Source organism: Scytonema sp. NUACC21, assembly GCF_054684315.1.
This window is the reverse complement of the sequence record NZ_BAAFZH010000098.1, coordinates 57,672-115,342: the sequence shown is the minus strand read 5'-3', so window position 1 is coordinate 115,342 and position 57,671 is coordinate 57,672. Positions and strand designations below refer to the sequence as shown.

The following is a 57,671-nucleotide window of genomic DNA, read 5'->3' as shown; positions in this document are numbered from 1 at the left end:
CTTGATGGTATCAATGCTATCGGTTCTCCTGGTGCTATTGCTCTTGCTCCTTCTGGTAAAGATGATGGTTTTCTTACTACTAGTGAAATTATGGAACGCTTTGGTTTACCTGGGAAATCTCCTTTACAAGCTGAGTTAGTCGTATTAAGTGCTTGTGATACAGGCAGAGGTGATATCAAAGGGGAAGGTGTCGTTGGTTTGTCCCGTGCTTTTATGGCTTCTGGTGTCCCCACTTTAGTAGTGTCTTTATGGAAAGTACCGGATGACGATACAGTGAAGTTGATGACGGAGTTTTATAATAATCTCTATGAACGTAAGTTTGATAAAGCCAAGGCGATGCGTGAGGCAATGTTAACTACCCTCCGTGATGTAGAACCCGATTCCAAAGCTTGGGCTGCTTTTACTGTGATTGGCAAGGCTGATTGATTTGATAGTCAAAAATATAAGATTAATTATCCTAATTTAAAATTTTAAATAAATCTATTTTTAAACGTGAAAGCAATATTTTTTCAACTGAAAGATTGCTTTTTTGCATAGGGTAGAAGTTTAAAAAGATATTTGATGGTGTCAAAGTTGAAGCTTTTCTTTGGGTAGTTTAGAGAGCAATAAATATTTTTGCAGAACTAACTACAGCTCAACAAATCTCGACCATCAACATCAGTCAGGAAACTAGTCATGCTAACCCAAGAACGTACCACCAACAAAAAAATAACAACTCGTATCATGATTATTCTGTTGACTCTCTTACTTTCAAAGAATCTTGAACTTGAAATTATTCGACCAGATTTTACACTAAAGATAAGTATAGAAACAGTTTATATTCAGTCAGTGGCAAAGCTACTTGAATGGTTGTAGAAATTCACAGGCAGATTTCAGTAGGTCGGTATGAAAAAAGGTAACTGGGAATGGTCGTCCTTTTCATTTGTCATTAGTAAGGCTTTGAGAAATATCATCAAAATATGCTTGTTTCATATTTTGCGGGAGCGTTAATCGCCCCTGTGGGAGGCTGACATCTTTCACTTTCGAGTGGGAGAGGACGGTGGGCTTTAGCCCTACCTACTTCCTATATAGGTGGCTGCTACTCTAATGCCCTAATGATGCGTGAATTGGTTGCACACTCAGGCGATAGCCGAGATGGTGCAGGATAAGGCTGATGGTTCGCAGTTCCGGGTTGCCTTCAGAGGACAACACCCGGTAAAGATTTTGGCGGTTCAACCCCGTTTTTTCCGCAAGGCTCGTCATTCCCTCCCGTGCTTCTACCACGTTCCGCAGCGCTTCCAGAAAAAATGCCAAATCCCCATCCTGTTCGTACTCTTCAAGAGCAACATTCAGGTAAAATTTTGCCATTTCCGGATTCTGCAGCTGCTCAAGCACAACTTCGTCATGGCTTCTCAGTTTCTTGCTCATCCTGTTCCTCCTGATAGGTCTGCCAATATCCTTTAGCCTTTTCTATGTCCTTATCCTGGCTGTCCTTGTCGCCGCCGGACAGGAGAATCACCAAATCGTTTGCAGATTCTCCAAAATAAACACGGTAGCCACTGCCAAAGAAAAACCTTAGTTCTTGAACGCCTTCACCAACTGACTTGCAATCCCCGTAATTACCTTGCTTGAGCCGCTCTATGCGCCGAATTATTCTTGAACGGATTGCATAATCCTTCAAGCTTTCCAGCCATTCGGTATAAGGCTCTTTCCCATCTTCGGTTGCATAGACTTTCAGGGTTTTCTTACGGACTATATTAGACATACTTTAATTATAAACTGTAGCTTAAAAGCGACAACATATCAAGAGTTTACTCCGAATCAAAAGCGGTTACATTAGTTACATAGCACTTTGCTTGACACTTCATTTTTATTGTGTTGTAACAGTGAAGGAATACAAAGAGGTCAAGGGGAAAAGTTTTCAATTAAGTACCTTGCCCCTTCCCATTGCAAAAGAATGTCTTGTTGTTTTGTTAAGACCGATCGCGAACTTATCAATGAGTACCTTCTGGACTATATGCAAGCAACTCCCAACAAAATTCATTCACTTAACGGCAACATGTCTAGAAACGCTGTCTCATGCGTGGTATCACTGACCCAGCCCTCTGGGGTGGAATTGAGTGTTAACCTGGTTTTGGACGAAAAGCCAACCCGACAAGACCAGAAACTCAAAACATTAAGTCAATACGTGCAGCAGTATCCTTCTGGCTGGAAGAAACGGTTGGAATTGGCTAATGTTCTTTACGCAATGGGGCGCTGGGAGCAGAAAAAATCATCGCTGCAGAACGTGGAGAGGAAAAAATTGCTGTTGAAATTAAAAGTTTTATCGGCACATCAAATATTTCTGAATTTCATACTGCAGTAGGGCAATTTATTAACTATCGAGTTGCATTGGAAGAACGACAACCCAAACGCATTTTATATTTAGCAGTTCCCATCGGTGTGTATCGTAAGTTTTTTATTCTTCCATTTGTACAAACTATAATTCAACGTTTTCAAATTATGTTAATAATTTACGACCCAATTGATGAGGTGATTGTAGAATGGAAAAACTAGAACGCTATCGCACATATATCAAACAATTATTGAGCGATTATGCAAGTCTTAGTCCACCAGATGGAGAAGCTGAAACCGATCTGATTTTCGATAACGATCGCGATCGCTATCAAGTGGTTCATACAGGATGGAAAAACCGACAGCCAATGTACGGTTGTGTTTTGCATTTAGATATTAAAGGTGAGAAAATTTGGATACACCATGATGGCACGGAAATTGGTATTGCTGATGAGTTGGTAAAGTTGGGAGTCCCAAAATCAGATATTGTTTTAGCGTTTCATGAACCTTTGGTAAGGCAATATACCGGGTTTGCCGTAGGTTAACATAATAGCATATTGGCGATTTCTCCAACCAAGGCTATGACAGAAGAGGCGATTCGCCGCCGTTAAGAACGAGGGCGCAGAAACTTAACTGAAGTTGTATTTACCATTGTGCAATACTTGGATTATTTATGATAATTCTGGTTCAGAAAACTCGGATAAAGTCGATCCAAAGTAAGTTAAGGCCCTTGCTCCCAAAGACGCGGGGTAATTTTCTTTTACTGTCAGAAACCAAGCCAGCCAGTGAATTTATCAATGGTTGGATTTAGCAAAAGCCTATGTCTCAAGGTAAACATTCCCGCCTGCAACTGAAGTTTTGTGATGTAGTCAATCAGGTTACAGAAACAGCGAAAATTGCCCAAGCCTTAGAGAATTGCGCTGCACTTTTGGTAGGCGTTATGGTAAGTAAGTATAATAAGTAGAGAATCTTACTACCGAATGCATGGACTGTTTGAAAGGCGATACCAACTCAACATCACCAGAAAACTTACCGTTAGGGTTACATAATAACGCTCCTGACAAAACCGTAGATTTTACCATATTATTTGACAGTCTAAAAATTTTAGAAAAAATTATCATCAAAATTACTCAATCCAGCCAGACAGTTGCTCAACTCAAAAATACAACACAGAAAGATAGTCAAGTTATAGAATCACTAGATATGCATTCAGGTGAGAGATCGGGAATTGAAGATACAGTAGAGCTATTATATGAGCAAATAGAAACTTTAAAGCAACTGCTGTACTACAAAGAGTTAGAACTACAAGAGATAGAGCAAGAGTTGCGTGATACAAATGAGAATTTGTGCGCTGCACTGAATTCACCCAGGCTACCACTTGATGAGGCTAAAGAATTAGTTAAAACAATTTTGCCAACTAAAAAGCCTATCAGAGAGATTTTAGCAACGCTACTTAGCGGTATCTATAATTCGACGGTCAAACCTTCAGAGTTAGGACAAGAAGGACAATCAAATTATATCAAACTTTTGAGCTATTCTCCAGACGATTGTAGACTTACCGATAATAACGTGTATCAAACTAAGATAATGGCGACGGCGGTAAGAAAGCAAGCGGCTGAAATTAGGGCGAAATCTAAAATGCTGATAGAGCAAGCTCGCGAAGTTCGCTCTCAATATAGAGATGCCAAAGCTCAATTCATAGAACTGGGAATTAAATTTGTTGGCTTTCAAGCGTCATTCATAGCCCAAAAGTCTAATTTTAAGCACAAACAAAATCCGAATGCCAATCATCCTGTAGACTAAAGTCTACAGGATGATTGGCTCGATTTTGGAGAATTTTGGGTAGTCTAAGACTAAATTGATTTACTATCTAATATTCTGTTTAATTCTCCAGGTGACATGACTGGAATTTCTGCATCTACAAAACCAGAAGCATCACGAGTTACAATTACGTCAACTCCATACGCCATTCCACAAGCATACTGTACCGCATCCTCAAAATCTTTAAAATTTCCTGAAATTGCTGGCTCCAATACACTTCTGTTAACTGTACAAATGGGTAAATCAGTTAATATTTGAGCGATCGCATCTTTAGCAGCTTGCAAACCTGCGGCTCTGCGAACAATATAATAAATATTGGTGATGGTTGTTGCTGCTATAAACCCTTCAACCTCACCAGTGTCAACTTTCTCAAAAACTCTCAACGCATCTTCTACAAAAGGTTGTCTGTCTTGTAGGAAATCAAGGATTATATTTGTATCAATTAAGGCTTTTATCACTGATATTTTTCGGTGAGATAAGTAACATAATCTGTTGCAATATCTTCATTGCTTGATACTGGTCTACTTTTGGCAATACCTCGCAATCGAGATAAATTCCTTTTCTTTTCCACCGAATAAGTTTCTTGCTTTAATGATTCGAGTAAGGTTTGTACCAATTGCCAACGCTTATCAATTGGTAATTGCAATGCAAGTTTTTGCAATTCTTGCAATTTCATTAGCTTTTTCCTACTTTTCTTTAACATTTAGCTTAATTGTAAGGTAAATCTACCTGTGCAAAGCGGGGAGCAGGGAAAAATATTATGGCAGTAACGTGATTTTTGATAAATATAGTGGTGTTAGTCCTTTGTTCAAAACTGGATTTGACAGTTGAGCAGGTTTTTGGATGACTGAAAGTTGGTTGATTTTCATTGTTGTGACTCGGTTTGCTTCATGATAATGACAATAGCTCTAACTTTCGATAGAAGTAAGGGAGGGCATATTGTTGGTAAAATATAATAATGAGAGAGCGATCGCTCTTAGTAGTTGATGGTTGCGAGACAATCGCTGATAGAACGTTAGCAACCGGCAGTATAAACTCCCTGGTATGCCCAGTGTTTACATTGTTGGAGGTGCAAATGGTTCGGGAAAAGTAGAACGGATAAACAGGTAGGTTAAAAGCGGAGGTCACAGTATCCTAGAAGAAGCGATGGAGACCCAAAGTGTTTCCTAAAATTTTTTATTATTCTCAGATGTGCATACCGAAAAGATTTTGAGCTTTTTATTGGTAAGTCAGTACAATAATTAGAGAATCTTACTACCGAATGCATGGACTATTTAAATGGCGATACCAACTCAACATCTCTAGAAGATTTATCGCTAAGATTACACGATAATGCTCCTGGGAAGACCGTAGACCTTACCATATTATTTGATAATCTAAGAATTTTAGAAAAAATTATCATTAAAATCACTCAATCCAGCCAGACAGTTGCTCAACTCGACAATACAAAACAGAAAGGTAGTCAATTTATAGAATCACTAAACATTAATTCAGGTGAAAGGTCGGAAATTGAAGAGACAGTAGAACTTTTGTGCGAGCAAGTAGAAACTCTCAAGCTGCTGCTTTACTATAAGGAGTTGGAACTGCAAGAGATAGAGCAAGAGTTGCGTGATACAAATGAGAATTTGTGTGCTGCACTAAATTCACCGTGGCTACCACTTGATGAGGCTAAAGAATTAGTTAAAGCAATTTTGTCAACTAAAAAGCCGCTCGGAGAGACTTTAGCAACACTGCTTAGCAATATTTATAATTCAACAGTCAAACCTTCAGAGTTAGGGCAAAAAGAACAATCCAATTCTATTAAACCTTTGATAAGCGCTGCAGGCAATTGTAGACTGACCAATAATGAGGTGAATAAAACTAAAATAATGGCAGCGGCGCTAAGAAAGCAAGCTACTGAAATTAGGGCAAAATCTCAAATGCTTCGAGAGCAAGCTGGTGAAGTTCGCTCTCAATTTCGAGAGGTGAAAGCTCAATGCATGGAACGGGGAATTAAATTCGTTCGCTCTCAAGAGTCATTTGTAGTTCAAGAGTCTAATTTTAAGCACAAGCAAAAGCTAAAAGTCATTGATACTGTGGACTTTAGTCCACAGTATCAATGACTCGATTTTGCAGAGAGTTTTGAGGAGTCTACGTTTTCTGCCATAACTAAGACTAACTAAGCGCTAAGAGATCGGCTCTACAGTAGATATCTTTTTTCGTAATGAATTTCTCGATACAACCTCTGTCTAATGGAATAATCAATCTTACGTAAAATATCTGCTTTTGAGTAGATAAAACGGCGTAATTAATCACATGATATTAAGATTAGTATACACATCAAATAATTAGTCTACGTTCGAGAGCGCAACTAGCAATAAAGAGTTTGTTGGCACATATAGGGTAAGTTGGACAGTTATTCCCTATACTCATAAGCGATCGCTTAAACAAGAGACTAATACGAAATCGCGTTTAAAGATATAGCAGTCCGTGCAGAAGTTACAAACACCTCTTCCTTGTCCCCCTTGTCTCCCTTGTCCCCCTTGTTTAGATTTCAAATAGGATTGCTATATCAATTGATGGCTGGGCTGGGAAGATTTGGGATAAAGAGCGAGATGTATAAAGGCAACTTGGGATAAAACAATGGCAAACTTTACTATTGGTGACTATCTACTGCTTCGTCTTACACAAATTGGCGTTAAGCATATCTTCGGTGTTGCTGGAGATTACAATATGGAATTTCTCGACCATATTGTTGACCTCAAAGGCATTGAGTTGGTGACAACTTGCAACGAACTTAATGCATCCTACGCCACTGATGGTTATGGTCGAATTAATGGCATTGCAGCGATTATCACCACTTTTGGTGTTGGTGAACTCAGCGCTATTAATGGGATTGCTGGGGCTTACGCCGAACACGTTCCTGTAGTGGCGATTACTGGAGCTCCTGTCACTAAAATTCAATCACAACGAGCGCTAGTTCACCATACCTTTGGCACTGGCGATTTTTCCATATTTGCCCGAATGTATGAGAAGGTAACGGTGGCTCAAGCTTATTTGACAGTCGAAAACGCAACAGCAGAAATCGATAGAGTTTTGGGTGAATGCCTTCTCAAAAAGTTACCTGTTTATATCTCCCTAGCGATGGACGTTGCTTCAACTGAAGTGGCTGCACCGTCAGAACCATTTACGCCTCCTGTGTTTCAAAGTGATAAAGCGACTTTGGCGGAGGCTGTTGAAGCCTGTGTAACTATGCTGAATAAGGCTTCAAAACCAGTCATTCTTGCTGATGTGGGGGTCGATCGCTACGGGCTACAGGGGGAATTGAGATCGCTTCTTGCTACGACTGCATACCCTTATGCCACTATGACTATGGGGAAAGGGCTGATTGAAGAAACTCACCCCCAATTCATTGGCATATATAACGGTGCTCTTAGTGATGACTATGTGCGAAGACGTATCGAAGAAGCAGATTGCGTGTTGAGTATCGGTGTCTTGATGACGGATTTTAACACCGGGAAGTTTTCCGCCCAACTCGATTCCAGTCGAACTATTGAAGTCCATGGGCAGTATCTCAAGATTAAGCATGCCTTGTACAATAATGTAGCAATGCAAGATTTTTTACCTGCTTTAAGCAAGCGATTGCTGAAGCGCAATCCCGAAACCCTCGACATAAAACCCAAGAAAGAGAATTTGGATGCTGGTTTCACCTCACTTTTCCAGCCCAACTCAACAGCAGCAATTACCCAACAGCGTTTTTGGTATAGATTTGCTCAATTCCTGAAAGAAGATGATATTGTTGTCGCCGAAACTGGAACTTGTTTGTTTGGAGGCGCAGTAATTCCTTTGCCAAAAAGCTCCTCCTTCATAGGGCAATTACTTTGGGGTTCGATAGGCTACTCAGTAGGAGCGGTGCTTGGTTGTGCAATTGCAGCTCCCCAACGACGATCTATCCTACTAGTTGGCGATGGGTCATTTCAAATGACAGCACAAGAGTTGTCAACAATGTTACGCTATGACCTCAAGCCAATCATTTTTCTGATTAACAACGATGGATACACTATAGAGCGTGACATCCACGGTGAGAAAATGCCATACAACCCAGAAAAAGATAATGTCAAAACCTGTTACCAAGGTAGTGGTGGGATAGTAAGTCCTTAGATCTTGAGTTTGCTCCGGCCAACCTAAAGTAGAGAAAGGCCAGAGACCAGAAGAAAACCAGGTATCCAGCACATCTGGGTCTTGTTCTATATTGACATCTTCACCGAATTGTGCTATTAACTTTTCCCGTGCTTCTGCTTCTGACTTTGCCACTACAAACGGCGTGTTGTCAGTGATTTCTCCTCCAGTTTCACTAGTGGCATACCAAGCAGGAATTTGGTGTCCCCACCAAAGTTGACGGGAAATACACCAATCTTTCAGTTTCACCAACCAGTCACGATAGACCTTTGTCCAACGTTGGGGAACGAACTCAGGAGAATTTTTCTGGTCGAGGAAGTCTAACGCCCTATCTGCCATCGGGCGAATTTTAACAAACCACTGAGTTGAGAGGAGGGGTTCAACGGGAACTTTACCGCGCTCGCTATAAGGAACAGAATGCTTGTAATCCTCAACTTTTACCAATACCCCGTCAGTTTCCAGGCGCGAAACGACATTTTTCCTGGCAACAAAGCGGTCTTGACCTTGGAACGGGCCAGCATTTTCGTTGAGAGAGCCGTCCTTATTCATAATGTTAATAAACGGCAGATTGTGACGCTGACCCATTTCAAAGTCATTAAGGTCGTGAGCGGGAGTTACCTTCACACAACCGGTTCCAAAAGTCGGATCGACCAATTCATCACCAATGATGGGAATTTCCCGATTCATAATTGGCAGAGTTAGAGTTTTGCCAATCAAATGCTTGTAGCGATCGTCATTAGGATTGACTGCCACAGCAGTATCACCCAACATGGTTTCCGGACGAGTCGTTGCAACTTCTACATACCCAGAACCATCTGTCAGGGGATAACGGAAGTGCCACAGGTGACCATCCACCTCTTTTGATTCCACCTCCAAATCCGACACTGCTGATTGTGTTGCCGGACACCAGTTGACTAAATACTTACCGCGATAAATAAGTTCTTCTTGGTAGAGGCTGGTAAAAGCGTGTACAACAGCTTTGGATAAACCTTCATCTAAGGTAAATCTTTCCCGAGTCCAATCTACCGATACACCCAAACGCCGCAACTGATTAACAATCGTTCCCCCAGATTCTGCTTTCCACTGCCAAGCACGTTCCAGAAATTTTTCGCGTCCCAAGTCGTAGCGAGTTTTGCCCTCTGCCTTGAGTTGCTTTTCCAGAATTGTTTGCACGGCGATACTGGCGTGGTCAGTTCCGGGTAAATAAAGGGCATTAAATCCCTTCATCCGCTGATAGCGCACGAGGGTGTCAATCAGTGAATTCTCAAAGGCATGACCCATGTGCAGGCTGCCTGTAACGTTGGGAGGCGGTATAACGATGCAGTAAGATTCACTACCTTGGTTGGGATCGGCTTTGTAAAATTGGTTTTCTTCCCAAAATTTTTGCCACTTGGCTTCAGTGGAGAAGGGTTCGTAAAGACTGGGGAGGTTGGTGTTTGTTGCGGTCATGCTGGGAAAACTAACTTTGGAACGACTTTTATAAATTTTGCCACAGGCTTAAGGAGTGAAAGAGGAAATGAACCACGAAGGCGCAAAGAACGCGAAGGAAGAGGAAAGAAGAATGAGACAAGTAGATGAGGAGGTGGAGCGATTTGCTTATAGGGCGATTGGAGCGGCGATTGAGGTACATCGCATCTTGGAACCTGGGTTTCTTGAGTCGGTGTATCACAAAGCTTTAGAACTGGAATCTCGGATACAGAGCATACCTTACAAATCTAAACCTCCAGTAGCAGTGAATTATAAAGGTTATCCAGTTGGCGAGGGCGAATTAGATTCTCTGGTTGGTAATGTTCTGATTGTTGAATTGAAAGCTGTAGAAAAGTTAGCTCCCAATCACGAGGCTAAAGTCATTTCTTACCTAAAAATGACCAAGCATCCTCTTGCCCTTCTCATTAACTTTAATGTTCCCATTTTTAGGGAAGGTATAAAACGTATCATTCTCTCTTCTTAACTCTTTCTTTGCGCTCTTCGCGTCTTAGCGGTTTATTTATTCAACAATAAACGAAATTTACCGTATCACCTTTGTAGTCATATCAATTACTAAATAACGCCTGTAATTCTCATGAAACTAAAACCTAGTTTACTTCAATTTACTGTCATTGGTATGTCAGTATCCTTACTTGCTTCTTGCACCCGAGTTCCAGAAGCAAATTATTCAAATTGTAACAATTCGCAAACAACACAATCCTACGAATGCGATCGCTCTGGTAGTGGTGGTAGTCGCCGGGGATATTACGGAGGCTATGGGTCTAAATTCAGGAGTAACGGTAACAAAGGTAGTTCAACCCATTCCCCATCCCGTGTAGGTCGTGGCGGTTTTGGCAGTTTTGGTCGCGGTGGTAGTGGGCTTGGTTAGGGAACTCAAATCATGAATCTGGATATTTTTAATAGTCCGCAACGAAAGAGATTGTTTCAGTCCATGAAAATGGGTTGGTACAACGTGTGTCCTATTGAGGAAGGAACGGGCATACCTCTGACCGACCAAGAAACACCCTATGCTTTGTATTACTGCCAAAAAGTTTCACCACGAACTATAGAAGAAATTAAGCACGCATCTGAGTTGGTTGGTAGCGTTTTGATGCAGGCTTGGTCAATTGTCCGCAAGTTGGATGAAGAAACTTTACTTTACTATGGTTTTCCTAAGGATGCTATTAAGGTAGTTAAGTCTGATGCCCTAGCGCCATTTTGTATGCGCCTTGATTGGTGCTGGAATGAAGAAACGGGAGTAAAAAAGGTTATAGAAACGAATCCTCAAACTCCTAGCTTTTGGTTTGAATGTACTGAGGGAAATGGCAAAGTAGCCCAATATTTTGGCTTGAAAGAACCAGTGGTTAAAGCTCAAGATATATTAAGTCTCACTCTCAATCAACATATACAAAGAGCATCATTTATTTTAAACAAAAGGCTCGCTGAATGTCGTGTTGCTTTTACAGCATTAAATAATGCTGAAGATTTAGGAACTATGCGATGGTTGAGCAGACACTTCCATCATAAAAGTACTGTCCTACCACTAGAGTTTCTCCGAATCAAAGATGGTAAATACTTGTTTGACTCCAGAACGGGGAAACCTATTGACATATTGTTTATGTGGTACCCCATTGAATGGGCGATTCACGATACTGATGATAAGGGTCAAAAACTGTGGCCTGCTTTGGAGCAACTTATCTTAGAGAAAAAAATTGTTATTGTTAACTTTGCTTCTGCTTTTGCGCTGCAACCCAAGAGCATATTTGCCCTAATTACAGATTTGGGATTGGATTTGTTTAGTGGTAAAGATGCTGAAACAATTTTTAACTATTTCCCTAAAACGTCGATGGCTCCAGAAAACATAGGCAACTCGTTCTTTGCCAAACCTATTTTGGGAAGGGAAGGTGAAGGAGGATTTGCGGTTCGTGCGGGAGATATCGCTGTTCGCAGCCATAGTAACGATCCTTGGTATACAGAACAAGATTATGTTTACCAAGAGTTATTAGAGCTTCCTTATATAGAAATTGCCCAACAGTCGATGACAGCAGTTTGGGGAGCATGGCTGTACAATAACGGTCATGACCAATTGATTTCTGGGGGTGTAGGAATGCGCGTTTCTGAGGGGCGGATTACAGATAATATTTCCTATTGGTGTCCCATTGGCTGTTAGAAAAATGATAAGTACAACAAAGTCCCCTTCGCCTTGGGCTTTCATTCCTACCTTATATTTTGCCTCTGGCATTCCTTACGTCATCATCAATACGGTGTCTGTCATTTTTTACAAAAACCTAGGTGTAAATAATATTCAGATATCCTTTTGGACGAGTTTGCTTTATTTCCCCTGGGTTATCAAAATGTTTTGGGGACCAATTGTTGATATTTATTCGACAAAACGAACGTGGCTGCTGGCTACGCAATTTGCCATGTTCTGTTGCCTGGGTTTAATAGCATTTTCTTTACAACTTCCAGACTTTTTTGTAATTTCTTTAGGAGCCTTAACTGTAGGAGCATTTATTTCAGCCACTTATGACATTGCAACAGATGGTTTCTATTTACTGGCTTTAAATCCGGGTCAACAAGCGTTTTTTGTCGGAATTCGCTCGCTTTTTTATCGGATTGCTCTTATTTTTGGTTCGGGATTTTTAGTATTTTTTGCAGGAACTGTTGAAGAAAGGTATCTCAATAATATTTCTTTAAGCTGGACTATTACTATAGGCTTAGCTGCTTTGATTTTAGCAATATTATTTATTTTTCATCGGATTCTTCTACCTTTTCCTGAATCAGAACGCGAGCAACAGGCACAAGTAGAAAAGCCAAAATTACCTTTTTTGAAAATAATAATATCTTATTTTAGGCAAGAAAAGATTACAGCTATCTTGGCATTTATATTGCTTTACAGATTGGGTGAAGCAATGTTGCTCAAATTAGCTCAGTTGTTTTTATTAGATAAACCGGATGCTGGAGGTTTAGGGCTATCAACATCAACTGTGGGTTTAGTCTACGGTACCTTTGGGGTGCTTTCCTTAATCGTGGGAGGAATTCTAGGTGGTTTGTCTATTTCTCAATACGGGCTGAGAAAATGTCTGTTACCAATGGCTTTGGCATTAAACCTCCCCGATCTATTTTATGTCTATATGGCTTATGCTAAACCAGCACAACCACTTGTTTATGCCTTAGTTTCCTTGGAACAATTGGGTTATGGTTTTGGATTCACGGCTTTTAGCGTTTATTTGATGTACATTTCTAAAGGCGAGTATAAAACGTCTCATTTTGCTATATCTACAGGTATTATGGCTTTGGGTATGATGCTACCAGGGTTAGTGAGCGGTTATATTCAGGCAAAAGTTGGGTACCCATTATTTTTTGTCTTAGTCTGTTTGTTGACAATTCCTGGCATGATAACTCTATTTTTGATTCCTTTGCAGGAAGAGACTAATCGTTAAACTCCTAAAATGCACATTCTGTAACTTTTATATAGCAAGAATTTCAGTCAGCGAAGAAAAATTTGCATCTTTCATTTTTTACCAGTGGAGATCGCTCCCGTCAAATATAACGGAACTGCATAATTACATAAGCAAGTATGTATCGTCAATAATAAATTTTAGTAATTGTGGGCTAAGATTAAGGAGTCCATATATAGCGTTGAGGCAATAACCATGACTCAAGCTTTCCCTAAAACTAAACTAGTAACCTTTGATGAATTTATTGCTTGGTATCCGGAAAATTCGGAATGGCGTTATGAACTACATGATGGAGTAATTGTTGAAATGCCTTTACCAAAAGGAGGACATGAAAAAGTTATTGGGTTTTTAGTCAAAAAATTAAATGTAGAAGTTGACCGATTAAATCTACCTCATTTCATACCGAAAACTGTCATAGTTAAACCATCAGACAATCAATCAGGTTACTTACCAGACGTGTTGCTCTTAGATGATTCTAATCTTGTCAATGAACCGATTTGGGAGCAAGAATCAATAATTACTCAGGCTGCATCAATAGTATTAGCGATTGAAATAGTTGGTACCAATTGGCGAGATGACTATCTCAAAAAATATGCTGACTATGAAATAATGGGAATTCCTGAATATTGGATGGTAGACTACCTAGCTTTAGGTGGTAGGGAGTTTATTGGTGACCCCAAACAACCAACTATCTCGGTTTTTTCTCTACAGGAAGGCGAATATCGGGTTACTAAGTTTCGCGGCGATGACCGCATCCAGTCGCGAACATTTCCAGATTTAAACTTGACCGCACAACAAATTTTTAAAGCGGCTGGTTAAAAAAATAGATTGCTCGGGTTTAACTTTTCATAATATAAACCGCAAAATTGCAACAAAATGATGTTATGAACTATGTTTTAGGAATCGATGGCGGTGGAAGCAAGACCGTTTGCGTTTTGATGGATGGTACAGGGAAAGTTATAAGTCGCGGTGATTCAGGTGCATCTAACTATCAAAGCATAGGTATCGAAGCCGCACTGGAATCTATTCAATCTGCAATTTATGGTGCAGCAGTTGAAGCCCTGGGGTTTATAGATGACATTCAAGTCAAAGCAATTTGCTTGGGATTAGCAGGTATAGGTCGTTCCGAGGATCTCGAAGTTGTCAAAGGTTTAGTAAAAGAATTACAAAATAGCAGGTTGCTTCCTATTACTTGGAATTTACAAGCAACGAATATTGTGATTTGTAATGATGCATTGGTTGCTTTGGTGGGGGGAGTGGGTTATCCCGTCGGCATTGTGGTAGCCGCTGGAACTGGTTCTATAGTTTTTGGGCGTAACCACCAAGGAGATATCAAGCGAGTAGGTGGCTGGGGGTATATTTTAGGTGATGAAGGAAGTGCTTATAAAATTGCTGTAGCTGGGATGCAAGCAGCATTAAAAGCACATGATGGACGTGAAATGTCTACGAGTCTTATAGAAGTTTTTAAGCAAAATCTTAATCTGGCAAGTATAGAAGATTTGATAGAAGTTGTATATCGCAGAGGATGGAGTGTTAAAGAGATAGCTGCTTTGGCACCTCTTGTTGATAGTACCGCAGCTTGTGGAGATGAAGCAGCCAATAGAATCATTGATGATGCTGTGAAGGAGTTGATTACAGCAACCGGTACAGTGATTGATGCGATTTTTAGTCCCAAAGAACTTTTTGAGGTGGTGACAACGGGAAGTGTGTGGAAGGGAAAATCTAAGATTCGTGAGAAATTTGCGCGTTCGATTCGTACTATGTTTCCAACAGCAAGGGTGATTTTTCCTCGTCATGAACCTGCTTATGGCGCTGGGTTATTAGCGTTGCAGAAGTTGGCGGGGGACGATATTTAATAAACTGCATCAGGTTTAGAGAACGCAGAGGGAACCCTGAAAATGATTGATATTTAACTGGAGAATGTGGGTTGGATTTGAAGCGCGTACCTGCTTTCCCAAGCACGCTACTACAAACCAGTATTCGACTTAATTGCAAAGAGGTGGGATACAGCCGCGGGAGTAGTTAACCTTTGGCATAGAATATACGACCATAATGGCTATCGACATCCTGCCCCTTGCGCCAAAAATCTGTCACCTGAAAGCTATCATCACTCAGCAGATCTTTCCAAGTGCCATTGAATGGGAAGGGAACGTCAACAAAGTGCTTGGTCGGCGAACAGTTGAGCACTATAATAAATCGCTCGTTACTTCTATCTTTACCTGTTCCCCACCGGTGGTAAATGATAATCTGGCGATCGGTATCAACACCAAAACCATCTCGATCAAAACGCCTGAAGCCCTCGTTGTAATTATCGGGATGGAAGAAAGGGGTACGAAGCCCTGGAAAATCCTTACGGATTTTAATCAGTTTTTTATAGAAATTGTAAAGAGTTTTTCCGGCAAAGTCATCTAATCGTTTCCAATTTAGGGGTCTGGGTATTACTCGACCTTCACCTGAATTAGGCATATAATATTCATCACCAAATTCTTGTCCATTGTGAATCATCACCGCACCGGGTACTGTAAACAAAGCTATAGCGTAAGGCTGCGTTCTGAACCAATGTGCGTTGCGATCTACACCAACAAAATCACCGCCTACCTTATTTACCAGTGTGCCGTGGTCGTGGTTTTCAATATATGTAACAGGTCCCTTACCGGAAGCAAAGTCTTTATTCGTATTTAACGCCCGCATGATAGAGGGTTCAATACGTCCATTTTTCCCTGAATTAAATGCTTGATACATCAAAGGGTCAAACCAAGTACCTGTCGCATTGATACGGTTAGTATCATCTACAGCTTGATATCGGTTATCAGTAAGATTTTCAAGGATGAGAGAGAAGTTTTTGCGTCCGGTGTCGTCTAAGAAGCGGTTAAGAGAACCTATCAGAGTAGTGATACCAGGATCGTCACCTGCACGGCGAAAGTAACCTTTCACATAGTCAAAGCGAATACCATCTATTTGATAATTTTCGATCCAATACTTACATACATCAAAAATAAACTGCCGAGTGCATCCATTAATAAAATCAAAGTCTTCAAAAAATGCAGCCTCTTCAAATTGGCCAATGTAAGGGCAATCTTGTTTATCCTGGTATAACTGCAGATAAGGAAACTCTTTTCTCCCATGATTAAAAACACCATCCATAATCACTTGAATGCCTTTTTCGTGTAAAGCATCAATTAGGAGTTTTAGACTGTAAAGTCTGTCCAGATTTTTTTCTGGAGTCAGATTTTGACGATTTGTTAATCTTTCGTCAATAGCAAAGAATAGAAATGGCTCATATCCCCAGTTGAACCCCGTACTGGGGACAGCTATCCAGGGTAATATTTTTAGAGCTGTTACGCCCAGATCCACTAGATAATCTATTTTGTCTCTAACAAGATCGAGCTGATTTTTCTGATTCCGATCTCCACTTAGTTTTTGCGTAAAATCATCAATCATCATTTCGTAAATGATGAGGTCTTGCGGGGAGATGCGATCGGCGATAGCTTGAACAGCATTAACCAAGTTGCCACCAACAACAAAGCCAGAGTAATCGTTACCGTTTGAGTGCGAAACATACCGGGTACAGGGATCGTTTACCCAGCGCTCGCTGCCATTTTCAAACTTGACATAAAACTTGTACTGATAAAATCCTGGTTCTACAGTTGTGGAATAGGTATAGAGAAAACCACTGGGATGGTTTTCTCTTGACATCTGTGGAGCTTTTTTCTCGTTCCATCCACTATCATTAAAAGTACCGGGAATATAGATTTCTTTAATCTTGGGAAGACCACCTCGACCGTACTGTAAAATATCTTTTGAGCTATCTGGGAAAAAGAGTTTAAACTCAACTTCCCCTGTAGAGTGATTGACAACAGGACCGAATTTCTCGTACATTTAATAATACTCCTTAGGTTAAAAAGAACAAAGCGCTCCCATATCAATACTTACATATTGAAATCAAACTAATTTATACTTCCACTCCAGTTATAGACTTTGGATGCACTGGAATAGGAATACTCACATACCTAAATCAAACCTATAGTAACGCAAGTTCAACAGGTTAAAAAAGGTACAAAAAAAGGTGGGTCTGGAAAATCTTCCCCTTGAATATCTGCACCAGTAAAATTTGCACTCTGAAAGTTTCTATCGAGGAACGGTCGCCCTCTCGGATTTTGCTCTAACTCATTTAAGGGCATAGCTAAGGTGAAAATGATTGTATTTACACTTTCATACAGAATTCTTACTACATTTTTCGGCTTTTTAGAAAACTACCATTTTTCTGACCTTTAACTAGCGATGGCTCTTAAGCAATCAGCATAGTCCAATTCGCTGATGCTTGTCCCTAATCTTCAGTACAGTTTTGAGCTAGTAAAAAGACGAGTCGTAAAAATATTTTTTGAAAATTACTTTAAATAATTTTACTTTTTCTGGATTTTTATAAGAAATTATGATTAGATATCTTTAAAATGATAACTTAATTAAATTGTCTCATGGCTAAGTCTCTTCACACCCTCGAGCCTGAGTTGCTTCAGCCCGGTGTTAAAGCGCCCGTAAAGGAAACATTATTAACGCCTCGGTTTTACACCACTGACTTTGAGGCTGTAGCGCAGATGGATATTTCAGCGCATGAGCCAGAGTTGAGAGCTGTTGTGGAAGAACTGCGGGCTGACTATAACCGCCATCACTTTGTGCGTGATGCTGAGTTTGAAAAGAGTTGGGAACACATTGATGGTGAAACACGCCGTTCTTTTATTGAGTTTTTGGAACGTTCCTGCACCTCTGAGTTTTCCGGATTTCTTTTGTTCAAAGAGTTATCTCGCAGACTCAAAGACAAAAATCCTCTCTTGGCAGAGGCGTTTCATTTTCTGGCGCGGGATGAAGCACGCCATGCAGGATTTCTCAATAAGGCAATGTCAGATTTCAATCTTTCACTGGATTTGCGGTATCTGACAAAAAATCGAACTTATACCTTTTTCCCACCAGAGTGGGTTATCTACACTGTCTACTTATCTGAAAAAATTGGTTACTGGCGTTACATTCTGATGTACCGTCACTTGGAATCACGTCCAGATAAGCGATTTTATCCTCTCTTCCGTTACTTTGAGAGTTGGTGTCAGGATGAAAATCGACATGGGGACTTCTTCAAAGCACTCCTGCGTTCCCAACCTAAACTGTGGAATAATTGGAAATCTCGTTTGTGGGTGCGTTTCTTCCTGTTGTCTGTATTTGCTACCCACACTCTGACAGTGCTTGAACGCGCAGCTTTTTATCGGTCTGTTGGCATTAATCCTTACGAGTATAATGTCCAAGTTATCGAAAAGACGAATGAAACTGCAGCACGGGCATTTCCTTTGATTTTAAATACGAATCATCCAGAGTTTTTCGAGCGACTGGAGCAGTGCTCTGATATTACTTTCAAGATAGCGTTAATCGATCGCAGCAATCGCCCGCAAATTATCAAGTTCTTCCAAAAGTTACCTCTGTTACTCGCGATCGTTTGGCATCTGTTGCGGCTTTACCTAATTAAACCAATTGACGCTGAATCAACTCGGGAAGCTGTTTGCTAAAGGATAAAGTGTGAAGGATAAAGGATGAAGTACAACCGTAGGGGAGAACAACCGTTCTCCCTTACAACAATCTGTACCTCCTCGGCGTTACAATCTGCTGTAAATCCAAGGGATTGAAATTGGACTGGAAAGCTTTTTCTCTTCTATCAATAAGTTGAGGGGCTTCGATCCCTCTTTGTAGAGCGAGAAATTTTTCATCCTTTACCCCTCATCCTTCATAATTTTTTTGACACAATACTCCAAAGTTTGCCATAATACCTATTAAGCGTTCGGTAGGAAGGTGGTTTCTGATTCTCCAACTCCAATTTCAGGGAAGCAAACAGATGGGCGCGATCGCATTCTAGATACGGCAGAATCGCTATTTCGGGATCGCGGGTATACTGCGGTGACCATGCGTGACATTGCCAAAGCCGTAGGAATGCGTCAAGCATCTCTTTACTATCATTTTCCAAGTAAAGAAGAACTATTCGTATCTGTCAGAGAGCGGATGTTCGAGCGACATCAAGTTGGTCTAGAAAACGCCTTAGGACGAGCCGGGGAAGAATTGCGATCGCAACTTTTAGCAGTTGTTGATTGGTTTCTCTACCAACCTCCTATCAAATTTCACAGCATGATGCAAGTGGATATGCCTTCCTTGAGTGAGGAAGCCAAGGAGCGTTTATCACAAGCAGTTCGTCGATCTATTTTTGAACCTATAGGGAAACCCTTGATTGCTGCTCAAGCAAATCATCAAATTCGAGATGTCCAGCCCCAACTGCTTGTCGGCTTTTTACTTTCTTTATTGGAAAGCACTTCTCATGTCTATTCGTCCGAGTCTACTGCTTATAAGAAGGAGATACTTAACGAGCTGATTCGTGTTTTGCTAGAAGGAATTCAAATCTAGTAATTTTCTTGATTTGTTACCTACTGAGCGTTCAATAGAAGACATGAGAAATCCTGTCGTGGTCATAATCTAACGAAAACTTCAACCTACTGAGCGTTCAATAGATGAAATTATAATTACATATGGAGATACACCGTGCATACCATCCTTAATCGAAAAGAAATCCAGGTAAGCCAAGCTATCAGGAATCCGAAATTTTTAACTAGCCCCTTATTAGCCTTTGCAGTGCTTACAAGCATGGCAGTTCCATCCTTTGCCCAACCTGGGCAAAACAGTCAATTAACCGTTGAGATTAATGGACTCAAAAACCAGCAAGGACAAGTTTGCTTAAGTCTATTTCGCAGTGGGAAAGGGTTCCCCAGTAACGCTAGCAATGCTTTACAAACTCGGTGTGTGGCAATTACAGCAAAGTCATTGTTCGTTACCTTTGAGAATTTGCACTCAGGTAGTTATGCTGTTGCCGTTCTTCACGATACCAACAGCGATAACAAAGCGAACCGTAATGTTCTGGGAATTCCGGTTGAAGGCTTTGGGTTTTCTGGAAATCCAGTTATTCGTACAGGTCCACCCAAATTTAACGATGCTGCTGTTCTAGTTGCAGGCTCAAGTACAAATATTCAAATTCAGTTGAACTACCTGTTTGATAGTTAAAAAATTGACAAAAAGTTTTAGCCTTAACTGAACCATTTTGTGATATTTAGCAGTTACACAGTTATTAAAACAATATTAAATGTTCACTTAACTGTCTTAACTGTCCTAAATTTCCTTGCATTTGCTTTAAGAATATAATAACTTGATGAAGTAAGGTTAAAGTAATAACCGTTAAAGCCTGTCATCAATTAGCTTAAGTGGACTAGAGCCACCGACAGTTTGTATTCAAACAATAAATAAGTGCCTTCAACGGCTTTGTTTGCGGTAAACAGATTTTGTCAAACAGAAAAAAAGTAAACCATGACAAGCACTCTGGCATATAACGTGGAAAAGCAATTAAACTTTTCCGGTTCGCACATAAGTGCGAAATACGTAGAAAATGTGAGAAATTATTATATCAACAACGAAACTATTGTAGTCAACCCCCATATGTGGGATGTTGTTGTTGGTCAGCCCGTGAGAAATATTATTCCAGCTTTCTCCTCAACTATCTTAAAAGATATAACCATTGAGAAGGCTGAAGCACTGATATTGATTGAGGTCTTTGACACCATCAATATCGGGAATATTCTTTTGGAAGAGGGTTGGTTCCTATTGGGCGACACGATTGAAGATTCTGACAGTAGTGGCGATCCCAGCGAACTGTCCTACCCCAAGAATACACCTCTATGGAAATCGCCACAAGATGACGCGGGTATTGTAGAGATTGACCCGTATTTCATGACCAGGCAAGCAAACACGCCGAGTCAAAAGCAAAGGTTTGTCGTTAAACTCAACTTATGGTTTGCACCCTCACAGACCAATTGTTTCATACACAACGAGCATGAGTTTATCGAAATCCACACACAGATATTCGGTACTGGCAGAATGCAGAAGTTCAAAGCTCAAGATTATGGCACTCTCTATGAAGATATGTTGATGAGTCCCGGCTTCACAACTTCTGTTCCATTTTGTCAGGTTGAAGAAGATGGCAAGTGCATTTATCCTTGGCATCAATATTACGCAGATACAGATTGCATTTGGATGGCAGTAGAATATCACCCGTTAGCTTAAACTTAACAACTTCATTGAGGGAGATTGCCAATTAAATTTTGACGTGGCGATCGCTAATACCAAACACAGCCTTTGTCCTTGGCTGTAAAAGATTGCACAAATTAATCTTGAGAGTCCTGGGTAGGCAGTAAAGGTAGCTCTACCTCAATTAGTCTTGCACAAAGATTCCTTAAATATCACCAGAGGTTTACTATATGTCAGGGCCAATTCTGTCTGATGTCTACAAGTTCGTGACCGTTGAAGAATATTTCAAAGACATCAAAAGCTGGGAAAGCCTCAAGAAAGCCATTTCTTATCAATACCTAGACAAAGAGCAAACACTGATACTTGAATTTCAAAAGAGCGATGGCAATACGACTGCCATGCTCCTTCAGTTCGTCCAAAATGATACCTTCCGGGTTCGTTTCAACCCCAAAAAACGCAAGGAAGATTACACCAGTAACAACTCTCGTGCGTTAGTCCAAAACACCTTCGAGCAGTTACAGAGAAACGCACAGCAGGGAGATGAAGAGTTTTATATCGAATACGAGGACAAAGGTGGTTATGGCTGCCTGCTAACCACCAGAAAGCAGCAGAATAAAGAATCTGTCATGCAGGTCATAATTACTACAGATCCATTCCAGATCCGCGTGATCAATTGCGAACCTGATGGCAGCAACTTTAAAATCTGGGAGACATCAATACCTGGAATACTTTACACTCCCAACGGGAATGACGATTACGCTATTATCCAGTCTGTTAACAAACCCGCACCAGCCAAATATATTGGCTTTGGCGAACAAGGTGGTAAGTCACTGTGCCGTAACAGCGGGCAACTCAACTATTTCAATTTCGACAATATGCGGTACCGACAGGTCTATAACTACGGACCCCTAGACGGACGGGAACCGCTTTACCACTCAGAACCGTTCTTCATTGAATTTAACGGCGTTCCAGAAAAAAATTGCGTTACTGGCATATACGTTGACAATCGCGGTCAAATCCTGATGGATATTGGCTACCAAAACTCCAGCTCCTATCTGGTCGGTACTCGCTTCGGCGACCTTGACTATTATTTCTTCATGGCAGACACTCCTGCGGAGCTGATCGACAGCTTTACAGATATTGTTGGACGCTCGCGGCTAAAACCCCGATGGGCTTTGGGATATCACCAAGGATGTTATGGGTATGAAGACCGGGGTGCTCTGGAATGGACTGTTCGCAAGCATCGTGAATACCAAATTCCCCTTGATGGTCTTCACGTGGATGTAGACGTACAGGATAACTATCACACCTTCACCATTAATACACAGAAGTTCCCCGATCCCAAAGGCATGTTTGCCACTTTAAAAGCTCAAGGTGTGAAGTGCAGTACGAACATTACCCCAATTATTAGCAGCAACCAGAAATCGTACTACAAATCCTACATCGAAGGTGTGGAAAAGGGCTATTTTGTACGCGATCGGCGCTTCTTCGGAGATCTCAATCTGAGCAACCCTGAAGACCTGAACAGAGGTTACAGCTACCAGAATTTTGATCCACCAGGGCAACAGAGCGTTTACTTCGCACACGACCCAGAACACAATGCCAATACGGGCAATCCTTATATTGGGGAAGTTTATTACGGAAATGACCGAATTACAGGACAGGAAATGGGTACACCCGGTCATTACCCCGATTTAGGACGGGAAGAAGTGCGTAATTGGTGGGGTAAGCAATATCAATACCTCTTTGATATGGGACTGGAAATGGTTTGGCAGGACATGACAACACCTGCTATCCGTTCCCGTCGTGGTGATATGCGGGGCTTCCCCTTCCGATTGTTGGTAACTGACGATTCTATTGTGGGAGAAGAACCCAAACTGACGCCAGCGATTAAGGTATGGAATTTGTACTCTTACAATCTCCACAAAGCTACTTACTACGGTCTTAACAACCTTGTTTACTCAGAGCAGTCAGATAAACCAGGACAGCGCCGTAAAGATCGTAACTTCATCGTCGGACGCGGCAGTTTCACAGGCGCACATCGCTTTGCCGCATTGTGGACAGGGGACAACTCTTCGACCTGGGACTTTTTAAAAATGAACGTGTCCCAAGTGATGTCACTTGGCATGACCGGTGTCACCATCTGCGGACAAGATATTGGCGGTTTTGAACAAGAAAACGACGAGCAACATTGGGTCGGCCCTGAACTGTTTATCCGCTGGACTGCTGCTGGAGCTTTCTTACCCTGGTTCCGCAACCACTATATGCGTAAGGGGCGCAAAGAGTTCCAAGAAATCTTCATGTACGAAGAATGGTTCAAGGAACATCGTGGTGGTCAACTGCCAGAACCGCAAGATTTGTACCGTGCGGTTATACCTGCGTGCAAGTATTACATTGAATTACGGTATCGGCTCCTCCAGGTCTTCTATGACGCCATGTTTGAGAACACCTTTGATGGGTTGCCCATCTGCCGCCCCATGTTTCTCAACGACCCACAAGACAAGGCACTCTACAACGACAAAATCGCCTTCCTTGACGACCAGTTCTTTGTCCGCCACGATATCCTCGTCGCCCCAGTTTTAAATCCGCAGTCAGCTGAGAACGGCTACGGCAAACGCGATGTTTATTTGCCAACTGGTAGCAACTGGTATTCTTTTAAAGATAACAAGCAGCCCCTTGATGCTCCTGTCGATGGTGGAACTACCATACGCGGTTTTAATGCAAGTCTGAGTAGCGACCCCAAACACATTCCCTTTATCGTTCCTATCTACGTGCGAGCAGGTGCGATCGTACCCACTATAGAGGTTGAACAGTATGTGGGAGAGCTTAACAGCAAAGGTCTGCCCAATCCCATAACGCTAAACATCTATCCTGGTGCAACTGGTCAATACACTATGTACTTGGATGATGGTGTCAGCCGTGCTTCTGAACCCAAGGACTCAGTTATATACGATAACGATGACCTGGCTAACAGTGAATATCGTGAGGTACTGATTACGCACAGCAAAACTGGTTCAACACGCCAGATTACTGTAGAGCGTAAACATGACAACTATCAGCCCAAAGAAGACTTTTTCTTCATAGCAATCCTGCACGATCCATCTGAAACCACAGGCAATTCAAGTGTGTTGAAGAAGCTTACACTCAACGGGCAAGACCTTGAGTTAATTACAGGTGGCGATCCTGGAGAACGAGCACATAAGCTCAGGAATTCTGCGAAAAATGCCTGGTACTACAACGAAAACATCAGAATCAGTTTCGTTAAGGTGTTTGATAACAATCCGTCCATCAAAATACAGGCAGAATATAACGCCTAAACTATCTACACTTTTCTAACCAATAAGTGTAAGTAGTTGTCTTCCGCTATTTTCTGGGGGGTAGTGCAATAAGCGCTGCTCCTACTTTTTCCTGAAATCGCTGATATTTCATCTATTGAATCGTTAGGCAAACTACTACGGGCAATTGGAGGGCTCGTATAATGACAAGCATAGACGAAGTAGCAGAAACCCAAAGGGTGTGGCAAGAACACATTGACGCATGGGATGCAAGAGACCTAAATGCCATTATGGAACACTATTCAGAAGAATCCATAATGATTTTAAATAATTCAACGGTTCGGGGAACTTTTGGAATACGTAATGTTTTTGCCAATCTTTTTAAGTTATTTGATAGTGGTGAGAACAAAATAGAGCCTGCTGTCATTGAAGGAGAAGTTATCTATATTATTTGGAACTTTCAACCTCAAGCAGAAAAGGGCAAGTCCTATTTTGGAACGGACTCCTTTGTTGTCCAAAATGGCATCATTAAATACCAAACTATTGCTTCTGAATTGTATGAAATATATCCAGTCACTAATTAAGATTGATGATTAAAAGAGACTAACAACTGTTAATGTCTTTGGCTGTAATTATGTTAACCGTCGTCAGTCATTAATCCTTTGCTTACAGCCATTTTCAGGTAAATAGACCACAGTCGTAGGGGCGCGGCGACCTTGCGCCCTTACATATGGTGTGGTTCCTTTAGGTGAAAACTACTGTAAGACAATGCACAAGTCGGGCGGGCAAGATGCCCACCCCACAGAATTTCTGTTTCTCGGCAATATGCAAATTAAATGTTCGACACCTGATTAGCTAGTTTTTAACCTTTTTTACCTCCTGCCGAACCGCGAACAACCAAGCGATCGCCCACAACTTCAACCTCATCTACGTTCACGGGAAGATTTTCCAATTTCTTAGCAACTTGTTGGTTCAAGCGTTCTTCAGAAAATCCAAAACGTTGAGAGAGGTCGGAGAGAGAAAAGCTAATATTACCAAGCTTGATGCGAGTTGTTTCATCCAAGCTGACTTGTTTGTTGCGAATAGCTGGTTTTCCTTCAACCTCCACATACACAGGATGATATTTCAATATCGGTACAGCCAATAGTAGTTTGGAAATTGCTATTTGTTCTCCCTTTTGCAACTCGTTGAAAGGAATCGCTCTTAAATCAATCACTGCACCAGCAGAGATTTTACCATTTTCTATTTGAGTTTTTGTACTTACGACCGCCTGGGCGAGACGACTTTTATCAGTTGTTTGAGCAATACCTGAATCAATAAGCGCATTCACCTCTGCCGCATCTAATTGCACCTCACTTTTAGCTTTTGAACTTTTAAGACGATCTGAAATTTTATGCAAAACTTGCTTTTGTGCTTGTTGCTTTTGTGCTTGTTCTATCTGCTTTTTTTGGTCAATTGGGGGAGCAGCATTTGCAGTTGTCGATGGGCTTACCTCTTGGGTTTGTGAATTTGAATACCAATCAGGCAGTTGGGTTGCTTGGTACCAGAAGAAGAAAATGACAGCACTAGCACCACCAATAGCAAGGCTAGATAGCAATAATAGTCGCTTGACCATAAGCGAATCACAAAATAGTTAGAAGTTTAATTGATTCTTTATACATTTCCAATCTCGTAGCGTCCAGGTAGAATCCAGCAAATAAGTGAGTGTTAGAAGTCACTAGTGCAAGATTTAGGAAGCTTTTGGTTAATAATCTTGACAAAATATATTTTTTGTGTATTTTCGATTCAAAATAAAGAGCACAACCTTTATAACACTGCATTCTGTTTTTCGTCGATGTTACATCGTTTGACAAACCAGGGACTCATCTGCATCACGCAACCAAAGCACGCTTGGCTTTCAGGACAATTGGCGGAAGCTTGGGGTAATGAACACTTCACTCATTTTGCCCCCAGAGCCGAAGTTTGCTTGGGTGCAGAACAACATGATATCGGCTGGCTATTATGGGAACAAGCACCAACGCTTAATCCGCAAACCGGACACCCTTATAAATTTACCGAACTTCCAACCCAAGTACATATAGGTATTTGGTCGGATGCAAAAAAACTAGCTCTTTGTCTGGGTCAGTATGTAACACTTCTGGTTTCACTGCACGGTACGGGATTGTATGAAAGATTCACAAGTTGGCAAAATTCTCAGACCTCAACTGAAATCGTGCAGGGTTTTTTGAATCAAGAATATGCCTTTCAAGAACAGCTAGTTACCGAAGAACAAGCCAAAGCCCCTGATTTTAGGCATGGGGATGTAGGCGGAGGCGGTTTTAACTTTGGTAGTGATATCTCAAAACATTTTCTCATGTTGAGAACTATGTTATTCTAGTTTACCTCAAGGCATTTGACGTAAACAAACAGCAGGAGAGGTCGGCTTGTGCTAGTACTCGAAGCCAAGCTAGAAGGACAAACCGAGCAATATCAAAAGCTAGATGAGGCAATTAGGACTGCTAGATTTGTCCGCAATGCTTGTGTTCGGTACTGGATGGATAACAAGAACATTGGGCGATACGAGTTGTCAGCGTACTGTGCGGTATTAGCTGCAAATCCAGAGTATCCTTAGGTTGATAAGTTGAACTCAATGGCACGTCAAGCTTCTGCGGAACGTGCGTGGAGGGCAATTGCACGGTTCTACGACAACTGCAAGAAAAAGAAGTCGGGGAAAAAGGGATACCCCCAATTCAAGGGCGAACAAACACATGGGACAGTTGAGTACAAGTCTAGTGGCTGGAAATTGTCAGATGAGCGGAGATATGTCACATTCTCGGACGGTTTCAAAGCAGGAACCTTTAAGATGTGGGGAAGCCGTGACCTACACTTCTACGAGTTGAAACAAATTAAACGTGTCCGCGTTGTTCGTCGTGCAGATGGGTACTACGTGCAGTTCTGTATAGACTCTCAATGATTAGAGAAACGGGAACCAACACAAACCAATATCGGTTTGGATGTAGGATTAACTCATTTCTATACTGATAGCAAGGGGAATACAATAGAAAATCCCCGTCATCTTCGTCAAGCGGAAAAAGCCATAAAACGGCTACAACGTCAACTTTCCAGAAAGAAGAAAGGTTCAAAAAATAGGATTAAGGCTAAGAATAAACTAGCTAGGAAACACCTCAAAGTCAGTCGTCAGCGTAAAGACTTTGCTATTAAGACGGCAAGGTGCGTAGTGATATCTAACGAGGTCGTGGCGTATGAGGATTTGAAGGTGAAAAATATGGTCAAGAACCACCACCTAGCTAAATCAATCAGTGACGCCTCATGGTCATTGTTTCGTCAATGGGTTGAGTACTATGGGAGAGTGTTTGGAGTGGTAACAGTCGCTGTGCCACCACACAATACTTCTCAAAACTGCTCAAAATGTGGCAAGAAAGTCCAAAAAACACTCTCTACAAGGACTCATTGTTGCCCCTATTGCGGAACCGTTCTAGACCGAGATCGCAACGCGGCACTGAACATACTTGAGATTGGTCTCCGCTCCGTGGGGCACACGGGGACGTCAACGTCTGTGGATGAGAATGACCTCTGCTTGGAGAGCCTGCGCCGTGCGGGGGTCTCCCCCGTTGAGGCGACTGGCGTTGAGGTGACTCCTCCAAGTAAGCCGACTCGTAGAAGCAGAAAGCCTAAACAGTGATGTTTAGAATCCCCCGCCTTTAGGCGTGGGGAGGATGTCAATCAAATCTAAAATTGCAACCGCAGAAACACGCAAATAAAATAAAAAATATCTGGGTGCATCTGCGGTTAAAAACTATTTACCATTACCTCCATTGCCATTACTAGAGGTAACAATGCGTTCGGCTAATCGCTCGGGAACTTCTTGAAGATGGTCGTATTCCCAGTGGAAAAAACCAACACCAAGAGTAAGCGATCGCAATTCCACAATAAAGTTTTGCATTTCAGCTTGCGGTAAAAATGCCACAACATTATCCCAACCTCGCCAGTTGTGGATGCCTTCGTAGCCCAAAATCTGTCCCCGCCTACCAGTTAAAAGCTGTAGTACTTTAGCAGTGAATTCATTAGGAGTCGTGACTTCCAAACGAACAATAGGTTCCAAGAGAGTAGGTTCGCACTTAAGTATTCCTGTTTGCATAGCAAGACGTGCAGCTTGCTTAAACGCTTGTTCGGAACTATCAACCGAGTGGTAAGAACCATTTGTCAGAGTGACACCCACATCCACTAAGGGGAAACCCAAAGGACCGTGTGCGAGAAACTCACGCACGCCCATTTCCACACCAGGGATATATTGTTTGGGAACAACACCACCAACAATAGTTTCCCTAAAGTTAAAACCTTCACCACGGGGTAATGGGTTAATGTCTAGATAAACATCACCAAATTGCCCGTGTCCACCACTTTGGTGTTTGTACCTTCCGTGAACTGATGTAGCTGGTTTGCGGATAGTTTCTTTGTAAGGCACCTGTGGCAAGTGGGTGGTCATTGGTAGATTGTACTTGCGACGCAAACGGTCTAGTGCAACTTGCAAATGAATCTCGCCTTGGCCCCAGAGAATCACTTCATGGGTATCGCCATGTTGTTCCCAAGCAAGAGAGCAGTCTTCTTCCAGCAGTTTAGTAATAGCACTGCTGAGCTTCACTTCATCATTGCGCTTTTCGGGAGTAATGGCGAGGGCATAAACTGGTTCTAGTTGAGCTGCTTTGGGTAATACCGTTACAGACTGCCCGGAAGAAACTGTATCTCCTGTTTTAATACCTTCTAAACGGCTGATAGCAACGACATCACCTGCACAAGCTTCATTAACCTGCTGCTGTTGTTGTCCTATGAGGCGGTAAAGACCACCTGCACGAACTCCATTGAGGACAATTCCATCGGTTAACTTACCCTGCCAAACCCTTACTAAAGAGAGCTTACCACCTTGGGGAGTGTAGTAAGTTTTGAGAACTTGTGCCACAGGAGTATTGCTTGGTTGTCCTTTTAAACGACGTTCTGCTGTGGTTTCTGGTTCGGGGGCTTCTTTAAATAAGGCTTCCAGAAGCGGGCGCACACCATAATCCTGTTCGGCTACCCCAAAGAAAACGGGTACAACTAAATCTGCGCCTAACTCCAGTTTTAGGTCTTTGAGTATTTCTTCTTGGGGTGGTTCGATGTCTTCTAAAAGTTCTTCTAGTAAATGGAGCTTACCCCAAGCCCAGAGCCGAACTAGCAGGGTAGATAATTTAATTGCTTTCCTGGTTAACAAGCATCGCTGCGATACCAAAGAAAATACCCTTGTACTGTTTGTAAGACTATTAAGCGAGCTCCTAGATGAGGCGGATGAACGTCATCAGCAGTTGGCAGATTTAGCTTTGGAGCTTGAAGGAGCTATTGTCAGTAGCACTATGAGAAAAAATTCTCAACAAAATAGTGCAAGTGATACAACTTCAAGCGATAAGAAAAGTCAGCCTACATCTCCTAACTTTAATGTTTATAGACAAGAAGAATGGGTCGGACGTGAAGAAGAAACAGATGACTTATTAAAGTCTATTAACGGTTCTTGTAGAATAGCTGTGATCTTAGGTATTACTGGTATTGGAAAAACGGCTTTAGCTGAAAGAATAGTCGATGAACTAAGATTAAATCAAGATACTTTCTTACGCCATACCTTTGACTATGATTCAATAAGCTCAGATAAATCTTTTATTGAAGTAGCAAAAGGATGGTTGAGAAAACTAGAAGAGAACATACCTGTACAAGAACACAATTTAGAAAATATAGTTTCACTTCTTGCTGATAAACTATGTCATAACTCCTACGTAATTCTCATAGACTCACTTGAATACATATTGACTGGTAACGAAGATATGGGGTGGGGCGATTTTCTTGACGAGGGGTGGAATAAGTTTTTTTTAAAGATATTATCGGCTGATTCTTGTCAAAGTAGATTTATTCTGACATCGCAGGATTTACCCTTACAACTGAGACAAGTAGGAGAGCGTTATCGCAATTTTTTTAGCTGCGAAACTCTCAAAGGATTAGAAGCAACAAAACAGATGGAGTTCTTTCAAAAACAAGGACTAGATTGTGGTGAAGAGGAAAAATATTTACTTTCTCGTATAGGTAAAGCTTACATGGGACACCCACTTGCCCTACTAGTAATAGCAGGAGAAATTAAAAGTGATTTTCATCGTAGTGTTATCGGATATTGGGAAAGGTTTGGTTCTGAAATTGAAGAGGTCGAGAAAAACTTGGAAGAAGCTGCAAAATGCAATACAGGACAAGATAATTGGAATCTAGATAGCTATTCTAGAGAATTAATAATGCGAGTTAAAAGTAGGCTCAAGATAACATTTGAAAGACTAAAAAATAATGCTTACGTTGCTTTTGAATTGCTCTGTAGAGTTTCTGTCTATCGTCGTCCTGAAAGAGAAACTGCTTGGTTATTTCAATTAGAAGGTGACTATGATGAAAAAGAGATTAAGCAAGCTTTAGATATATTAAAAGACCGCGCATTAGTAGAAATTACTTATGATCCTATACGTAAAACAAACTTTTTGGGACTACACAATCTAATTCGTTCTCAAGCATTATATTGTCTACGTCAATAGTCTTATTGTAAAAATAATGGATTATTTGTTGCCAAAAGAAGGTATTATCATTAAATCCTATTTAGAAAGATATCTGATCAGGGTTTATAGAGTTTATAAGTTGTTTAAACAGCAAAATACCAACTTAAATAAAAGGAAAAATTTTAATAAATTTATTCGAGAAGAATTAAATACTCTTAAGATTGTGATTTTAGCTTCTTTAAAGCATCTTTTCTTCAGATTTTCATCAAAAAAATACTTTTTGGATTCCTCCACTTTATCTTTATTACTGATTAAATATCTCGATCTAGATATAATTAATATCCTTCCGCAAAATAATTCGCGAGAAAGTAATGCCTACTATAGAGCAGCAAGATATCATTTAGAAGGTGAATTGCTAGCAGAACAAGAGATATTGCATACAGACAATATAAATAGAGTAGAAGGATATCTTAAAGCATTCGAGAAATTATGCGAAGTACAAGACTGGGAAAGAGCGAATAAGATTTTTGATCTTTTTCTTGATACTAGAACAAATCTATCTCTACAAAGTATCTATATAATTTTAATCAATTGGGGATATAAGCAAAGAGCAAGTATTTTATATGCTAAGTTATGGCAGTACTCAGAGATAAATGGTGACGATCATTATTTTATTACACTAGGAAATTTGTTTACAGGCTTGCTTAAATATGAAGAAGGCATCGATTGTTATAAAAAAGCACTTACAATAATTCAAAGCAAAAATAATAATAAAACCAAAAGTAAATGGAAATGGGAATGTAGTTGTTTAAATAAATTAGGACAAACTTATACTATTTTAGGTGATTATCAGTCTGCTGTAGAATACCATACAAAAGCACTTGAAATTATTATAAAAATAAAAGAAAAATCAGGATACTGGAATAAATTAAAGTCAGAATACTGGAACAAATTTTGGGAGAAACACTCATTATTTAGAAGTATATTTTTACTGTTAAATCTTGCTGTTCTACTGTTACATTTTGCAGCAATAAGTGTATTTCCTGCACTCGTAAACCCAGCATTAGTGGAAATGCATCTTCTAATATTCGTTTTATTAAATAATTCAGTACCTACATCTATAGGAGTATCTGAAAATATTTTGGCAGATACCCTAAACCACTTAGGCTATGTTTATTTTAAAATGGAAGAATATCAAACAGCTATTAAGTGTTATCAAAAAGCTATTGATGAAGATTCTTCAAACCTTAAAAATTCCAGTGAATTAATTGATTCTTTATGCAATGTGGGCGACTTAAATTTGCGTGTTGGATCTAGCCAAACTTCAATATTTTATTATGAAAAAGCTCTTAAAATTGTTCAAAATAGGATACTTGTCAATAAACTAATTCAAGAAGGAACTGTTCTTCAGAAACTAGGTTCTGCCTACGTAATCATGAAAGATTACCAAAAAGCTGAGGAAAAATATATTGAGGCTCTAGTATGCTTTCAGAAAATTGAAGATAGAAGTGGAGAAGCTTCAACATTAAATTGTTTAGGAAATCTCTACTTGAATTTACGAAAATACAAGAAAGCTATTGAACATTATCAACAAGCTCTCGTAATATATGAACAAACTGAAAATTACAGTAATAAAAGTATTGTCATGCAAAATTTGAATATCGCTTCTCAATACTTAGAAAGTCTATAAGACTCATATTTGATATCTGAAAAAACCCCGTACACCTCTACACCCTTCTTTCCTATTGCCTATTGCCTGCCTACGCAGATAATTTCATGAATCAAATCGGATTGCTATATAAAATTCGCTTTGAGGGCAATATACCGATGCATAGGAAACCGTCAGTTAGAAGCTTTAAGTCTACTCAGCCTTTCATCTAAGACTTGAATAAAGTTTTTACCACTTTCTCCATAGAGACTATCCGCTAAGACAAGATTAAATCTAAATCCCATTGATTTTAATTTTTTTATCATTTCTGCCGCAATTTCAGGTTTGGTTAAATATCGCTCTCCTGATTTTAGTCTTTCTCTTGGTTTATAGACTTCAAAGATTAACGGAAATGTCATCCCAGATAAAACTGCATATGCTGTGACCACAACAATCCCATTCTCTGTTTTCCCTAAATTTCCAATGTATTGTCGTTTCACATAGTCTGTTGTATTTCCTTTCTTCTTATCCCCTGTTTCATCAATAATCAGTACTATTGGGCGTCCTTGAAGTATATTTAATATTAACTCTAATCTCTGTTGCCTCAATTCTTTTACGTCCCAAGGCGATTCTGTTAAAAAATGATGTAATGGTTGATGATTGTCTAATCCTACAATTTTTGCTATTTCTGGTAGAGTTTTCCGTTTGATTTCAGATATCATACCCATATGTAAGTACTTAAAAGCTTCAAAACTTCTGACTTCTGGAAATAGTTTTTGATAAATTTGACAGTACTCGTCAATAAAATTGACTGTGGGTCTTGCTTGACGAGGCTCTACCATAACACAGATACCTATTCTAGCGTTTGTCCTTAATTATACTCTTTCCAGAGTGACAAAAGAGGGTTAAATAGCTAAAAATAGCAATTTTTGTTATTGTCTCTAAAAATTTTGTTTCAGAGCGATCTAATCTAGAGTTGCACTTTTTTCACCCCAAAATGTAGTGATAGGCGGGGCATAAACGCTGGTGTCCTCTTTGGCGGCTGGTTGGGCGACATATCTAGCCCGATTTTCAATTGCTAAGATTCTATCAGTGTCGCGGACATAAAGCGGTACCATCGCTTCTCTCTGGGCTAAAAGTTCATGCAACCCTATTTGAATTGGTAGAGATTGGTGGAATAATTTACGAGCTGCTTTTTCTACCATTCGAGCCAGCTCTGCTCCCGTGCAGTTAACCGTCTTACCTAACAAAATCCGCCATTCGGCTTCACTTAAAGGGCTATCAACGCAGTGGTAGCGCTCATCAAATCGTGATGCGTGGAGTGTAATAATCTGCTTGCGCTCAATGGCAGTTGGAAACCCAACATAAAAAATTTCATCAAATCTACCGACACGAGTTAACTCTGGAGGTAGTGCATCTAGTCGATTGAGAGTCGCTACTACAAACACAGCACTACGCTTATCTTGCAACCAGGTTAGTAAAGTCCCCAAAATTTGTTGACTGCTGCTATCTTCCCCTGAGATTGTATTAGCAGTAAACAACTTGTCTAGTTCGTCAAAGTAAAGCAGAACGGGAGCGCAAGCTTCAACACGAGTGAGTAACCGCTTTAAATAAGTTGCCCCACCCGCCGCCACTGCTCCTGCGTCTACACTAACCAAAGGAAATCCCAATTCCCGCGCTGAGACATTCGCCGCTAGTGTTTTACCCGTTCCCGGTGGTCCAACTAGCAAACACCCCTTGGGCAGTGGGATATTAGCGGCTCGTGCTTCTGGGGCAAAATCGCGTTTGGCATCTTGAATGAACTGCCTCAAGTTATCCAAACCCCCAAAGTCGTACACATTCGGCTCTGGGACAAAGTTTAAATTAAATGATGCAAAGCGGTTGATTTTATAGTTCAGCAGAGAGCGTACTATGTCGGTTTTTTGCAAGGGGTCACTTTGGGCGGCGAGCGCCCTTTTTAACCCAGCTTTTATATCTTCCTTGGTTAACCCAGCCGCCGCCGTAGTGAGCGCTGCAACTTCTTGTGTATCTGGGGGTTTACCTGTCAAAGTTGGCAAGTAAGCTGAAATCAACTCAGCTATCTCATCACTTGTAGGTAAAGGCAACTCTAAAGTTTCAATTAGCCCACTCAAGGTCGCTGGTAACTCAATTTCATCTGTAACAAGCAGAATCAAAACCTTAGAAGATTCAGTTGCTGTTAACTCTGAGTAAGTATTAATCAACAGCGATTTCAATTCATCTCCGTCAATACCTCGCATACAAGCTGGTATATTTTCTAAGACAAAGATTCCTGTATGGGTTAGCTCCCTCACAAATTTCAACGCTGCGATTGCGCTTCGCGCACGCTGCGCGAACGCACGTTGACCAGGAGTACTTCGATCGCACTCCCCAAACTCAAAACTTTCTCTTATTACAACACGCTCATCATGTTCGTTATAGTTAACAGATTTAAATTGTTGTCCTTGCCCCAAATTCCACAAGTACATTGGCAGTTTTAACTGAGGTGTAAGCTCTTTGTGTAGCAATGATAAGATTGTTAGTCTCTCCCTTACAGGTGCAACAACAGAAATTACCCTTTCACCAGCAGCAATTAGTGCTTTTAGCTCTTGTACATTCATTGATTTAATCTGAGTCTGCAATATTTCACTTTTACAAGATGTCACGCTCTTTCTAATTGTTTTTGAGATTGCCTCTGAGATTGTATTTGAAGGAGTTGACTTTGACGTTGTGGAGTGGATTGTTGAAGAACTGGCAACATTTGCTCGAAGTAAGCTAAGTCTCGCTCACTCATTCGAGTTTTCATCTGCCCTTCCGCCTTGAGCAACAGCGAACCGCGCCCATCTTTAGCATCTATCCGCACTTTGCCATCAGGAGTGGCTTTCCACCTGTAGGAAAATTGACCATCAACTTGAACGCTCCCTCCTTGCCTCTGAGCATATTGACTTAAAGCTGTGGTAATTGCATTGACTCTGGCAAAATACTCTGTCTCTTTCTTACCCACTGGAGCAAATGCCCCACTAGGTTCTTCACCCCGCAAATAAGAAATACGGAGTTGTTTGAGGTCTTGACGCACTAGTGTCTCCAACTGGGTTGACTGAGAGACACGCACTCCAATTGGGGATGCGTCAAACTGCATTAATGTCTTACCCAAGCGATCGCTTAAGGTATAAGTTTTCCCAGAACGGGCGATGGTATAATCCGCAGTGTGATAAGCAGTTGTGCCTGGTGGTGTGCTTGTATCGAACAAAGTTTTAATTGCAACTGCTGCTTTGACATCACGCGATCGCGTAACCAAGGAAGCCCAGGCTGTTTGAGCAGTATTCGCCACAGAACGTGCTGCTTGCTGCCACCAATTAGTGTTTTTAGGTTCAGTAAACCGCGCTTTGATTAACTCATCAAACTGCCGTTGTTGAATTTGTATTTGAGAGCGTTGCAATTCCAACATTTGGTTCAGTTGAGCAGTTAAAAGCTGTTTTAAACTGCTATCAGGCAATGTCTCAAGAGCAGTCTTTACTCTTGCCCCGCCAGCTTCAGTAACAACAGAAGTTTGTTGAACAGGTTGTGGTGGTGTGGGATATGTAACTACTGAATCTGGTTTTTGAGGTATAACTTTTTCTAAATTCTGCTCAGATTTAACATTCACACTTTGATTGTATTGGGCTGGTAATTTATCTTCATTTACAAAAGGATTATCCCAATCAGGATATTCAAATGCAATGGGCTGTGTTTCAATTTTTTGAACTTGTTGTTTGTCACGATATTGCTCATAAAATGAATTGGTAATTACCTTACCTAACTCATCAGATTCGAGGACAATCTTACCATCTAACTTGACTCGTATTGAAACGGCGTTCTCTACAACACCACCAACAGGAGTATTCTGCAATTGACCCAACTGCTCGAGTAAAGAAGGACTTAAATCATTAACTCCTTGACCGTAAACAAGGCGCTCGCCAACAGTAATTTCGATTTCTGGTTTTTTCTCTGCATCTTGCTGCTGTTTATTTTTGTCAACAAACTCCCGCAGCCAATCTTCAATCAGCCGTAAATACTGCTCGGTAAAAGATGCAGACTCACCCGCAGAGGTTGTAAAAACACTGGACATTACAATTCATCTCCATTCTTGTACACAGTTGCCAAAAGGTGCAATCGATTCACAATGACTTGATTCCCCCAGCAAAATACTCCTAGCTTGCCATCAAAAAACCAGGCGATAAATTTGCTTGGCTCATTTATATTTCGCTGACCTTCATAAACAATACTTCCTAATACCTCACCTACAAGTAACCCTTGCTGATCGAATACTTCAGTAACCAAGGGTGAGTAATTCATTTCAAAAGGAGGTAACTGCATCGCTTGTTTTACGCGCTCTTGCCATTCGGGATATTCGGCTAGTTGTGAAAGTAAAGATGTTTTCATGTGCTATGTGCCAATTAACAAATTTAAAACACTGCTGCTAAATCGTCTTCGACAGGTATTACTGTTGGTGCAGGAAACAATTGTTCAGCTAAATCGCGCCGCTCTTGAAATTGACGGGAACGCTCCTCATCAGTCACATTTGATGAATGACTGGCAATTAATCTTTGCCGAATCATTTCCCACTTCGCCTCACTCCAATTCATTTGAGCAATATCCGCCTGGGGAACTTTTACTGATTGCAACAAGGGAACATACGCTTCATTGCCACGGGTGTAAGCTGGGTTGATAATCACTGCTCGTCCAGTCCCCAATTTGGCAAACTCAGCCGCTTCTAGCAAGTGTCGTTTCTGGTTTTGGTCATTTAAGCTTTGAGTTGTGCCACCTTTGCCAGTGCTTCTAGATTTAGATTTGAAATTAACTTGCATCTCTCCCAGGTACTCAGAAAACAGCTTGGCAGATTCTGGATCTTGGGGGTTAAAAATAAACTTTGTTGCCGTTCCTCCCAAAATAGCTCTCGCCAATTCTTTACCGTAAGCTTTCTCCAACTGGGAGATATTCTGATAGCCTAAAATCCCACAAAATCCATCTTCCCGGTTTTCATTCAGCCAATTTACGAGTGCTGGTAGATATAAAGTCGGCAATTCATCCAGCGCTACAACCAGGGGGTCTTTGCGGGGAACCGTCCGCGATACATTCCGGGAGATAATCATGTGCAAAATAGCTGCAAGTAGCGGTCCTACAATGTCCCGGTTATTGCGGTCTAAACCAAACACGATGAGTTGCTTGCCATCCAAATCCAGGGGGAGGGTTGTCTTACCGCAGAATGCACCAACAAAGTCTTTCTTGAGGAACCTCTGAAAAATGCGTTGAGCAGTCCCGATGATACTGGCGACGGTTTTCTCAGAGTCCTTGACGCTGATAAGCTGAGATAAAGGTCGAGTTGTCCAAATTTTCAGTTTGTCCCTGGAAGCTGCTTCTAATCGCGCTGGTAGATTGGGTAAAGATAAAATCGCCTGCGCCATCATCAAATCGCAGTATTTGTCGTCTCCAGTAAGAGTTTTAATTGCTTTGGTGACAAGCAAAATTCCCTCAACCAAACTGTCTCCTGCTTCCTCGAAAAACTTATCTCCACTGTTATTTCCTCCACCTTTATCAAAGTTACGGGCAATCACCATCGCCATTTGACCAGCTGCGATCGCATCCTCTTCATCTTTGATTAAGTCAAGTGGATTGCAAACTTCTGACTCTGGAAACCCCGGTGCAAACACTCGTACCGTGTAGCCACGCTTCATGGCATAGGCTACGGCGCGTTTGGTTTGAGCCGGATATTTAAAGTCATACAGACACATGGGAAAGCCTTGGTCAAAAGCAGAACGGATGAGGGGGTCAATGACGCTGAAGGTCTTACCAGAACCTGCTGCACCAATAGCAGCAATTCCGCGCTGGGCATCTGGGATGTATAATGTGGGGCTAGCGTTAAGCAATTGCAGGGGCTTTGTCCATTTGGGGGAAGCTGGTGTTGTCATTAATCCATCCTTGCGCCATTCATTATCCAAGCGATCGCGCATTTCTCGTGGAGTACCCACATACAGCGCCACGTTATTACGTGTCACTTTTATCATTTGCTGTTTAGCTTTTGAAGCAGCTTTTTGCTTTTCCTTAGCACCACCCCAATAACTGGTAGCAATCTTGCCTTTCTTAGCGCTCCCCGTGCTCCAAAGTTGCAGAACTGCGACTACCACCAAGCAACCCAAAAGCATTAGTCCGGATTGGGATTTGAGCAAACTCGTCAGTTGTTCGCCCACCCGTCCTGTCGCAGACTGGGATGAAGACGCGGGTACTTGAACCAGGTAGTGAGTGGAAACGTGAGTCTTCATGACTTCCCTACCCCCCAAACAAAGTTCTCACCCACTCTGGTTAAAGCCTCGTTAAATTTGACAAATTCCTTACCTTGATAGCAATACTGAGAGCGCGATACCATTCCTTGTGTTGATGTACTTTGGGTAATTACAAGGCACGGAAATCCTTTTTGCTCCATGCCATCCGCTCGAATCAAAACTTCACCCTTGGGTAAATTTGGGTTAGCAATGACCGAAAGAACTAACTTACCCGACTCTTGGTAAACTGGATAGATACACCCACCCACTCCACAAAGTTGCTGCGACTGGAAATCAAAAATATATAATTTCCCTGCACCGTGAGACGGGATTTGTAGCACTTTGATAGATTTGGCTTCAACACCTGCCGTGGAGTTCTGTCGTAACGCTGTTTCAATGAGTGATGCAGGCGCAATGTTACTAGCAGCTGTCCAAGTTAGCGATCGCCCACCTTTTTTTGATGAAGTCGCCTTTACCAACAAAGCGGAAACAACGAACAATGCCATACACCCAATCGCAAGTATCGCTTGATGTTTGGGAGATTTAATATTAGGAAAATACTTCAAGATTAATTGCATTACTACCTCTAAAAACATCCATTGGATTGTAATAATTGCGTGTAGCTAGCAGCTGCTTTTTCGCCATACCCCTTAACTGTAAATTTGCCATGTACATCACTCACCGCCGCATCAATGGGAATACCTGCACCTCCAAAATGCATTTGTGCTGCTCGTTCGATTAATCGCTTTCCAGTAAAGAATTGCCCTGTCATCGGGTCAATCTGTTGAGAGGCTTTTTCCAATAAGTTCGTTATCTCAGATTTAAATAAAGCTTGTTGATCGGCGGGGGGAAAATACATCATCATTTCCTCACCACTGACCGTCATACCTTTATCTACCTTAACAAGAAATTCTTGACCTCCAGGCTTACTGGATATAAGCGATCGCACATCCGGGCGATAGGACATAAATTGCTTTGTTCCCAAACCACGACCACAGTTACCCGCGCCATCACATACATATGCTCCCACAGAGTTGTAATTGCCTTCTATCTCTGAAAGTGCATTTAATAGAGCATCTATTACTACTCCTTGATGTTGTTTGGAGCAATTCCCTAAACTTGAAAAAGTAAGAGGTTTAGCACTTGTGTTTACCGGATTCTTAAAACTAAATCCACTACTCTTTTTACCAGTAGGGATAGAAATTGAATTGTTCTTTACACCACCCGTCACCAACCCCAAAAAAATTGCTTCCTTTTCTTTATATGTTAACCAGGGAATCGGACCAATAAAGTAAGGTGTACACCCTAAATCTACGAATCCTTTCCGCATACAAGCACGGAAGAATAAAGCTTGGGATACCATACCATCGACTTCTGAGGTATCCCATACAACGACTTTGAAAGCATCACCAAAGGGGTGACGTCCGGTTGGTTCTTTACCACCATTTACGCTTCCCAAAATCCCTTTACCACCGCGCACCAATTGGTACTTTCCACTAATCCACTGCTTGCCTAAAACTAAGGGTGAGCCAGATAATTCTATGTGGGCGCAATCTTTCTCACACGGTACATTAAATCCTTGTTTGTTGCTGCCAGAAATTGTGCGCTCCTTCTGCTGTTCATCGGTGCCAAAAGCAACATCAACAATGCCCACTTCTACACCTACGGGGTTAGCAGGATTGGGAAATTGTGAAAAAGGCACGTTATCTAAACCGGGAATTTTGTCAATGGTCACCCCTTGCCAATCTTTAAAAGCCCCAATTGGCGTATTATCCAACCTTGGAATTGCATATAAACTGTAGGAGTCCATTGGCAGATTAGCAAACTCTAATTGACCTAAATGTGGAGACTGCTGCAATAATTGTCCGATTGTCTGCGTACTGTCAAACTGTGTCGCTAGTTCTTGAGACAGTAAATCAAAAATTGGTTGGACTTCAGTGATGGGCAAATTTTTTAGAGCCGGAATCGCCTGTACTAAACTTTCTAAAGTTTGGAACTGCATCACTCCAAACTCTGAAAGATTAATTTTACTTAAATCCAATCCCACAATTTCACTAATGGACTGAAGATTGAACTCTTGAAGTTTAAAACTATCCTGAAAATCACCCAGTTTCATGTACTGAGCAGGCGTTTGTCCTGCAACCCAAGTGCGAGAAGGGTCATATCCCAGTTGCTCAGATACACCTTCGGGCGCAGAGAAAGAACCTGATTCGGCGATACCAGGTAGAGATGAAAAAGTAATTTGATTCCAATCTGGTAGCTGGGTGTTTTGCCAAGCGATTGTAGGAATTGAACTACTAGGTTCAGTGAAAGCGAGCGAGCGCTGACTATAATCACCCATAATAACACCAGAAATTACCAACGATAAACTTAAGCCCGTGCCAAGCCCGTAAAAATTCCTTAGCAATTTCATTGCCTTTTCTTTGACGATTATTTAACTGATTTGAATGATTTAAGTTGTCTGCACTGGAGATTGAACAGGTGTTGTTTTTCCTAGTTCTTGGAGGCGTTTGACTAACTGCAAAGAAATTCCACTCTTTCTTGCTGCGACTTCAATTGGTTCACCCGCCCTAACGCTTACCAAAAAATTTTCAATTCGCTTCCACAATGGGGAATCACGTCGAATCAGGCGCTGTTGTTGAGCAACAATTAAGCCGCGACTCATAATCCGCCAATCCTGATACTGTGTGAGAACCGATGTCAAACGTGGGGGATGAGTTGCTACAACTACGGGCGCTTCCTTGGGTGTGACCTCGACCGTATGATATTGAGGGTTTTTACTCGCCATCGCCACCCGGAACACATACACCCGTCGCCCAGATGCACCCGCAGTAACGACAGTCAGGAGTGTGCTATTTGTCTTTGGGAGTCCCGGCATATTTACCGGGTTAATCCGCCGCAGATGCAAAACAGTTGCTCCATTCTGTTTGCACTCTCGCCCCAAACCTGATAAACAACCATCCACATCTAAGCTAGCGAAGGAGGGATTGTCTAACCACACTTTTTCAACTGTCTCGCCCGTGGAAATGAAACTGATGTTAACTCCATATCCGGGAGACAATTCAATCAGCATTGGTGAAGCTGCACTTTGCCCTGTTGCTACGGGGACAGAAACACGTCGCACCGAACTAGGAGTTTCTTGGGCAAATACACTGCCACCTGAGAAGACACTGGTCAATCCAGTTGATATCAAAGCAATTAAAGTGATGCGTCGCAAGGTTTTCATTTTACACTCCTAAATCAGTCCTGAAATCATTCGTCTCTAGTACTCTCTTTCTCTGCGTTCTCTGCGCCTCTGCGGTTATAATTCATTCCAGACATTAAATAGGACTGCCATAACTTAAAACTCGAACGATTGATTGACAAACACCTGGACATTTTTCCCAGCACGGACATACCAAACATCAGAGCGCTGTAGCATTTCCTGAAGGTTACGTTCGTTACGCTGCAAAATTTGCTTGGTAAGAGGTGTAAAACCTCCTTCTAATACCGCACCTAATAGATTTCGGGAGGAACTACGAGTGGTGGTGGAAGTACTAAAGCTAAAACCACTTGTACTCGTTGATGATTCAACATCAGGTCGATTCATCACTTCGCCCACCTTGGCAAGAGAGCCAAATAGAAACGCTGTGGCATCATGAGATGCGATCGCTCCTTTATTACCCCACTTTGACGCAATTAAAGGCTGACCCTCGGTACCACGAATACTAATCGCTCCAGATGGAAGGATATACTCCTGACCATCAATTACAACCTGCGTCGCTTCCAGTTGGGCAAGTCCTGATTCATTAATATCAACTACCCGAGCAACAATAGTAGTACCAGCTGGTAAGGTCACAAAGCCCTCTTCATCGGTCAATGCTTCAGCCAGTTGAACAATAAACTTCTCGGTAGACTGGTCAGACTTGGTGACAACACTCTTGCTTTTAGAAGCAGCCCAAATCACTGGGGTGGTTAACTTCCCTTGAGCTTGATTGCCTACCGTTAGCCGTCTCACAGGTACACCCGTAAGCAGAGCAGCTTCTTCCGCCGGATTAACTCGAGCTGCAACTACTTCCTCCTCAGTCGATAGCTGTTGAGGTACAACCACTCCCTCCTCAGTCGGTAGCTGTTGAGGTACAACTACTTCCTCCTCAACCGGTAGCTGTTGAGGTGCAACTACTTCCTCCTCAGTTGGTAGCTGTTGAGATACAACTACTCCATCACTTGCAGATCTGACTGGAGTAGCACGGGGGATTATGACTTCATCTGAAGTTTTTTGACTACTTTTTACCTGAGCGATCGCACTGACTGAAGGTTGCTGCAAAGTTTCTTTTGAGGCAGATGCAGTGACTTCACTCATTTCAGTACCACCATAACTCCCCAAACGACTCATTGCCACCCATTGCTCGAATGGATCGACTGGCTTTGAATTAGACACAGATGAGTTAGACTTTGGTGTTTCTCGCACTATTGGAGAACTAATTGGCGCTTGTCTTACAGGTTGTTGAATCGGTTGTCTAATAGGTCGTTGAACTGATTGTTGAACAGGCAAACGTAGTGGTTGTCGAACTGGCTGAGGTGGTTTTGAAACGTAAACATAGCGAACAGGTGGTACGGTTTGACTTTTGTTTACTACCGAGCGAGTTACAGGTACAGTAGAGGAAGATGGTTTATTCTTTGGTTTCTCAATAACTGTAGTTTTAGGACTCTTAAACTGCTCAATTGACTTAATTTTTTCAGATTGGCTCCCCAATGCTAATTGCGCCTTGAATTTACCTGTTTCAACTTCCTGACTTTCAACTTCCGCCTTTTCTACTTCAGGTTTGGACACTGTAACCATACTTGGAGCAGATTTAGGTTTTGACCTCATAATGGTGTTCAAAAACATAGCACTGGAACCAAATACTGCAAGCAATCCCAACCCCACTACACCAAATTTCGCCAACGGATTTCCTGATAAAGTCGGCTGGGTTTTACCAGTTTGCGGGTCATCAAATAGTTCAGATTGAGTAATAACATTCCGATTCAAATTATATGATAAATCGGCTTTTTCACCTTCTGAAAAACTGCCATCAATCCCTTCTGTAATTAACTTGTCTGTTACTTCTTGGGTATTCAAATCATCATCAAAACCAATCAATTGAGCCAGTTTTGCTTCATCCCAATCTGAGTCTAACTGGTCGTCTGGTGGTAGTAAGCTAGCCGTTTTATTTAGCTCTTGTTCCATTATAAATTCTCCTCTGGTAAATCCCGAATTGCATAGATTTCTAAACCACTCGCCCGGACTTGGTAAATCACAGCCGCTAGTCCAGTCATTGTGGTAGGTGGATCTGGTGCTTCTACTGCTTGGACAAATATTTCTTTATTAAAAGCAATGACTTCACCCAAATTATTACCACGGTTAAACACAGTTAAATTAGCAACCATTTTGACTTTCCATTTACCTTCGGCAATTTTTATAGGTGGTTGAATGGATAGGGGAACTAACACGACTTGCGTTGTTCCTTTGAATACGCCTTGAGGGGTTAAATCAGCTAACAACTTTAAGAAATCTTTGCGGAAATCTTCGCTTAAAGCATTGGATGCTTGCCACGCACCAGTTGTTACTTTACCGCGTCCATTACCTAATGAACGAATGTCTACCCCTGGATCTATTTTCGGGTTATTTGCTTCTTCAACCGTGGTGGGAGTGAGAGTTCCTGACCAATTCATCATCAGAGTCATCGTGTCCGTCACAAACCGAGTTACGACTTGGGGTGTGCGTTCGAGACTGCCCAAAGGAGCTACTGTAATTGACTTACCTGTTTCTAATTGCACGAGAGAGGGTGGTGCTTTCTTACTGAGTGAGGAGTAGGAGCCATACAGCATTAGCAATACAAAAAAAGTTAGAACGTGTAATCCAAATGTCCCTACAGCAAATAAAGCTAAAGCATCTCCTGTGGAAAATTTAGTTTGTTGACGATTCAAAAAGCGGAGGCGCTTTTGGTCAACTGAATTATTGTCAATATCTTTTGAAACAGCCACAAATTCTTGCTGGTTTAGTTATTTAAATTGAGGTAAAATTCTGATGAGAACGCTGTTTAATCCAAAGCGGGCAATGCTGGATAAGCTATTAAAAACTGCCATGCCTCCACCTGCTGCGATCGCCATTGATAAAATCGGAGCAAGCAGTCCAGTGGCAAAGGCGAAAACCATGGGGTCATTCTCCCCAGCATTCACAACAAGGGTGGCAACAAGTCCAGAAATAATATTAAATGAAAGCTTTGCCATACCCACACTGAAAAAGCCTGTTAGCCAAGCAAAAATTGCTTTTTGACCTACAGGGAGCAGCGATCCACCCACTGCTAATGGTCCCATCAAAGCAGTCAGTAGCATGGAGATTTCAATTATCCATTGAAAGGCAATTGAAAAAGCAATTAGCCAACCTCTCACTGCCAACTGAAGTACATTAGTACTGAAAAATTCACTCATGCCAAAATCAGGAAACCACCCCTGACCGCTATCGGGAGAACTATCAGCAATTTGTTTTGCCTGAGCAATGGCGTTCTCCATGCATTCGCGGCGTTGCTGGGGGTCAGCAATGGATTCGCACTGAGTTAAAAGCGATCGCGCTGCATCCTGGGAACCAAGCTCGGCCATCGCCTGCTGATACGCTTCTTGGAGTTGAATTGAAGCTGAAGTAGAAGTTAACAGCGTTTGATTGGTTTGGTTGATAATCTCACGCAGACCTCTAGTTGCTGCTGCTAAAGGTTGTGCTTGATTGCTGAGGAGGACGACTACCACAAGGGGCCAAATCAGTTCTGAGAAAGCCTTGGGGTGCTCGCCGTCTACCATGTCTTTCGCCCACTGGACAACAAATAACAATAGAGTGCCAACGCCAAAGAATACACCTAGTTGTGCGATCGCTCCATACAAGCCGCCGCCTAGTACGTCATCCCAAAGCCCGTTCATAGATTCGGCAATTGCAGCACTAGCTGCTGCCCCATCTTCAGTGATTTGAGAAGCTGCTTCACCCACTTTTGATGTTTGAGCAATCATCCATCCAGAACTAAACAATTGGAATAACAACATAGACGGCGTACCTTTTATCCCCTAAAATCCTCTAGAACAACCTCGCTTTGGCAGCAGTGCGGTAGTTTTGAAATCCTTGACCCACGGTTTCCCGTTGCTTGGCTTGGTTCTGACCATCAACAGAGCGAGAGATATTAGTCAAATTGACATTCGCCAAATCTTGCGACTGTTGCTGTTTCAGTCCATCAGCCCGTATTGCTCCCAGGATTGCTGCTTGTTGGGCGTTCTGTTGAGCAATCTGCTTCATTACGTTCTGCGTCACAACTTCGCCTTGAGCCGCCGTTGCTTGTTGCTGGACTCGCTCAATGGATTGTTGAGTGCGTTGAACTTCTTGCTGGGTTCGCTTTTGACCTTCCTTACTAAGTGTTGAAGTGCTGGCTGCACGGGTGATTTGCCGATCCACCTCGTTAGTAGCGGTTTCAACTGGGTTAACCGGAGCATCTGTACTAGCCGCGATTTCCTCAACTTTTTCTCTTGCAATGGTAGGGTCGGGTAAACCCAATGCACCTATCGCTTCATCTATGGCAGTTTGTAAATCTCCCCCTAAGGACTCAGTTAAGGGTTCAAGCTTGTCAGAGAGGATGGACGACACATAATTTTGCAAAGAGCCAAGTTGAGAAGTAAATTGCTCAAACACCAGAGCTAGGGGGTGATCGCCTACAAAGGGAACGGTCATAGCAAGAGTAGAAGCGTTTGTAGTTCCCAGAAGTGCGATCGCTACAACAGTACCAGACAGAACTTTTTTCCACTGACGTGTTTTCATAAATCCTCCAATTTTTAGGTAGATGGCAAACTTTGTTACAGTGATTCCACTAACTGTTTGGAAAACTCAGTGAGTGCCACAAATTTGTCAGCATGACGAGTGAGTGCTGCTGTTCTTTGGGCTTGCTCGTGGGGATTATTTGCTACTGCGGCTAGGAGATTTAAGGCTGGGTAGTAACGACAAAATGTAAACACCCCAGCATCATCCAACAGCCATTGCGAATAAATCCCAGATTTTTTAGGAAAGAAACTTTCTGTGGCATTGCGTCCAATGATTTGGGAGGGATACTTGAGAATTGAGACAAAACTATCAACTGCTGTTGGTTGAATCCGACCAATCAGGCGAGTGGTCAAGTTCTGGAAAATTTTGGCACCAGCGGTCGATTTCGCGATGGTGTCTGGGTCTTGAGCTGATAAAATGACCCGAATCCCAGCTTTAGCACCGTTGGCACACAAGCGTCCTACGAGGGCAGCGATTGAGTCGTATTCAAAGAGAATCGGACTTTCATCGATAAAAAACACACTTGCTGGAGCAGCCAACGCCCGACGTAACGCTGCTGAGTAAGCACTTAAACTTAGAATGGCTGCATCTTCATCGTTAGATAAATTACGCAGCGCAAAGACGAGTAGCCTAGCATCACTCTTAAACGTACTCGGTTGAGAGATTGCTTTACCCACCCGACTGTTAAGCCAGAAGCGCAAGCGCAATTTGACTTGCTCTAGCCCAGCCTTGGTATCTCCGCTGATTGTGTCCAAGCGCAGTCGTTCGTGAGAACAGAAGCTCAAGAAGTCAACTAGGGTGGGCATTGCTGCCCATTCTGGCGAACCAAAGCCATTGATAAATGCAGCTGCATAGCGATCGCGGATTTGATCGTCGCTGAAAAAGGCTGTAGTTGCCAGTGCTAAAATTGACCGTACTGTATCGGTCATCACCAGTGAAGTTGCACTACTTTCGGAGCGCTTTGTTCCCACAATCATTGCTTGCAGGGCTGTTGTTAAGAAATCCTTGTAGTCTTCAAACCGTTCCTGCTGTAGTTTTTGGGGTAGCGATCGCAGATTAGGCAACTCGAACAAATTAGAACTTTCCCGCCCGATGTCGAAATACGCCCCATCTTTCCCCATAAAGCGGGTGTAATCGGTAAACGTGCTAGTACCATCTGGTTTGGGATAGTCCATCGCCACGACAGGCATTCCATGAGCTAAAGCTTGGGTGAGAATTCCCGCCGCCACCACAGATTTACCACTCCGGGTTGTACCGAAGAGTCCCAGATTCTTGTGCTGTGTATAAAGATTGAGGAAAGTAGGTGTCCCGCCTTCTTCGGCAATGAGTTCAAATCCTGTATCATCTCCGGCTTTTGTTCGCATCAGGGGCATTAATCCTGGGACTTCACCACTCAGGTAAACCAGCCGTCGATTGAAGGGAGCAGTCATTAAGCGCTCCCAGGTTATGGGGAAAGTCTGCAACCAAATTCGCCAAGGGTACTCGGTTTCGCGCACAACCCAAGCTGGACGCAAAAACATTGATTGTAGATATCGACAAGCTTCATCGAGCTGCTCGCGGGTTCTTCGATGTACTAAGAACACAACAGCAGTGTGGATGGGAACGGCTCCCTCGTACAACTCTTCCTGAGCAGCGATTGACTTTTTGATATCGAGCAGGGATTTAACGTCAACCGAGTTTTTGTCACTGGCGATTTGAGCCGACGTATTTGATTGCTTGGTAAGACGCTGCATATTGGATTTGACTAGCGTTTCGTTCGCTCGCATCAGTTGTGCGTAGATCTCGGTGTCGTAAACCCGTTCCCGTGAAACGATTTCCCACAGATAACGCAGCTGGCGCTCTTTGTCCGTCCACCCACCAGGTTTATCAACAAAGGTGAGTGCGCCAATATATTTTCCTTTGATGTGTACCCAGCGTCGGTCAGCTACGGGAATTGATGACTCGCTCTCCATTAATAAAGAGGTGGGATGGACTTCTGAGTACACTTCTTCTCTCAGCCCGTCTTCATCTAGAACCAGCAGTTGAGGGATGTCCCGTGGTGGTGTGTCGTTGAACCTCTGCCACAGGATTGCCCAAAGTTCCTCTGCACACAAAGGGCGAATATCTAAGCCCATTTTATTGGCGAGTAATTGCTCCCATAGTTGGTAGCCATCAGTAAAGGATGTATAGAGTAGGCGCTCAATCCGAACAAATTGCATCTCGTTGATTTCACCCGTGAACGATTTCCAAGAACGTTCCAAACGGGACAAGAGTTTTTCAATTGCGTCAGTTGTACCAGCCATGTCCGGCTCAACCGTATATGTACAGTACAGTCTCAATGTTTTGGGCTTGCGAATCCCTTGAAGAGTCAATTGCTGGATGCGCGATCGCTCTCCCATCAAGAGATACTGCAATTCTTGGTTAGGAGCAGTTGCAGATAAATTGCGTAGTTCTTGTTGCCTTTGTGCATCTGAAGTAAAAGAACCAAGATGAATTGTTAAACGTTCTCCTTCGGGTAAATCTTTTAGTCCTGATTCAATTGCGTCAAACACTGGGTCAATTTCTTCTGTTCGCAATGTGGCATGAATCCCTTTGCATTCAAACCCAAAGTGAATCATAAAGTTGTTCAATCCCTTCCGCAGCACGTAAGCACCAACTTGCCTACCTTGAAGATTAATCTGCAACATCGATACTAAGGCAAAGGCATCTTCTAGAGGTGAATAACGAACTTTTGTTGCTCCGTTATCAACGGTTGCTTTCCCAACTTTTGTTTTTACTTTAGGAGCCAAATTTATCACCTCCTGCTTCTTTTAACTTTCTTGATTTTCTTCGGGACGCTGCAATTATTCAATGGCAACATTCGTTGATATGGTACGCGCACTCTTGTCCAGTTGGGAGTCATCACAAACTTAGCTAAGAATCGCCAAGATTTTGACCCTGTAAGCACCCACCAAGTCGATATTCCCCAAGCAGCTACAGCGCACGTCCAAATCCAATTCAATTTCAACAGTCCGTGACATAAGAAATAGGAAATACCAAAAATAACTGTCCAAGGAATGAGTTGATCGGCGGGAAAGGGACCAATATTTGGTTGTTTTCCCAGAGTTGCATTTACAGTGCGGAATTTAGATTTATTCGGCTCCATTCCTATCCTTGAGCAACGCCACCGCCACCGCCACCGATAATCAAATTCGCCAAAATATCGCCCATTGTTACCGCAATCAGAATAATCATCGGTGTCCGGGCTAAATTCTGCCAATCTTCATCTTGACGAGCTGCTTGGATGACCTTGACTAAGGAAATTCCTAAGTAAAGTAAGAACAAGCCCCGCAGCACGTTAAAGACTAAAGGAATTGCCTCACCTGCACCTGTAAATTGCCCGGTCATCCAAGTTTCTGCACTTTGAAAGAACTGAGCAGAAGCCGGAGTGGATAGCGCATCTAATAGGAAGAAAGCACCCACTAGTGTAAATAAAACAGTGGCAATTTTATAACGGCGGTTAAAGTGAGTTAGCCAATTGAAAAAATGATTGAGTTCTCGTAGCCATACCATTGCAGCCGTTCCAAAAACTGCGATACCAAAAGTTGCACAGCTAACTAAACTTGTAGCCAGCGTCATATCCACTAACATGGCTACAGTTGCTCCAATCATCAATGGATAGATGGTGATTGATTGAGATGAGTGACGATGCGGCGAGCGCATGAGTAAAAAATCAGTTTTTTCAGTTCTAAATGTTCTTGATGACATTGGAAAACACCTTTCTCTACAAAAGAAAGCCGATAGCAAACTTGGCTATATCAGTGTTAACAGTTTGTCACCATAACCCCCATCAAACCATTGTTAGAGGTTTGTTACAGACTTTTTGGCATGAAATTTTCTATGAAAATTAAAAAATTATTAAAGCTTTTTGAATAAAAAACAGTGTTACAAGGTTAAATAGTGCTCAAAATTTACGTATACTTAACAATAGAACAAGTTGTGTTATTTTGATTACTAAAATACAAATATTCTAGTAAATTTACTGAAAGCTTCTGCACTCTTTCAACAGATAGAAGTAAATTTCGGGAGCAATTTCTGCTTTGACAAGGAACTTCTTCTTTTCTTTGTAAGTGCGGATGAGTAAGTCTGTTACAGAATCAGAGCGTTGTTTCATTGGATTAACATTGGTGTAGGCGGTGAAAGGGGTGGGATGGGTAGGTTTACTTGTTGCAAGAACATCTCAAGATATTGATTGAGCAAGCCCCGGAAGATATCAGACAGTTGTTTAAATCAGCTCTACAGGAGTTGGATGAATGGAGTCGGATAACAACAGAGAAACTTCAGATAGACAGCCAACACATTAAACTAACAGAAAGCTTAGCGACTTCCAGCAAAGCGCTTGGGACAGCCTTGAACAGTATAGACGGTCCCAACCCAGGAGAACCGCTACAACCCTTAACACAGATAGCCTCTGGGGGTGAAATGAGTCGCTTTCTATTAGCATTGAAAGCTTGTTTTTCTCAAGTTGACACGGCGGCAACACTGGTATTTGATGAAATTGATGTTGGGGTTTCCGGACGAGTTGCACAAGCAATTGCAGAAAAGTTATACCAACTCGGGAATTTCCATCAAGTTTTGTGTGTAACACACCAGCCCCTAGTAGCAGCAATGGCAGACCGTCATTTCCGAGTAGCCAAACAAATTATTAGTATGGATAAGGGTCAGAAAGCCAGTAACGGAAACTCGGAACAGCGTACTGTGGTAAGGGTTACCGCTTTGGACAACTTAACCAAGCGCCGGGAAGAACTGGCGCAGCTTGCTGGTGGGAAGTCCGCTCAAGAGGCGATCGCATTTGCAGAATCTTTGTTAACGCAAGCTGCCAATCACCGTCACAAAGAAAAAAGGTGAACGATCGTAATTCCTTAGCTTCCGGTCACGGTGTACTAGTATACATCGGCAGAATTAAGGCTATCATTGTAAAGCTTTATAAAGCTTTTAATAAAAGCCCGTTACTTTCAGCCTTTAGCCTTTATACTTCATCCTTTACCTACTGGTTTCAACAGCAACATTTTTAAGGATAGTCATTGGTCCGTAATCTTTGAGGATCTGCATTTGTTCGTCATTCTGTACAAATAGGGAACCAGCAAATCCCAGTGAGTTGACAGCAATAGACTCAAAGCTCTCTTGTTTTCGCGGAACAATGAACATCCACTGCCGTGTCACTAAAAGATTGTAAGGACCGGGTTGTCTATTTTCCCTCACTCCATCACTATCTTCTAAACCCACTTTATGTAATAAGCTATGGTAACACTGTAGTGTTGTTTGAGCCCGTGTTATTGGAGATTCCGCCCCATTAAAATCCAATCGTGCAAAGGCATTAGCAAAAGGAAATTTTCCTATAGTTGCCACAGACCCTTGAAACTGAGCGTGTAATAACAAAGGTGCAATGGGTATCTGAGTTTCAGAGGATGTAAGTGGAAGCGGAATCAATTGCAAGTGCTTGTGTCTTTGGCTAGCACCTGCGGTCTTACCACCGTTATAAAACACTAGACCATCCATTTCAGCCAGACAAGCCCACATTGCTGCAAAATCTTCCAAGGTCAGTAAGCTTTCTTGTTCTTCAAAAGCACGGGTAATGATAAGCAGGTGATAGTCAACGACGTTGTATTTGTTCAAAATACAAACATGAGTTTTGGAAAGATTGCTCACAAATAAGTCTTCCTCATAAGGAAGAAAGGGATTGAACTCTTTGCCAGAGGGTGTCGTTTTTTTCTGCTGTTCTTTCTTGGCTGCATCTTTACGAGCTAGGTTAGACAAAACTCGCACTAAGAAGTGAACACCATCTTGTTCGACAAATTCATAATTTGTAGGGATTGACACTAATGCTCCTTTAGCAAGCGCACAGTCAGTCTGTTCTTTGACACGGTTCCACAACGTACCGGGTTGCAGCAGCATTGTTTCCTGTGGAGTGGATTTTTCTCCTTCCATAGTTAACTATTTGTATAGGAAAAATTCTCAAATATGTTACCTTTACTTTACCTAATATCTCCTTTAGCGCAGCAAATTGGCATGGTTGGTCTTCCAGATTGCGCTATTTGTATAACAATTAAATTAGGGTACAGTTAGTCAACATAGTTATGTTTCATTGTGTCCACCTACTTATCTCACAGAGATATTAATCATTACACAAAACGACCCGCCATATAATAAGAGGTCAGGTCATGGTGGCAAAAAACCATCTTTTGAGGTTGAGTGTGGTGCTTTCAACCCTAGTTATAGGTACTTTAATAGATTTTACAACCCCATCAGCGTTTGCATCAACCAACAAAAACGCTCAAGGTCAAATTGCAATTGCGACTTTAGCAAATGGTAAATACCAGTTTTGCAGTCAACCCGACCCCAAAGATTGGCAAGACGGGGCAGGAGTCTGTTTTAATTTTAGTAAGTTAGGCGATCGCGTTGATGGTTACTACGGCTATCCCCATTCAGATCGCTTTGTTTGTATCAGGGGTGAAATTAATGAAAACGCGATCGCGGGCAAAGCGTTAGAGCTACTCTGGGCTGTCGATTCTGAACCTAATATATCTAAATCTAAGCTAGATTGGGACTCCGAAGGGCGTTTAACACTGAGTCAAGGCAATATTATCCGTAGTGCTGACGGCATAGACGGTACTATTCATTGGGTTTTGTTTTCCAATGCTTCACTCAATGTTAATGGATTTTATCGCTACAGTGCCCCTCGCATGACACCTCCATCACAACTTTGCCAATGGGAGTAGCATCATGTTCGGATAAACACTTATACTACGTTTGTAGTTGCGCTTTAGCGGATGTATCGCAAATACAAGTTAATTAATTTATAAGTCATTAGCCAAACATGATATGACATCACGATTGTAATAAGAAATGTAGAATTTTCATTAAACTCACTATTGTCCCATTTTAAAACCGTGCAGTCCCGATCTCAATAGCTTAACTTAGAGTCATTCTTGAATAATTATTCAACTTTCTTAGGGTGACTGCATGGCTACCATCTTTGGCTTAATCTTCTTTTTATCGTTTGTCTTGCTAGTTTTAGTAGCACTTATAGACAAAGCTTCAGGTACAACTAGCAAAGTAGCCATCATTATAACTGTTGCCTTCGGCTTATCGTTACTTATCTATTGGTATGGAGAAAAAAAGGTAGACAGTGTAACGCAAAGTATTCAGGATTATCTCGTTTATGAGAATCTATATTGCGAGTGAAGTACTACTCCTTTTCTGCTCTAAAATTACCGATTTTTGTAGGTAGGGCTAAAGCCCACCATCTTGGCGTTGTAGTGGGCTTTAGCCCTACCTACATCTACATCTATGTGTTTAGGTAATCTTTTGGCGGGAAAGGAGTAACTACTTAACATTAAATTCCAATATTTCAGTAAGAGTGAAAATTTAGTATACCAAATTTCTGCGTATTTTTACTGTAAGTGTTAGTACTAGTGCTTCTTCTAGCGGTAAGACGACTTCTAAGTAAGACACTCTAGAAGAAGCAGAAATTGAGGTACAACCAAATGCTTTGGTTCAAGGATTGGCAATTTGTGAGAAGAATTTAAAAACAAAAGCAACTACTTCAGCGTTTCTACTGAATTTTTCTCATCCGGACACTTGTCAGTAAAATTTCGCTGTTTTTTATCCATTGAGCAATTTAATAATAAGAATAAAAATTGAATCGGCTCAAAGTATTTGATGAGTCGATTAACCGCAACCGCCTAGAAATACTCATTGTTTGGATTCAATTGCTAGAGCATCTGTTCATTATTCAGGATTGGGCATAAAAAACTCAGTTTCTGTTGCTGCAAAAACCGAATTTTCTTAATTCCTTAGTTGGAATTATATACTCATATCTTGCAGCATCGCCTTTAGGCTGGGGAGTATGTCAAAGTCGAAAGTCGTAGAAGAGTTTAACAATTGATTCACCTGACGACTGATGAGCGCCGCGCTTGCTCTTGTTTACCTGAATAGTGAGGTCTCAGTTTCAGGAGTAAGAACAGTGCAATTAAAACCGATAAATCAGCAAGTTGTTGCCATAGTGGGGGCTTCCAGCGGTATTGGTCGCGTTGCGGCTCTTCAGTTTGCCAGTCGGGGTGCAAAGGTAGTTGTTGCCGCTCGCAGTCAACCTGGATTACAGTCTCTGGTGGAAGAAATTCAGAAAATGGGTGGTGATGCAACAGCAGTCGTCGCTGATGTGACAGTATTTGATGAAGTCAAAGCGATCGCAGATAAAGCCATCGAAGTCTACGGGCGGCTTGATACGTGGGTACATAACGCTGCTGTAGAACTCTACGCCGCTTTTGAGGTAACAACACCCCTAGAATTTAAGCGGATTATTGATGTGAACTTAATGGGGCAGGTACATGGTGCGATGGTAGCACTACCCCATCTCAAGCGTGAAGGGCGTGGAGCATTGATTCACGTTTCTTCAATTGAAGCACGACGCAGCTTGCCATTACAAAGCGCCTATGCTGCTGCCAAACACGGTATTGATGGCTTTTTGGAGTCTCTACGGGTTGAGTTGATGCATGAGAAGGTGGCTGTTAGCGTTACAAACGTCATGCCAGCTTCAATTAACACACCCCTGTTTGACAAAGCACGTACAAAACTTGGGGTGAAACCTGTAGGCGTACCGCCAATTTACCAACCCAGCCTTGTAGCTAAAGCTATTGTTGAGGCTGCTGAGCATCCAAAACGCGATGTTGTAGTTGGTGATGCTGGCAAGGCAATTCTTTTAGCTCAAAGAATTTCCCCCGCTTTGGTAGATGCATACATGGCATTGACAGCATTTAACGGACAACGGACAAACGAGCCCAAGTCAGAAAATGCACCTGATAACTTGTTTGAACCCATCCAAGGTTTTGACACTATTGAGGGTGACTTTAGCGACCAAGCACGGTCTTGGAGTTTGTAAATGGCTGCTTTATAAGACTCATAGTTTCTATAAAGACGCGAAATTTCGCGTCTTTACACATATGAAATTTTGGCAAAAAAACCTTAATTGAACCATATTGGATTATAACAAATCCGATTTGAGAATTAAGAATGCAAAACATCTTACTTTGGTGATTAAATATATCCATCTCAGGGGTTTTGCGATCGCTATGACTCTAGCATTAACCTACATTAGGGTACAATCCTTAAGATACTTATTGTTAATTCTTTTAAACTTCAAAATAGTATGAGCTATCAATTTGTGCAAAAGCAGGTTTATGTAGAACAAAACAAAATTTTTTATTTAGAAGGAGGAAATGTATCTAATTCTGAGACAATATTGTTTTTGCACGGATGGGGTGTGGGAGTTTTACCATACCAAGAAATTCTCAATGTTTTATGCGATCGCTATAGAGTCATAGCCCCCGAACTACCCGGTTTTAACCGCTCGACTGAGTCTCAGTTGAATGGTGAATATAACGGTTATGCTAACTTTATAAGTTCTTTCCTAAAATCTCTAAATATTACAAAAGTTCATTTAATTGGTCATTCATTAGGAGGAGGAATAGCTGCTGTAGTAGCAGCTTTAATGCCAAATTTAGTAAAAAGCCTCATTTTAGTAGACAGTACGGGAATACCTGTAGAGCCCGTACCATTGGTATTTTTACAAAGGGCAGTAGAAATGACTGCCCAAACTCCACAAATGAGATTTCCACAAATTTTTCAGATTGTAGAAGGCTTTTCTTACAATCTTTTCTTTAGAACTTACAATACTATCCAATTGTTATTGATGTCATTAACAAAAGATATAAGACCGCTGTTACCAAAAATTCAATCCCCCTGTTTGCTACTTTGGGGAAGCAATGACCTTACAACCCCATTAAGTGCAGCAAGAAAGTTTTCTCAATTTATTGAAGATTCACAATTAATAGTTGTTGATGGACTTTATCACGAGTGGAGCATTTTCTGTGTAGAAAAATTCACAACCATTGTTTTTGACTTTCTTGATGGAATTGCAGACAGGGAATAAGGAGAGAAAAAATTCATGATGGACAAATTGTTTCACGTAAATTGGCAGGAGCTTTTTGTTCCTAGCGTCTCCGTTGTCGAACTCGTTCTTCGTGGAACCCTTGTGTACTTGTCACTGTTTTCTGTTCTACGTCTTATGCCCAGCCGACAAGTGGGAACGCTGGGGATTGCCGATTTACTTGTTGTCGTGCTGTTTGCTGAAGCTGCCCAAAACGCTATGGCAAGTAACTACACATCGATTACTGAAGGAGGCATTTTAGTAGGAACTGTAATTTTTTGGAGTTACTTCCTGAACTGGTTTGGCTACAAATGTCCTCAGTTTCAGCGCTTTTTGAACCCTCCTCCTCTGCTACTGGTTAGGCATGGTAAGGTGATTGAGCGTAATATGCAACGAGAACTGATTACCAAAGACGAATTGCTGAGTCAGTTACGTCAACAAGGCGTGGAATTACTTTCTGAGGTCAAACGAGCATATATGGAGGCTGACGGAAGTATTAGTGTCATTACTTATGACTCAAACCAGCGTTCTGTTCCCAAAGCAAAAAAGACTTAAGTAAGTCGGTAAGAAAAAACGTAACTGGTAAAGATTGTCCTTGGTCATGTGTCAGCTGTCATTGGTAAGAATTTTAAATATATTTATATTTTGTAACGGAGTTCTGTTTATTCTCGCCCACTTACTTAAACCTGCTTGTGATGTCAAGTCTTATTTAAACAGCAAACATTTTTTGCAAATCATTGAACTTACCTTGTGCTTCTACTTTCCCCTTGTTCAAAATAATGATTTGGTCAGCACGGTGCAAAACCCAAGGGCGGT

51 protein-coding genes and 5 pseudogenes (2 of these 56 cut by a window edge) are annotated in these 57,671 nt (G+C 41.7%); 30 read left to right on the top strand and 26 right to left on the bottom strand.

What is annotated here, in order from left to right:
- Positions 1–426: the final stretch of a CHAT domain-containing protein gene (locus ACYRY3_RS30260; protein WP_460205375.1), read on the top strand. Its footprint begins 2,391 nt before the window's first position; 426 of the gene's 2,817 nt are visible here — the last part of the coding sequence; the start codon falls outside the window, past its left edge; the stop codon is at positions 424–426.
- Positions 427–675: 249 nt separating this feature from the next.
- Positions 676–855 carry a hypothetical protein gene (locus tag ACYRY3_RS30255; protein ID WP_460205374.1) on the top strand — a complete coding sequence of 60 codons (180 nt, stop codon included), beginning with the start codon at positions 676–678 and terminating at the stop codon, positions 853–855.
- Positions 856–1,083: 228 nt separating this feature from the next.
- Here the strand turns inward: ACYRY3_RS30255 and ACYRY3_RS30250 are convergent, their stop codons facing one another.
- Both ACYRY3_RS30250 and ACYRY3_RS30245 read right to left on the bottom strand, forming a co-directional pair.
- A complete protein-coding gene (locus ACYRY3_RS30250; protein WP_460205373.1) occupies positions 1,084–1,407 on the bottom strand; it encodes an addiction module antidote protein in 324 nt (107 codons plus the stop codon).
- Entirely contained in the window at positions 1,382–1,744 is a 363-nt protein-coding gene (locus tag ACYRY3_RS30245) for a type II toxin-antitoxin system RelE/ParE family toxin (RefSeq protein ID WP_460205372.1), read from the bottom strand. The genes ACYRY3_RS30250 and ACYRY3_RS30245 overlap by 26 nt, the downstream gene beginning before the upstream one ends.
- Positions 1,745–1,936: 192 nt before the next feature.
- Here ACYRY3_RS30245 and ACYRY3_RS30240 point away from each other — a divergent pair, with 192 nt between their 5' ends.
- The 5 genes from ACYRY3_RS30240 to ACYRY3_RS30220 all read left to right on the top strand — a co-directional run bounded on the left by ACYRY3_RS30240 (position 1,937) and on the right by ACYRY3_RS30220 (position 4,116).
- On the top strand, positions 1,937–2,344 hold the full coding sequence (locus ACYRY3_RS30240; protein WP_460205371.1) for a hypothetical protein: 408 nt from the start codon (positions 1,937–1,939) through the stop codon (positions 2,342–2,344).
- Positions 2,236–2,535 (top strand): element excision factor XisH family protein, encoded by a 300-nt coding sequence (locus ACYRY3_RS30235; protein ID WP_460205453.1) that lies wholly within the window; start codon positions 2,236–2,238, stop codon positions 2,533–2,535. Before ACYRY3_RS30240 ends, ACYRY3_RS30235 begins: the two co-directional genes overlap by 109 nt.
- Positions 2,523–2,858 carry an element excision factor XisI family protein gene (locus ACYRY3_RS30230; protein ID WP_460205370.1) on the top strand — a complete coding sequence of 112 codons (336 nt, stop codon included), beginning with the start codon at positions 2,523–2,525 and terminating at the stop codon, positions 2,856–2,858. Before ACYRY3_RS30235 ends, ACYRY3_RS30230 begins: the two co-directional genes overlap by 13 nt.
- 275 nt (positions 2,859–3,133) lie before the next feature.
- Positions 3,134–3,277: a hypothetical protein gene (locus tag ACYRY3_RS30225; protein ID WP_460205369.1), complete on the top strand. Its 144-nt coding sequence runs from the start codon at positions 3,134–3,136 to the stop codon at positions 3,275–3,277.
- Positions 3,278–3,297: 20 nt separating this feature from the next.
- The gene (locus ACYRY3_RS30220; RefSeq protein ID WP_460205368.1) at positions 3,298–4,116 is read left to right on the top strand and encodes a hypothetical protein; all 819 of its coding nucleotides are present in this window, start codon (positions 3,298–3,300) and stop codon (positions 4,114–4,116) included.
- Positions 4,117–4,166: 50 nt separating this feature from the next.
- Here ACYRY3_RS30220 and ACYRY3_RS30215 read toward each other — a convergent pair whose 3' ends face one another.
- Complete coding sequence (locus tag ACYRY3_RS30215) at positions 4,167–4,592, bottom strand: type II toxin-antitoxin system VapC family toxin (protein ID WP_460205367.1); 426 nt, start codon at positions 4,590–4,592, stop codon at positions 4,167–4,169.
- The gene (locus tag ACYRY3_RS30210) at positions 4,589–4,810 is read right to left on the bottom strand and encodes a hypothetical protein (RefSeq protein ID WP_460205366.1); all 222 of its coding nucleotides are present in this window, start codon (positions 4,808–4,810) and stop codon (positions 4,589–4,591) included. Before ACYRY3_RS30210 ends, ACYRY3_RS30215 begins: the two co-directional genes overlap by 4 nt.
- 589 nt (positions 4,811–5,399) lie before the next feature.
- On the opposite strand from ACYRY3_RS30210, the gene ACYRY3_RS30205 reads away from it, so the two are divergent.
- Together ACYRY3_RS30205 and ACYRY3_RS30200 are read left to right on the top strand one after the other, a co-directional pair.
- The gene (locus tag ACYRY3_RS30205) at positions 5,400–6,236 is read left to right on the top strand and encodes a hypothetical protein (protein ID WP_460205365.1); all 837 of its coding nucleotides are present in this window, start codon (positions 5,400–5,402) and stop codon (positions 6,234–6,236) included.
- A gap of 520 nt (positions 6,237–6,756) precedes the next feature.
- Positions 6,757–8,274, top strand: coding sequence for an alpha-keto acid decarboxylase family protein (locus ACYRY3_RS30200; RefSeq protein WP_460205364.1), 1,518 nt, complete (start codon positions 6,757–6,759; stop codon positions 8,272–8,274).
- On the opposite strand, the pseudogene ACYRY3_RS30195 reads toward ACYRY3_RS30200, so the two are convergent.
- Positions 8,212–9,741, bottom strand: a pseudogene (locus tag ACYRY3_RS30195) (valine--tRNA ligase); the annotation flags it as partial. The gene ACYRY3_RS30200 and the pseudogene ACYRY3_RS30195 overlap by 63 nt on opposite strands.
- 112 nt (positions 9,742–9,853) lie before the next feature.
- On the opposite strand from ACYRY3_RS30195, the gene ACYRY3_RS30190 reads away from it, so the two are divergent.
- The 6 genes from ACYRY3_RS30190 to ACYRY3_RS30165 all read left to right on the top strand — a co-directional run bounded on the left by ACYRY3_RS30190 (position 9,854) and on the right by ACYRY3_RS30165 (position 15,076).
- On the top strand, positions 9,854–10,243 hold the full coding sequence (locus ACYRY3_RS30190) for a GxxExxY protein (protein WP_460205363.1): 390 nt from the start codon (positions 9,854–9,856) through the stop codon (positions 10,241–10,243).
- A 111-nt stretch (positions 10,244–10,354) separates the two neighbouring features.
- Positions 10,355–10,648: a hypothetical protein gene (locus ACYRY3_RS30185; protein ID WP_460205362.1), complete on the top strand. Its 294-nt coding sequence runs from the start codon at positions 10,355–10,357 to the stop codon at positions 10,646–10,648.
- Between the two features lie 12 nt (positions 10,649–10,660).
- A complete protein-coding gene (locus tag ACYRY3_RS30180) occupies positions 10,661–11,929 on the top strand; it encodes a glutathionylspermidine synthase family protein (protein ID WP_460205361.1) in 1,269 nt (422 codons plus the stop codon).
- Positions 11,930–11,933: 4 nt separating this feature from the next.
- Positions 11,934–13,202, top strand: coding sequence for an MFS transporter (locus tag ACYRY3_RS30175; protein WP_460205360.1), 1,269 nt, complete (start codon positions 11,934–11,936; stop codon positions 13,200–13,202).
- A 213-nt stretch (positions 13,203–13,415) separates the two neighbouring features.
- Entirely contained in the window at positions 13,416–14,039 is a 624-nt protein-coding gene (locus tag ACYRY3_RS30170) for a Uma2 family endonuclease (protein WP_460205359.1), read from the top strand.
- Positions 14,040–14,104: 65 nt separating this feature from the next.
- Entirely contained in the window at positions 14,105–15,076 is a 972-nt protein-coding gene (locus ACYRY3_RS30165) for an N-acetylglucosamine kinase (RefSeq protein ID WP_460205358.1), read from the top strand.
- 166 nt (positions 15,077–15,242) lie between these two features.
- On the opposite strand, the gene ACYRY3_RS30160 is transcribed toward ACYRY3_RS30165, so the two are convergent.
- Complete coding sequence (locus tag ACYRY3_RS30160) at positions 15,243–17,099, bottom strand: alpha-amylase family glycosyl hydrolase (RefSeq protein WP_460205357.1); 1,857 nt, start codon at positions 17,097–17,099, stop codon at positions 15,243–15,245.
- A gap of 596 nt (positions 17,100–17,695) precedes the next feature.
- Here ACYRY3_RS30160 and acsF point away from each other — a divergent pair.
- The 6 genes from acsF to ACYRY3_RS30130 all read left to right on the top strand — a co-directional run bounded on the left by acsF (position 17,696) and on the right by ACYRY3_RS30130 (position 25,182).
- Entirely contained in the window at positions 17,696–18,772 is a 1,077-nt protein-coding gene (gene acsF / locus ACYRY3_RS30155; protein ID WP_460205356.1) for a magnesium-protoporphyrin IX monomethyl ester (oxidative) cyclase, read from the top strand.
- Between the two features lie 280 nt (positions 18,773–19,052).
- Positions 19,053–19,655, top strand: a complete 603-nt coding sequence (locus tag ACYRY3_RS30150; protein WP_460205355.1) for a TetR/AcrR family transcriptional regulator — start codon at positions 19,053–19,055, stop codon at positions 19,653–19,655.
- A 135-nt stretch (positions 19,656–19,790) separates the two neighbouring features.
- Entirely contained in the window at positions 19,791–20,306 is a 516-nt protein-coding gene (locus tag ACYRY3_RS30145) for a DUF2141 domain-containing protein (RefSeq protein WP_460205354.1), read from the top strand.
- A gap of 300 nt (positions 20,307–20,606) precedes the next feature.
- Positions 20,607–21,359: a hypothetical protein gene (locus ACYRY3_RS30140; protein ID WP_460205353.1), complete on the top strand. Its 753-nt coding sequence runs from the start codon at positions 20,607–20,609 to the stop codon at positions 21,357–21,359.
- 194 nt (positions 21,360–21,553) lie between these two features.
- Positions 21,554–24,640 (top strand): TIM-barrel domain-containing protein, encoded by a 3,087-nt coding sequence (locus tag ACYRY3_RS30135; protein WP_460205352.1) that lies wholly within the window; start codon positions 21,554–21,556, stop codon positions 24,638–24,640.
- 161 nt (positions 24,641–24,801) lie between these two features.
- The gene (locus ACYRY3_RS30130) at positions 24,802–25,182 is read left to right on the top strand and encodes a nuclear transport factor 2 family protein (protein WP_460205351.1); all 381 of its coding nucleotides are present in this window, start codon (positions 24,802–24,804) and stop codon (positions 25,180–25,182) included.
- A gap of 278 nt (positions 25,183–25,460) precedes the next feature.
- On the opposite strand, the gene ACYRY3_RS30125 is transcribed toward ACYRY3_RS30130, so the two are convergent.
- Complete coding sequence (locus ACYRY3_RS30125) at positions 25,461–26,213, bottom strand: hypothetical protein (RefSeq protein WP_460205350.1); 753 nt, start codon at positions 26,211–26,213, stop codon at positions 25,461–25,463.
- 219 nt (positions 26,214–26,432) lie between these two features.
- Here ACYRY3_RS30125 and ACYRY3_RS30120 point away from each other — a divergent pair, with 219 nt between their 5' ends.
- Positions 26,433–26,975, top strand: a complete 543-nt coding sequence (locus tag ACYRY3_RS30120; protein WP_460205349.1) for a DUF3891 family protein — start codon at positions 26,433–26,435, stop codon at positions 26,973–26,975.
- 48 nt (positions 26,976–27,023) lie between these two features.
- Positions 27,024–28,280, top strand: a pseudogene (locus ACYRY3_RS30115) (RNA-guided endonuclease InsQ/TnpB family protein).
- A gap of 114 nt (positions 28,281–28,394) precedes the next feature.
- On the opposite strand, the pseudogene ACYRY3_RS30110 reads toward ACYRY3_RS30115, so the two are convergent.
- Positions 28,395–29,777, bottom strand: a pseudogene (locus tag ACYRY3_RS30110) (elongation factor G); the annotation flags it as partial.
- Between the two features lie 157 nt (positions 29,778–29,934).
- On the opposite strand from ACYRY3_RS30110, the gene ACYRY3_RS30105 reads away from it, so the two are divergent.
- Together ACYRY3_RS30105 and ACYRY3_RS30100 are read left to right on the top strand one after the other, a co-directional pair.
- Entirely contained in the window at positions 29,935–31,188 is a 1,254-nt protein-coding gene (locus ACYRY3_RS30105) for an NB-ARC domain-containing protein (RefSeq protein WP_460205348.1), read from the top strand.
- Positions 31,189–31,204: 16 nt separating this feature from the next.
- A complete protein-coding gene (locus ACYRY3_RS30100; protein ID WP_460205347.1) occupies positions 31,205–32,839 on the top strand; it encodes a tetratricopeptide repeat protein in 1,635 nt (544 codons plus the stop codon).
- Between the two features lie 182 nt (positions 32,840–33,021).
- Here ACYRY3_RS30100 and ACYRY3_RS30095 read toward each other — a convergent pair.
- The 16 genes and pseudogenes from ACYRY3_RS30095 to ACYRY3_RS30020 all read right to left on the bottom strand — a co-directional run.
- Positions 33,022–33,639: pseudogene (locus ACYRY3_RS30095) on the bottom strand (IS701 family transposase); the annotation flags it as partial.
- A gap of 123 nt (positions 33,640–33,762) precedes the next feature.
- Complete coding sequence (locus ACYRY3_RS30090; protein WP_460205346.1) at positions 33,763–35,415, bottom strand: ATP-binding protein; 1,653 nt, start codon at positions 35,413–35,415, stop codon at positions 33,763–33,765.
- A gap of 41 nt (positions 35,416–35,456) precedes the next feature.
- Positions 35,457–36,902: a hypothetical protein gene (locus tag ACYRY3_RS30085; RefSeq protein WP_460205345.1), complete on the bottom strand. Its 1,446-nt coding sequence runs from the start codon at positions 36,900–36,902 to the stop codon at positions 35,457–35,459.
- The gene (locus ACYRY3_RS30080) at positions 36,902–37,216 is read right to left on the bottom strand and encodes a hypothetical protein (protein WP_460205344.1); all 315 of its coding nucleotides are present in this window, start codon (positions 37,214–37,216) and stop codon (positions 36,902–36,904) included. The genes ACYRY3_RS30085 and ACYRY3_RS30080 overlap by 1 nt, the downstream gene beginning before the upstream one ends.
- A gap of 23 nt (positions 37,217–37,239) precedes the next feature.
- Positions 37,240–39,093, bottom strand: coding sequence for a type IV secretory system conjugative DNA transfer family protein (locus ACYRY3_RS30075; RefSeq protein ID WP_460205343.1), 1,854 nt, complete (start codon positions 39,091–39,093; stop codon positions 37,240–37,242).
- The gene (locus ACYRY3_RS30070) at positions 39,090–39,671 is read right to left on the bottom strand and encodes a histidine kinase (RefSeq protein WP_460205342.1); all 582 of its coding nucleotides are present in this window, start codon (positions 39,669–39,671) and stop codon (positions 39,090–39,092) included. The genes ACYRY3_RS30075 and ACYRY3_RS30070 overlap by 4 nt, the downstream gene beginning before the upstream one ends.
- A gap of 8 nt (positions 39,672–39,679) precedes the next feature.
- A complete protein-coding gene (locus tag ACYRY3_RS30065) occupies positions 39,680–41,506 on the bottom strand; it encodes a hypothetical protein (RefSeq protein ID WP_460205341.1) in 1,827 nt (608 codons plus the stop codon).
- A gap of 39 nt (positions 41,507–41,545) precedes the next feature.
- Entirely contained in the window at positions 41,546–42,319 is a 774-nt protein-coding gene (locus ACYRY3_RS30060) for a hypothetical protein (protein WP_460205340.1), read from the bottom strand.
- A 114-nt stretch (positions 42,320–42,433) separates the two neighbouring features.
- Entirely contained in the window at positions 42,434–44,302 is a 1,869-nt protein-coding gene (locus ACYRY3_RS30055) for a TrbI/VirB10 family protein (protein WP_460205339.1), read from the bottom strand.
- Positions 44,302–45,099 carry a hypothetical protein gene (locus ACYRY3_RS30050; RefSeq protein ID WP_460205338.1) on the bottom strand — a complete coding sequence of 266 codons (798 nt, stop codon included), beginning with the start codon at positions 45,097–45,099 and terminating at the stop codon, positions 44,302–44,304. The genes ACYRY3_RS30055 and ACYRY3_RS30050 overlap by 1 nt, the downstream gene beginning before the upstream one ends.
- Positions 45,100–45,117: 18 nt before the next feature.
- Positions 45,118–46,146 carry a hypothetical protein gene (locus ACYRY3_RS30045; RefSeq protein WP_460205337.1) on the bottom strand — a complete coding sequence of 343 codons (1,029 nt, stop codon included), beginning with the start codon at positions 46,144–46,146 and terminating at the stop codon, positions 45,118–45,120.
- Positions 46,147–46,177: 31 nt separating this feature from the next.
- Positions 46,178–46,909, bottom strand: a complete 732-nt coding sequence (locus tag ACYRY3_RS30040) for a hypothetical protein (RefSeq protein ID WP_460205336.1) — start codon at positions 46,907–46,909, stop codon at positions 46,178–46,180.
- 35 nt (positions 46,910–46,944) lie between these two features.
- Complete coding sequence (locus ACYRY3_RS30035; protein ID WP_460205335.1) at positions 46,945–49,677, bottom strand: hypothetical protein; 2,733 nt, start codon at positions 49,675–49,677, stop codon at positions 46,945–46,947.
- A gap of 5 nt (positions 49,678–49,682) precedes the next feature.
- Positions 49,683–50,033, bottom strand: a complete 351-nt coding sequence (locus ACYRY3_RS30030; RefSeq protein ID WP_460205334.1) for a hypothetical protein — start codon at positions 50,031–50,033, stop codon at positions 49,683–49,685.
- A gap of 2 nt (positions 50,034–50,035) precedes the next feature.
- Positions 50,036–50,635, bottom strand: a complete 600-nt coding sequence (locus ACYRY3_RS30025; protein ID WP_460205333.1) for a hypothetical protein — start codon at positions 50,633–50,635, stop codon at positions 50,036–50,038.
- Between the two features lie 271 nt (positions 50,636–50,906).
- Entirely contained in the window at positions 50,907–51,041 is a 135-nt protein-coding gene (locus tag ACYRY3_RS30020; RefSeq protein WP_460205332.1) for a hypothetical protein, read from the bottom strand.
- 251 nt (positions 51,042–51,292) lie between these two features.
- Between ACYRY3_RS30020 and ACYRY3_RS30015 the strand changes: the two are divergent.
- Positions 51,293–51,775: pseudogene (locus ACYRY3_RS30015) on the top strand (DNA repair protein RecN); the annotation flags it as partial.
- 135 nt (positions 51,776–51,910) lie between these two features.
- On the opposite strand, the gene ACYRY3_RS30010 reads toward ACYRY3_RS30015, so the two are convergent.
- On the bottom strand, positions 51,911–52,855 hold the full coding sequence (locus ACYRY3_RS30010) for an ATP adenylyltransferase family protein (protein WP_460205331.1): 945 nt from the start codon (positions 52,853–52,855) through the stop codon (positions 51,911–51,913).
- 233 nt (positions 52,856–53,088) lie between these two features.
- Between ACYRY3_RS30010 and ACYRY3_RS30005 the strand changes: the two genes are divergently transcribed.
- The 4 genes from ACYRY3_RS30005 to ACYRY3_RS29990 all read left to right on the top strand — a co-directional run bounded on the left by ACYRY3_RS30005 (position 53,089) and on the right by ACYRY3_RS29990 (position 57,410).
- Positions 53,089–53,646, top strand: a complete 558-nt coding sequence (locus ACYRY3_RS30005; RefSeq protein WP_460205330.1) for a hypothetical protein — start codon at positions 53,089–53,091, stop codon at positions 53,644–53,646.
- A gap of 1,247 nt (positions 53,647–54,893) precedes the next feature.
- On the top strand, positions 54,894–55,808 hold the full coding sequence (locus ACYRY3_RS30000; RefSeq protein ID WP_460205329.1) for an SDR family oxidoreductase: 915 nt from the start codon (positions 54,894–54,896) through the stop codon (positions 55,806–55,808).
- A 267-nt stretch (positions 55,809–56,075) separates the two neighbouring features.
- Complete coding sequence (locus tag ACYRY3_RS29995) at positions 56,076–56,858, top strand: alpha/beta fold hydrolase (RefSeq protein ID WP_460205328.1); 783 nt, start codon at positions 56,076–56,078, stop codon at positions 56,856–56,858.
- A gap of 18 nt (positions 56,859–56,876) precedes the next feature.
- Positions 56,877–57,410, top strand: coding sequence for a DUF421 domain-containing protein (locus ACYRY3_RS29990; protein ID WP_460205452.1), 534 nt, complete (start codon positions 56,877–56,879; stop codon positions 57,408–57,410).
- A 154-nt stretch (positions 57,411–57,564) separates the two neighbouring features.
- On the opposite strand, the gene ACYRY3_RS29985 is transcribed toward ACYRY3_RS29990, so the two are convergent.
- Positions 57,565–57,671: the 3' end of an ATP-binding cassette domain-containing protein gene (locus tag ACYRY3_RS29985; protein WP_460205327.1), read on the bottom strand. It continues 1,726 nt past the right edge of the window; only the last 107 of its 1,833 coding nucleotides appear in the window; its start codon lies off the right edge, out of view — the gene reads right to left on this strand; the stop codon is at positions 57,565–57,567.

Bases quoted from the DNA above. Each gene is read 5' to 3' on its own strand.
- ACYRY3_RS30020 (WP_460205332.1), bottom strand. From the start codon at position 51,041: ATGAAACAACGCTCTGATTCTGTAACAGACTTACTCATCCGCACTTAC.
- ACYRY3_RS30100 (WP_460205347.1), top strand. From the start codon at position 31,205: ATGGATTATTTGTTGCCAAAAGAAGGTATTATCATTAAATCCTATTTA.
- ACYRY3_RS30045 (WP_460205337.1), bottom strand. From the start codon at position 46,146: ATGTTGTTATTCCAATTGTTTAGTTCTGGATGGATGATTGCTCAAACA.
- ACYRY3_RS30010 (WP_460205331.1), bottom strand. From the start codon at position 52,855: ATGGAAGGAGAAAAATCCACTCCACAGGAAACAATGCTGCTGCAACCC.
- ACYRY3_RS30075 (WP_460205343.1), bottom strand. From the start codon at position 39,093: ATGAAGACTCACGTTTCCACTCACTACCTGGTTCAAGTACCCGCGTCT.
- ACYRY3_RS30055 (WP_460205339.1), bottom strand. From the start codon at position 44,302: ATGGAACAAGAGCTAAATAAAACGGCTAGCTTACTACCACCAGACGAC.
- ACYRY3_RS30175 (WP_460205360.1), top strand. From the start codon at position 11,934: ATGATAAGTACAACAAAGTCCCCTTCGCCTTGGGCTTTCATTCCTACC.
- ACYRY3_RS30225 (WP_460205369.1), top strand. From the start codon at position 3,134: ATGTCTCAAGGTAAACATTCCCGCCTGCAACTGAAGTTTTGTGATGTA.
- ACYRY3_RS30070 (WP_460205342.1), bottom strand. From the start codon at position 39,671: ATGCAATTAATCTTGAAGTATTTTCCTAATATTAAATCTCCCAAACAT.
- ACYRY3_RS29995 (WP_460205328.1), top strand. From the start codon at position 56,076: ATGAGCTATCAATTTGTGCAAAAGCAGGTTTATGTAGAACAAAACAAA.
- ACYRY3_RS30170 (WP_460205359.1), top strand. From the start codon at position 13,416: ATGACTCAAGCTTTCCCTAAAACTAAACTAGTAACCTTTGATGAATTT.
- ACYRY3_RS30135 (WP_460205352.1), top strand. From the start codon at position 21,554: ATGTCAGGGCCAATTCTGTCTGATGTCTACAAGTTCGTGACCGTTGAA.
- ACYRY3_RS30220 (WP_460205368.1), top strand. From the start codon at position 3,298: ATGGACTGTTTGAAAGGCGATACCAACTCAACATCACCAGAAAACTTA.
- ACYRY3_RS30005 (WP_460205330.1), top strand. From the start codon at position 53,089: ATGGTGGCAAAAAACCATCTTTTGAGGTTGAGTGTGGTGCTTTCAACC.
- ACYRY3_RS30165 (WP_460205358.1), top strand. From the start codon at position 14,105: ATGAACTATGTTTTAGGAATCGATGGCGGTGGAAGCAAGACCGTTTGC.
- ACYRY3_RS30205 (WP_460205365.1), top strand. From the start codon at position 5,400: ATGGACTATTTAAATGGCGATACCAACTCAACATCTCTAGAAGATTTA.
- ACYRY3_RS30190 (WP_460205363.1), top strand. From the start codon at position 9,854: ATGAGACAAGTAGATGAGGAGGTGGAGCGATTTGCTTATAGGGCGATT.
- ACYRY3_RS30250 (WP_460205373.1), bottom strand. From the start codon at position 1,407: ATGAGCAAGAAACTGAGAAGCCATGACGAAGTTGTGCTTGAGCAGCTG.
- ACYRY3_RS30040 (WP_460205336.1), bottom strand. From the start codon at position 46,909: ATGAAAACACGTCAGTGGAAAAAAGTTCTGTCTGGTACTGTTGTAGCG.
- ACYRY3_RS30255 (WP_460205374.1), top strand. From the start codon at position 676: ATGCTAACCCAAGAACGTACCACCAACAAAAAAATAACAACTCGTATC.
- ACYRY3_RS30060 (WP_460205340.1), bottom strand. From the start codon at position 42,319: ATGAAAACCTTGCGACGCATCACTTTAATTGCTTTGATATCAACTGGA.
- ACYRY3_RS30130 (WP_460205351.1), top strand. From the start codon at position 24,802: ATGACAAGCATAGACGAAGTAGCAGAAACCCAAAGGGTGTGGCAAGAA.
- ACYRY3_RS30085 (WP_460205345.1), bottom strand. From the start codon at position 36,902: ATGTCCAGTGTTTTTACAACCTCTGCGGGTGAGTCTGCATCTTTTACC.
- ACYRY3_RS30140 (WP_460205353.1), top strand. From the start codon at position 20,607: ATGACAAGCACTCTGGCATATAACGTGGAAAAGCAATTAAACTTTTCC.
- ACYRY3_RS30090 (WP_460205346.1), bottom strand. From the start codon at position 35,415: ATGAATGTACAAGAGCTAAAAGCACTAATTGCTGCTGGTGAAAGGGTA.
- ACYRY3_RS30185 (WP_460205362.1), top strand. From the start codon at position 10,355: ATGAAACTAAAACCTAGTTTACTTCAATTTACTGTCATTGGTATGTCA.
- ACYRY3_RS30125 (WP_460205350.1), bottom strand. From the start codon at position 26,213: ATGGTCAAGCGACTATTATTGCTATCTAGCCTTGCTATTGGTGGTGCT.
- ACYRY3_RS30230 (WP_460205370.1), top strand. From the start codon at position 2,523: ATGGAAAAACTAGAACGCTATCGCACATATATCAAACAATTATTGAGC.
- ACYRY3_RS29990 (WP_460205452.1), top strand. From the start codon at position 56,877: ATGGACAAATTGTTTCACGTAAATTGGCAGGAGCTTTTTGTTCCTAGC.
- ACYRY3_RS30180 (WP_460205361.1), top strand. From the start codon at position 10,661: ATGAATCTGGATATTTTTAATAGTCCGCAACGAAAGAGATTGTTTCAG.
- ACYRY3_RS30030 (WP_460205334.1), bottom strand. From the start codon at position 50,033: ATGGAGCCGAATAAATCTAAATTCCGCACTGTAAATGCAACTCTGGGA.
- acsF (WP_460205356.1), top strand. From the start codon at position 17,696: ATGGCTAAGTCTCTTCACACCCTCGAGCCTGAGTTGCTTCAGCCCGGT.
- ACYRY3_RS30245 (WP_460205372.1), bottom strand. From the start codon at position 1,744: ATGTCTAATATAGTCCGTAAGAAAACCCTGAAAGTCTATGCAACCGAA.
- ACYRY3_RS30080 (WP_460205344.1), bottom strand. From the start codon at position 37,216: ATGAAAACATCTTTACTTTCACAACTAGCCGAATATCCCGAATGGCAA.
- ACYRY3_RS30120 (WP_460205349.1), top strand. From the start codon at position 26,433: ATGTTACATCGTTTGACAAACCAGGGACTCATCTGCATCACGCAACCA.
- ACYRY3_RS30210 (WP_460205366.1), bottom strand. From the start codon at position 4,810: ATGAAATTGCAAGAATTGCAAAAACTTGCATTGCAATTACCAATTGAT.
- ACYRY3_RS30160 (WP_460205357.1), bottom strand. From the start codon at position 17,099: ATGTACGAGAAATTCGGTCCTGTTGTCAATCACTCTACAGGGGAAGTT.
- ACYRY3_RS30065 (WP_460205341.1), bottom strand. From the start codon at position 41,506: ATGAAATTGCTAAGGAATTTTTACGGGCTTGGCACGGGCTTAAGTTTA.
- ACYRY3_RS30200 (WP_460205364.1), top strand. From the start codon at position 6,757: ATGGCAAACTTTACTATTGGTGACTATCTACTGCTTCGTCTTACACAA.
- ACYRY3_RS30240 (WP_460205371.1), top strand. From the start codon at position 1,937: ATGTCTTGTTGTTTTGTTAAGACCGATCGCGAACTTATCAATGAGTAC.
- ACYRY3_RS30025 (WP_460205333.1), bottom strand. From the start codon at position 50,635: ATGTCATCAAGAACATTTAGAACTGAAAAAACTGATTTTTTACTCATG.